Genomic DNA, 49,148 nt, shown 5'->3' on the forward strand with positions numbered 1-49,148 from the left:
CCTCTTTTTATGCGCTCAGCACGCTATTTTTGCCCCGCAAGCCCCAGGCCCTAAACGGCGTAGACCAGTCAGCGCGCTCCCCAAACTCCAGGCATGAATATAGACATCTAAGTAAATTTATCATTCAGCTCTCTACTCTTTTTCCATCATGAACAAAAATCTGAGAGGGTTCTTGATCATCTCATTGATGCTGCCCACTATGGCGCTGGCAACGCCGAATATGCGTGTGGGCCTGGTGCTTGAGGCTGGCCGGGGTGACCATTCCTTCAACCAGTCAGGCTATGAGGGGGCCACGCGGGCGCAGCACGAGTTGGGAATCGACCTGAAGGTTCAGGACGGGAGCGGGCCTGCCAATTACGCCAGAGTGCTGCAAGAGTATGCGGCGCAGGGGCTGGACCTGATCATTGCGATGGGCACGTCGGGAACCTCCACGGTCACGGCGACCGCCCAGCAGTTTCCCAATCAGAAGTTTGTGGTGATCGACGATCTTCCCCGGGGGGCAAACACAACGGGCATCCGGTTTCGCAATGAGGAAGGCGCCTTTTTGGCGGGCTATGTCGCTGCACGGAGCAGCAGCACCGGCACCGTGGGATTTATCGGCGGGCAGGACGTACCGGTGATTCACGAATTCGAGGCCGGCTTCCGCGCAGGCGTCAAATTCATCTGTCCCAACTGTCAGGTGCTTTCCCGGTTCATCGGGAAGAACCGGGATGCCTGGAACAATCCCGAGGCCGCCATGAAGCTTGCTGCGAGCATGAAAGCTCAGGGGGCAGATGTGCTGTTTGCGGTGGCCGGCGCTTCAGGACAGGGCGTGATCCGGTATGTCAACGAAACCGAATGTCTGAAAGGAAGCGAACTGCCGGCCGGCATGACGTTCAAGTCCCACCTTTTCGAGGGTGTCCAGAAAAGCAGGCAGTATCTCGGCCAGTGTGCAGGCAACAGCCGGCCCCTCTTCTTCATCGGCTCCAACAGAAATCAGAATTATCTGGGGGACGACGACGGCAACCCCGCCACACTCAACCACGGGCTGACCAGCGCTGTGAATGGCATCGAGGAAGTCGTCTACACGATAATCCGCGATATGGCCGCCAGGAAGCCGTGGCGTTCTGGCGAGCGCGTTCTGGGCCTGGAAAACAACGGGGTTTCCTACGCCCTCGACCGCTACAACGCGGCCCTGATCTCCGAAGACATGCAAAAGCAGCTCGAAAATGTACGGAAGCTGATCATCAATGGTGGCATCAAGGTGCCTAAAAGCTGACGGCTGACGGCCTCTGAGAAGCCCTGGCGAGAGTGACCACGGGTGCCGAAGGCAAGCGGCCAGCGTAGGCACCGTCCGGCGCGAGCGACAGGGAACCGAGGATCATCCTGGGGGAACGGCAGGTCTTCACGCTCGGCCAGTGGCGGGCGGCCTCCGGTATGCCCCTTGGGGGTCTGCGGGGTCCCTCCTTGCGCGCGCGAAGCAGCGAGGCTCTCCTTCGGGGACTGCCCATGCTTTTCTGCGCACTTCCTGAGGGCGGTGCTCCGTTCGCCGCTCTGAAGCTGAATCGGCCCTGCTTCCGCTGTCGCTGAGGACCAGAAGCTCAGGTCCCCAGGCTCCTGGTCGCACGCAGCAGGTTGGACTGTTGCTCACATCCAGAACAACGGTGCGGGGAGCCATGTACTCTGGGCCACAGGAGGTAGGGATGACCTTCGACCACAAGAAGAGGGCGGGGGAGAGCGGCCCGCCGGTCTACCAGCCGGCGCAACGCCGGGTCAAGCTGCGGCCTCCCGAACCAGGCCCCACCCTGCCCGTCCCCGCCGCCCCGGTGGCCGCCCCGCGCGTCCCCCTGACCCCCGGCAACGCGCGTTCTGCGGCCGCCGTGCAGCGCGCCCGCAGCGCTCCGGCACTGGCGGCTGCGGGCCTCCTCACCACGGATCAGGCGGCCATCCAACGGGCCGCATCCGAGGTGCAGGCCAGCCAGGCCGAACTGGACGCCTCCCGGCTGGCCCTGGCAGAGCGGGGCCTGCATCCGCAAAACGGGGCCGCCTTACAGCGCTGTGTCCCCCCGCAGCCCCCCGCGCCCCCCGTGCTGACGCCCTTCCAACGCCAGCTTGTCACGGGTACGGCGCAGCAGCAGGTCACGTCGGCATTCCTGAGGGATGCACGTTCTCTCCCGGGCGCGGCGCGGGCCGAGCTGGCCCTGGGTGCCATCCAGCGGGCGGTGGGGCAGGGGGCCGACAGCGCCGCTTTGCAGGCGCATCTGGAGGCATTGGCGAAGACGCCGCAGGATCAGGAAGCGGTGCAGCGGGCCGTCAGCCTCCAGCGCCAGCGGGAGGAGCGGGCGGCGCAGGCCCGCGAGGGGGACGCGTTGCAGCGGGCGCACCTCGGGTTGCAACGGCGACTCGGTGAGGCGGTGCAGCGGCAGGCGGAGGCCAACATGGGCACGGTGGCCCAGCGGGTGCAGGCCCGCCGAGGGAGCGGCGACCCCCTCCCCGCAGCCGTGCAGCGGCATCTGGAACAGGGGTTGAATGCGGACCTGAGCCGGGTGCGGGTGCATACCGGCAGCGAGGCGGCGGGGCTGGCGGCGAATGTGCAGGCCGAAGCTTTTACGAGTGGGCAGGACATCTACTTCGCGGCCAACCGCTATGACCCGGCAAGTGCAGATGGCCTGAAACTGCTGGCCCACGAGGCGACCCATGCCCACCAGCAGGCACAGGGGAAAGTGGCCCCTGGCCTCGACCCGGATGCGGGCCTGGAAGCCGAGGCGCAGCGGATGGGGGAGACCCTGGGCCGCGCTCCGCTGGAGGCCACCCCCAGCTCCGGCACCCGCGCCCCACGCAACGCTGGACAGGCAAGCCCCGTTGCCCTGCAACGGAAGGCGGCTCCACCGAATGCTCAGGCAGGCCAGGAGGGTGCCCTGCTCCTGCACGGCGCCGTCGAGAAGAACACCCGGGTCCGGCCCACGACCGGCAGCCCGGCCACGCTCCTGTTTGGCGTCGAGGTCGCCGCGGACCTCCGCCTGGGTTCGACCCGCAAGCTTGTCGAGAACCCCGGCTTCTGGAGCGGTCCCCGCTATCCCAGCCTGGACGAAGCCGAGGGGCCGCTCCGGGCTGTCCTCGGAAAGTTGAAGGCGGCGGGAACATTGGGCGCTGCCCTGACCGCGTATGCCAGGCGCTATGGCCGGAGCTTCTCCACGGTGCTGGGGGAACGGGTGCGTGACCCCAATGTCCGGCAGCGGCTGCTGGCGCTGTTGCCCCCGCCGCTCACGGAGGCGCAGCTCACGCGGGACGCCTTTATCGAGCAGCTGGCGGTGGGGTACGTCTACCTGAACGACTCGGCCACCTCACTCCAGAACTCGGCCAACGACGGGCGGCGCGGGTCCAGCCCAAAGGACATCCTGGGCACCTTCGGGTTTCAGGCGGGGCCGCCCATCTCCGGCCGGTGGGGCCTCCAGATGCGGGTGTTCCTCCCCATTCCGGGGCGGGCAAAGTATCCCCATCCCATCGTCGCCTTCCGCGGGACCGAGGGCATCGCCTTCAGCATGAAGGGCAAAGCTGAGGGCACCACCGACACGGTCGTCGGGGACTTTGCCCCCGAGGCTGTGGGCTACAACCAGTACAACTTCAACCGCGAGCTGATCAAGCGCAACATTCAGGCGGCGGCGAAGCACGGGAAGGTGATTTTTACCGGGCACTCCCTGGGCGGTGCCCTCGCCCAGATTGCCGCTGCCGAGTTTCAGGGCCTGGCCGCCGAGGTCGTCACCTTCCAGTCGCCCGCCATCCGGCAGGCCGATGCCGCCCGGGTGCGGGCGAACAACCAGGCCCATCCCGCGTCTGCTCTGCTCTCCCGCCATTACCGGATCGATGGGGACGCGGTGCCGACCGCCGGGGAGGCGGTATTGCCGGGCAGCATCGTCTATTTCGACCGGGTGGAGCGTCCCCGGGGTTCTGCGGCTCCGTATCGCCCGCAGCTGTCCTTCGACGCGGCGGACCTGACCCGGGCCACAGCTGGGCACGTCAGCCCGATGCTGACCACCGCAGTCCGGGGACAGCCCGCCCGGCCAGGTGCGCTCGGGGTCATTGCCGAACGTGGCCTGCGGGACGAGGGGACCCTGGGGCCGCAGGGCAAGGATGTGGCGGCCGTGTACGCCGGCAGCTACGACACGGGCCACGACCCGCGCGTCAACCTGGAACCCGAGCGCCTCACCACGGGCGTCAGGGGGATGAGACTTGCCAGCCAGTACGAAGCGGTCTTCTACGAGTCCATTGCCTACAACACGCTGCTGGACCGCGTCGAGAAGATGGCAGGTTCCGGGCAGTACAAGAACTACGCGGGCTTCCGCGCCGCCGCCTTGCAGTTGATCGGCCGCCTGAGTGGCAAGGGCCGATTGCCGCTGACCGCGCAGGACGCTGCCCTGGGCCGTCAATTCCAACTGCCCCTTCGGGACTGGGGGGGAAAGGCTTCCCCCTTCGCACAGATGCAGCAACAGGGCGTGCTGATTGACCAGGCCAGTGCCAACCGTGTGGCCAACAGATTGGAAGGCCTCTGGAACTCGTGGCATCCCGAGGGCAGGCCATGAGCAGGCTCTACCTTCTCGCGGTAACTGCACTGATGGTCCTTGTTGGAGCCGTGGTCTACAGTGGCGGTTCTGCCGCGAAAAAGGAGCAGCCCGTGGAGATTCAAGCCCAGATTCTGCAAGAACTTCATTCGCGTTTTGCAACGCTTTCGGATGCCCACCTCAAAGAAGTCGATTGCAAGCCCGCCTTTCCCTACGACACTTCAAAAAGCACCGTTTGCTTTATGAGCACTGTAAGGGTCGAACGTCTGCTGCCCATCTTCCAGCGCTCGCTTGCCCAGATAGCTTATACCGATGGCTGGACGCAGGACTACGGTGTATGGGGCGCTTTCTATTCACTCAATGCACGGCCCAAATGGACGTTTGGCGTGGACCTGAAGCCCATAGCGGACTCGGTGGATTTTGAGGCTTATGGGGAAGTCAGAGGATTCGAGAGCTTTGTCGTGGTGACTGTGAGTTCGCAACCCAAACCCTGAGAGAGCGCGTGAGAAAAGAGATTCCAGCAGTAAGCAGAGCTGCGCCGACTCTGGACCTCTCTGGACAAAGTGAAACGAGGGGCAGCCCTGGCATCGGCAGCGGCCTATCTGCAATCACTCTCCAGTCATCTTTCATCCATATCCGGGGCCGGGTTCGTTAAGGCAGATTGCAGGCTTGTCGTTCCAAACAATGATGTGAAGAACGGCAGCTGTCTGTCTCCACTCCGCTTTGGCCAGTTGTTGAGAGGCAGCTCACCGCAGCGCCGGACGCGGCGCCTCCCAAGATCTGGGGGAGTGGGGGATTTCCCGTGACTTCCTGTGAAATCATGCCCACTCGCTCCCTGCACCTCGCCGGCGTGCTGTACTGGCCACGCCGCGCCCAGGCAGAACTTTTGGACTGAACGGCCAACCCGCTCAGTCCCTCGGCCACGGCAGATGAGCGGTCCTCTACCCGACCTTGACGGGAAGCTGGAGATACGAAGCGTACGGCCCGCCCGTGTGGATGATGTGCTGCCCGTTGTTGGCAGGAGTGTACTCGCGCAGCCCGGGCATCATCGGTCCCAGAAGGCTCCGTCCACTGACGACGAAGCGGAGCTGCTCACCGGGGTGGAACGCGAGGCCGATCGGAAGCAGGTCGATTTCGATGTCTACGACCTCGCCGGGCGCGAGCTTCTCGATCCGGTCGAAACTATGAACCGGCACGGCATCGGTCGACAGCGTTTCGTCCAGGTGCCGCATGGAGACGCGCAGTCGTCCGTCGGCTCCCTTGTAGCGCAGGATCGACGCGCCATGTTCGGTCAGGTCATGGACCACCCCGCCCTGGTTGGGCACCGTGAACTGCTGGAGCGGCGTCCCGTAAGCGTCGAGCTTCTGAATGAGGACGAACAGGTCCATATCGTCCGCGCCCTTGGCCTCAACCCATAGCCGCGCCTTGGGGTAGCCCACCATCACCGTCTCCTCGTCGAAGCGGGCGGTGAAGGAAACCAGGCCCGGCAGCGATTGTGTGTCGTAGTCCGCTGTTGCCTCTCCTGAGGGCACCTCGGGACTCAACGTGCGGGAGCGAGCGTCGAGGTAATACTTCGTGGAGGCGACACCTTCCGGCGGAAACTCGCGCGCCGGCTGATTCACCCGGTCACCGCCTTCGAGGTCGAGGACGGAGTACCGAACGCGCGGCGTCTGTTCCCACCCGTTGTCCGCGCCCTTCAGGTAGTGGTCGAAGAAGCGGCGCAGGTCCTCGACATTCGCCTCGTCGTAGTAGTCGGGCCATTCCTGCGTGTTGTGGATGCGCAGCCACTTTTCCTGTGACGCCATCCGCCGCCACGCGCGGAAGGTGCCGGCCGTGTGCAGCGTGTTGGAATAGCTGGCGACGACGTAGGCGGGCACGGTGATGTTCTCAAAGTGCGGGATCTTGTTTTCCCACAGGTCGTTCATCAAGGGAAAGCGGTCGGCCTCCGCGAGGATGTCCTCCTTCTGGCTGTGGCCCCAGAAGCTGTAGTCCCGCAGTTGCCGGGCGAACCCGGTATCGGGCATGCCGCCCCGCAGCACCAGGTCACGGTAAACGTCGCTCACGCCTTCCCACGGGTTGATCGCTGCCAGGTGGGGCGGCTGTTCGGCGGCGGTGAACCACTGCGAAACCGCGAGGTAGGAGGTCCCGCTCATGGCGACCTTGCCGCTGCACCAGTCCTGAACCGCCAGCCACTCGATCAGGTCGTAGCAGTCGCGGCCCTCCTGGCGGTCCCACAGGACGCTGTCACCCTCCGAATGGGCCACGCCCCGAATGTCCGGATTACAGATGGCGTAGCCGTGTGCGCACCAGTAGGCGGGGTCCGGCCCCTCGAACTTCTCCAGACCCGACACGACCGAGTTGTCCAGCCCGACTAGGCCAAACACGCCCATCACACTGCTGGAAGTCCCCTGGCCCTTGCCGTACGGACTCCACGCCACGATAACCGGCACTTTCTCGCTGCCGGCGGGACGAAACACATCGACGTAGATGGTCACGCCATCACGCAGGGTGACCGCGACGTCCTTTTCAAGCACGATGTCAACCGGGATGGGCCGGAACGGCGGCGCGATCTGGAAGCCCGCCGGCAGGGTCCGGATGCCCGGCTCGAAGTTGCTCAGGATGCCGTACCGGTCACCGGGTTCCAGAGGGTGGGACGGCATGAAAATCTTCTCGACCTGACTCATAGGCACTCCTTCGTCTGGCGACAACTGGCCAGACCTTATGAAGGAGCCTACAGCCGCTTGAACGATAAATCAACACTTGTTGATATAAGGGTTCTGGCGTAGGGTGTTCGGGTGACTGAGGATGGAAACAGCACCTTGCCGCCCTCCCGTCGGGGGCGGCGACCTGGGGCGAGCGGCACCCGGCAGGCGATCCTGGACGCGGCGCGTGCCCGCTTTGCCGAAGACGGGTACGCCGCCGCAACGATCCGCAAGATCGCGTCGGACGCTGGCGTCAATGCGGCCCTGGTCATGCAGTTTTACCGGTCGAAGGACGAACTCTTCGCGGCCGTCATGTCCATCTCGCCTGGAGCCTTGTCCCGGATTGAGCAGGCGTTCGACGGCCCAGAGCAGGCTCTCGGGGAGCGCGTCACCCGCGCCCATCTCACCCTGTGGGAGGGCGATCCACGGGATTCTGAGTCCCTGCTCGCGATGCTTCGCGCGGCCATCTCCAGGCCGCAGGCCGCCGCGCAGCTCCGGGAGTTCATCCAGGCCCGCCTGCTGAAGCAGATCAGGCCACGCCTGCGCGACGATCACGACGCGGCCGTGCGGTCCGGACTCGCGTCCTCGATGCTCATGGGCGTGATCGTCGGACGGCGCATCGTCCAGGTCCCGGCGCTGGCCGAGGAGGACCTCGAATCCGTCATCCGAAGGGTGGCCCCCGCGATCCAGACTGTCCTGACGGGGGGAATGGAGGTGTAGACGCGGCGTGGCCTGCGACAACGAGGGGCGCTGGTCCGCTGTTGTTCCGGACGCGCCCAGTCTGCACCATCGACTTCAGCAGCCAGGGCGTCCTGACAGCGACGACGAGATCGACACTGGGAAGCGGGCGCAATCACGGCTGGCCGAACGTGGTGGCGACCAGAACAACCAGTCTCACGTGTACGGCAACTGGTCCGCCGCGCCGAACGTCGCCAGCCTGCCCTGGGAACCGTATCGCCTTCCCGCCAGTGTCCCGAACCTGACCGACGCCCTGATGAGCTTCTGGGTGGTCCCGAACAGCCACGACTTCACCGACACGCCTTGCCCGATCACCAACCTCGACCGCCCCACGCCCACCCTGAGCAGCCTGGAAGTGGACGAGAAGGGCTGGAATCGCTGCTGGTGACCAGTCTGGAGTACGGGGCGGTGTACCGCGTGCCCACGAACAACCATTACCGCGCCGCCGCCGTCTTCCGCGATGGGTGCATCATCTCCGTCATCACAGACAGCGCGGGGCCGATGCTCGACAAGCAGAACTAGCGCGGGACGGGGATGGCGCACCCCGGCGCCCTCATGGCCTTCACCTGCACCGGTCGGCAGGTCTTCCCAGGAGAGGCCGACCGTCGAAAGTCAGGTGGCCGGAGAGTCTCGCCGGCTACTTGACTTTCGATGCCTGGGGCACCCTCGATCACGGCGGGATATTTCAGAATCCGTAGATTTCCCGTCTCCTCTATGACTTCGATCACCTTGCGGGACAGAACCGGGAGTTTGCTGTAATTCCCCTCGACGGAAAGTATATCCGCGTCGGACAAAGGGTGATTCGGGGTAAACCTGAACTCAGCCCCTTCAATAGGCCTATCTGTATAGATTGCGTTCTAATCCAGGCCAGAATGCGGAAGAAACGTCAGACCTGCCTCTCCACGGTAAACATCGAGGTGATCAAAGTCGGCAATGGACCTATACGGTTATTCGGCTATAGTTATTTGATCCTATCGTTTCTACCACTCGAATTTTCTGCTACCATTGGTGCTTCACCGCTTTATATCTTTGACTTAAGGTTGATTTCTATCTTCGTCATAAACGGGAATATCTGTGTGGAGCTGATTGGTCGGAGAGTAACCCCTGCTTCCATTAAGGCTACGGGTCGAACACGCCTTCACTGTTGCGGGTGGTGTTCTCCGCCAGAGTCGGATTGACATCAGTGGGCACGACTCCACGCCGATCCCCAGTGACGTTGTTGATCTGGTCGTCCATATGCGTGCCCAAACATTCTCCAACAGGTCATAAGTTGATTTTAAGATCATTTAGACAGGAATATCTGTATAAAACTGATTGGTTTTTGAGAAACTTCCAGCATTCATAAAGGCTACGCCACGGACGCCCTGTTGACGAAAGACATCTCGAACGTCACTTCTCATCAGCATAGGATAGGGATTTCCCCTCAAGCGAAAAACGGGAGGAAGCTCACCAATCGGTTTATCAAAGGCGTACTTACGAATATGAGCGATTAGCTTTTCGCCATTTCTAAAGACATGCAAGTCATCCGTGTTGTACTCCGAATTCTCCCAGTCTATTGCATCAATAACGGGCAGTTGTACAACGTAATATTGCTGCGGGGGAGCTGGATCAATTAGGGCTGGATACTTGAGAAGTTTTCCGCCCAAATCCTCTATTACTTTGGTCATCTTTTGTGATATCACCGGCATGTTGCCGTGGCCTAACTCAACGGAGAGTATGTCGGCGTCTACCAATGGTGGGTGTTGGACTTGAAACTTGAATTCCACACCCTCTATAGCATCATCGGTATTTATGGCGTTCGAAGCCAGATCAGGATTGGGGATGAATCTGAGGTCGGCGTCTCCTTCGTAGGCATCTCTGTGATCCGAGTCCGCTATAAATTGCAACACATTATTGTTACTCACTTAATTCGCCCCCTGCTTCCATTGATGCCATCCTCTACGGTCATGGGCACATCGCCACTCTCTACCCGAGCCTTGATGGCATTCTCGGCATTTAACATCGCCTTCGTCAACTCTGCCCTTATCTCAGCTATTTTGGGATGTCCCCCATCCCAAGTAGACATCGGGCCGTATTGTCCTTCCAGGACATCCTGTCGGAATCTCAACTCAGTCGTTACCACAGTCTCGTCATAGTTCGAGTGATGAGACCAGTGCCCGACTTCCTGGCCGTCGAGTTGCCGGAAGAGCTTTTCCATCGGCATGGGCTGGTAGTTCGACATCCGGTCCGGGCTGTAACCGGTCAGTTCCATCGCCTTGACACACAGCGGGTTCTGCGTGCTGACCTTGTCGGGGATGATGTGGTGAAGGGTATAGCCTTCGCGGCTGAAGTCGAGGTCAGGCCGTGCCGCCGGATCCTCCTGATACTTGCTGATGTAGTCGTAGGTGATGCGGTTCTGGGGATTGACCTGAACCGTCTGGTCCGGCCGGACCAGCAGCACGGCGGACTGAAGGTCAAACGTCCCTTCACTGTTCAGCCGGGCCGCCACTTTTCTGCCGCCCTCCACCTCGAAGACCACATAACGGTCGGGAAGCGCCGAGCGGTCAAACGATTTGCCCAGCAGGGGCTGAATCTCATCGTGGTTGGTGTAACTGCGCTTGCGTCCCTCGATGGTGGCATCGGCCAGGCGTTCACGGGGATCGGCGGTCAGGGCCGCTTTTTCATACTCGCCCGCCAGCCGGTCATAGTCATGGGCCTCTTGGAGCAAGCGGTTACGCTGTTGGGAGCCGGCGGGGAGCTTTTCCGCCTCCTGGAAGCGCCACTGCGCCATGTCCCGGTGTTTGGCCGCTTCGGTGCCCATTTCCCACCGGGCGCTGCCGGGTTTGACCTCGGCACCCTGGCCGAAGAGGCTCTTGATGCGGTCGGCCATGCGGCTGACGGGGCTGGTGTCGCTCCGGGCCTGCCTGGCATAGCTGTCGTGAAGAGCGGCGTCCTGGGGGTGGGCACCGGGGGCCAGTTCGACCTGCGTCCTGCCGGTGTTGTACCCGGAAATGCGCCCGTCGATGCCCTGCCCGGTCAGCTCCGGCGCCACGCGCGTCGGTACCGGGGCGCGCTTGTAACCGCTGGTATTCGCTATTCCCTCGCCCATCTGGGTGCCGAAGCGTTCCCCCGCCGCGTGCATCGTGTTCTGGACACCGCCCGCCCGGCCCGGCAGGCGGGAAGCGGCGGCTCCCGTTCCGCTGGCGACGGCATACATCATGATGGCCTCGGGGCTGGTCAGGTTCTTCAGGGCGTCGTTCAGGCTGCTGCCGGTGGCCAGGTCGCCCATCACGTTGCCGCCCAGGTCGAAGGCACCGGTCAGGCCCACGCCCGCCACCTTCTGCGTCAGCCCCTCGCCCAGCCACCCGGCCTTGCCGAGGCCCTGGCCGATGGCCCCACCCGCCCCGCCGACGGCCCCACCGACCGCGCCCATCAGGGCCGCCTTGCCGACACCGTCGAAGAGGCTCTTCTGGTGCTGGGCATCCAGGCCGATGTTGTCGATGGCGTTGTTGCCGATCTGGGTGACAGCCCCGGCAGCGGCCCCCACGATGGCCCCGCCCGCGACGGCACCGATCACGCCCGCTGCGGTGGCTCCAGCCCCCAGCGCCCCGGCCATCGCGCCGACCGCGCCGATCACCAGCGGCCCGGCCACGACCGCGACCACGATCACCACCGCGACCAGCAACGCGATCTTGACCCAGCCCTTCCAGCGGGGCTGGACCTGGGCGGCGGCCTTCTCGGCCTGCTCACCTATCGCGGCGTCGAGCTGCGAGAAGTTGGCGCGGAGCTGCCCGATCAACGCCTCGACACTCGCGGCCAGCTTGCTGTCCAGCCCGCTTCTGGCCTGCTTGAAGAGGGTGTCCAGCCCCTTGGTGGCGGCCTCGAACTCGGCCTGGGCCTGGGCGTCGGTGGCCGTGCTGCTGCGCTCGTGGGCCTGCTGCACCTGGGTGAAGGTCTGGAGGGCCTGCCCCACCAGGGCTTGGCTGGACTGGCGGAAGCCCTGCGCGGTCTGGCGGGCCTGGGCTTCGCTGCTTTTGGCCGCCGCACTGAGGCCGCTCTCGGCCTGTGCCGCGCCGCGGGCGAGGCCGGCGGTGACGCTCCTCATGCCCTGTTGCAGCCGCGTCTGGGCACCCGTGACCATCCGGCCGATCTGGGCCTCGGCCCCGGCCAGGGCACGCTTGAGGGCTTTGGGATCGGGAGCCTGGCTGCCCCGCACCTGCGCGCCGAAGCTGTTCAGGGTCCGGTCGAGCTGCCGGGCCAGCTGCGCGACGCTGGTCTGGAGGCTGTGGACCGCCTGATCCGCCTGCCGGTCGAGGGCCTGGCTCTGCTGGGCGGCGGCCTGCGCGATGGCCGCCAGTTGGGTGCCCTGGGTCTGCCCGAGGTGCGCCAGCACCCCCTGAAGCTGCGCCTGGAGGGCCTGGCTCAGCTGCGCCTGGGCCTGCTGAATCTGGGTCCGTGCGCGGGCCTCGTCCGCGTCGAGCTTCTGCTGGGCTGTCCGCAGGCGGGTTTGCAAGGTGGTCCGGGTCTGGGTGGCGGCCGCGTCGATGGCCGCCAGGTCCCTCCCCATGCCGCCTGCCGGGGAGAGCAGCTGCTCGGCCTGCTCGGCCCCCTTCTGGACATAGCCTTGCTGGTAAGCCCCCCCGACCTGCCGGGCCGCGTCCGCGCGGGCTTTCCAGCGGTCGTCGGTGACGGGACCTTCCAGAAAGCTGTCGTCCTTGCCGGTCACGTGGCCGAGGTAGGCGCTGGCGCGGGTGTTGGCGTGCGCCAGCGCCTCGCCGCCGACGGTGGTGCCGCCCGCGCGGTAGCCGGCCGCGCCCTTCCGGTACGCGGCGCTCACCTCGCTCTTCTGCGTCCTGACGCGGGCGTCGAGCTGTCTGAGGGCCTGGGTGTGGGCGGTGCCGAGCCTGGTCTTGGCCGCACGGGTACTCTTCGGCAGCGCCGTCAGGGCGGTCCTGGCCCTGGCCTGCAACTGCCCCCGGGCGACGGCGGCCTGTGTGCTGGCCTGGGTCCGCATGGCCGCGATGGTGGCCCTGAGGGCCGCCTGATGGCGCCGGGCAGCCGCCTGCACTTTCCCGCTGGCTCCCCGCGCCGCCGCGTGAACCTGGGCACCCATCTGGCCGCTCATGCCCTGAACGTTCCTGGCTCTGGCGCTGCCCCGCTTCAGGAAACGGCCGACGAGCGCATTGGCCTGGTTGCGGCGTTTCCCGGCGTCCCGCAGCACCTGTCCGGGATTCAGCCGGGCCGCCTTCAGCTTCTGGGGGTCCAGCTGTGGCCGGGCAAAGGCGGCGGGCGCCACGTTCAGGGACGGTGGGGCGGGCAGCTTGAGGGGGCTGCGGCGGGGCGTCGCCACTTCCCGTGCGGTCGGGGCACCGCTCTGGCCGGCCTTTCCCTTGACGGGGGGCGCTTTGATCGGAGTGGCCTTGACCGGGGGCAGGGGCACCCTGGGCGGCGCGACTTTCGGGGCCGGGACCTGCACGGGCACTGTACCCCTGTCCCGGGCCTTGCGCCGTGGATCGAGCCTGACCTGGGCCTGGACAGCCGCACGCGGCGTGCTGCGGTTGAGGCGGGCGGCCCGCTGGGCTTCCGGATCGGCAGCCACCGGTGCACCAGCCACCCGGGCACCGCGCGTGGAGGGCGCACCCGGTTCGGCCAGGCGTTGCAGCGCCGGCGCAGGAGCGGCGCTTGCCGGAGGAGCGGGCCGGGAAGGGGGCGGCCCCACCTTCCCCCCGGACAGGCGCTCACCGAACTGCCGCGCCTCGCGCTCCAGGCCCGCGTCGGGGTCGAGGCCGGCGGACACACGGCCCCGCGCCTGCTGCACGGTGTGGGCCACCTCATGGCCCAGCAGGCCCAGGCCCTCGCGGCTGGCGGGGTCGAAGCGGCCCTGCTGGAAGTAGATGTCCTGGCCGCTGGTAAAGGCCACCGCGCCCACGCTCTTGCTCAGCAGATCGGCCTCGGCATCAGTATGCAGGCGCACGGCCCCCAGATCGGCATTGAGGCCGAGTTCCAGTTGCCGCTGCACGGCGGCGGGCAGGGGATCGCCGCCCCCGCGCCTAGCCTGGACGCGCTCCAGGGCGGGCAGACCTGCCTGGCGGTCGAGTTCCCCGCGCCGCGTCTCCAGTTGCCCCAGCGCCGCCTGCCGCTCGCCCTGTGCCTCGCGGTCGGCCAGCAGGCGCTGCACCCGGGGCTGCTCGGCGGCGGGCAGGCGCTGCACCACCACCCGTTGCACGGCCCCCCGCCAGAGACCCAGGCCGCAGAGTTCGCCCGCCAGGGCCTCCTGCCGCTGGGCAGGAGGCAGGGTGCTGGCGCGGTAGCTGCCCAGCAGGCCCTCGGCGGCGCGGCGCTGGATGGCCGCGACCGCGGGACCGTTCAGGCTGCCGTCGGACCAGGCCCCCTCGCGCTGCAAGGCCATCTCGTAGCGGTACAGGCCCGCGTAGTCGGCCATCCCGGGGCGCTGTCCGGGCACGCGCCGGGCAGCGGGCTGCGCGAACACGGCGGGCAGCGTGGGGGCCGTCTGGGGGGCCGGAGCCTGCAACCCGGGCCAGGCCGCGTGCAGGTCGTCGATCTGCCGCTGCACCTGCTGGCGCTCGGCACCGATCTGCGCGTCGGCGGCCTGGCGCAGGTGCCCGGCCCTCAGGACCGGCTGCGCGGCCTCCCGGTGGGCGGCGCGGTCGGGGCGGAAGGTCCCCCCGCCGGGAACGCGCGCGGGCAGGTGGGCGGCTTCGGGAGGACGCAGGGTGCGGGAAGCTGGCGCCTCGTGCTGGAGATCCCCGGTCTGGGGACCGGGGTGCAGGTCGGACGGGCGCTGATCGGGCCGGCGCTGGTCGGCTTGGGGCTGACGTTCGAACTTGAGCATTCGACCCTCATCTGGGCGCATGGGCATCTGGGCGCGTGGGCATCTGGACACACGGGGCGGCCGGACGGAACCGGGGATTGCTGGGCGAACCTGTCGGGAGAACCTGGGGTCATCCTAACACCGGGGAAGGGGGCGCCCGGTCGCCCTGGGCCGGAAGGCGGCTCCGCCGCACGCCGCCCGGAAAGCCATGCTCTAATCGCGGCCATGGTCTGCCGCCCCCGCCGCGTCCCGCCGCTGCGCCGCGCCGCCCTGCTGCTGGCGGGAAGCGGGTCCTTCGCCGCCGCGCAGACCGCAGGCCCGACCTGTGCGTTGCCGGTCAGCCCGCCCCCCGACCAGACCCGGGTGGTGTTCCTGCTGGACACTTCCGGCAGCATGGCGGGTCAGGGCGACAGCGTGGCCGACATCTTCGCCAAGGTGAAGGGGGCCATCTTGCGCGGAACGCGCGCCACGACCGCCCCCGGCACCGTCGAGATCGACACCTTCGACCGGGGGCCGCAGCAGCGGGCCAGCTTCCTGTGGCCGGGCGAGCGGGCCGAGTTCGAGCGCACCGTGAACAGCCTGGAGGCGAACGGGGCCAACACCTGGCTCTACCGCAGCATGCAGGACCTCTTCAGCCGCCTGGCCCCGCGCGATCAGGTGGCGACCACCGTCTATGTCGTGACCGATGGCCGCGACAACGACCCCAGCCGGACCGCCAGTATCCGCAGTGCGCTGGACGCCTTCAACCTGTCGCGCGGTCCCTTCGACAAGCTGTACTACGTGGCGCTGGGCATCAGCGTGCCGCAAAGCGTCAAACAGGCCTTTGCCGACACCACCTTCGCGCAGGCCCTCGAACTGCCGCCCGGCCAGGCCCCCGACTTCACCGCCGTGACGCTCACGCCGGGGCTGGTGACGGTGGGACCCGGCGGAAGCTTTCCGTACCGGCGGCCTGCGGGCACGACCCTGCAACTGGAATCTGGGCGCATCGGGGACGCTGCCGTGACCATCAGGAATCCGAACGGGGCCGGCGAGCGGGTCGATCTGGAGATTCAGGGCACCGTCCCGGCGGGAAGCGTGGGCTACATGTGCGCGCAGCTGCCCGGTGCCCGCCAGAATGTGCTGCTGCGCTTCGACCAGGACACGCCCCGGCGGCCCGGGTCCGCCGCCCCGGCGCTGCCCACGCTGGGGAGCCTGGTGCTGCTGAACCCCGATCTCGACCGGGTGCTCTCGCGCGGCGAGCGGGCGGTGCTGCATTACCGGGCCGCCGGAGGCCCCGTCACGGTGGAGGTCGCCGCCGAGCCGCCCGAGCTGAGCGCCCGCCTGCCCGACCAGACCGTGAGCCTGCTCGAAGGCGAACGGGTGGACCTGACCGTCACAGACCGGGGCCTGACCGGGGGGCAGGAGGCCGCGCCGTCCCTGCGCCTGAACGACCGCACGCCGCTGCGGGTGCCCAGTTTCGTGGGCGAGATCCGCCGCCCCTTTCCCTGGTGGTGGCTGCTGCTGTTGCTGCTGCCGCTGCTGTGCCTGCTGTTCCTGCTGGGGCGCAGGCGGCGGCGCTTCGACCCCTACGCGCTGTCGGTGAACCGGGCGCTGGTGGTCTTCCTGCACGACCGCCACAGCCGGCGGCGGCGTCAGGCCCTGCTGCGCCGTGACCAGAACGACATCGGGGAGCTGTTCCGCGAAGACCGGCTACGTGGCCTGGTCCTGGAACGCTACCGCCCCGAGCCGGAAGAATGGGCCGAACTCGACAACAGCGACATGAACAGCATCCGCCAGTACGCGGGCCAGCGCCTGCGCCGCGCCGCCCGGCTGCTGGCCCAGCCGGAAACCCTGCGCCTGCACAAGCGGGGCCACGAGGAAGGCACCTTCCTGCAACTTCAGGAGATGCTGGCCCTGGGGCAACTGTACGTGTTCACCGACTACGCCCCGCCCCGCGTCCGCCAGCGCCCGCCGCTGCCGCCCCCCGAGCCGCCCATCGACGTGATCGTGTCGCTGCTGGACGGCCCGAGGTTGCAGGAACTGGAGCTGCCGCTGGACGACGTGGACCTGGCCGACGTGTTCGGCAACGAGGACCTCCGCGGCCTGATCGTGCGCCGCGAGCCGGGCTTGCTGCGCCTGCGGGCTTTGCGGACGGAGATGCGCCTGCGCCACATCAGCCGCGAGTTCTACCCCGGCGAGGCGCTCCCCCTGGCGGTCATGCTCGACCTGGGGACCGGCGCTCCGGCAAGCGGGAGCCGGGCCTACCAGGTGCGCATCCGGGACCGGGCGTCGTCGGAACGGTACCGGCGGTAGGCCGCTGCTCCTTTCTCCTGATTCGCAGCGCCCAGAGACTTTATTTATCTTTCTCATACAGGCAGTCTGCCACGGCTCCGGTCTAGACAACCAGCAGGCCGGGTTGTTCAGGCTTGGGCAGACCTTCAGGCTGAGAAAATGCCCTGGTTTCTCGAGACCAAGTGACATACCGCCGCACTTTAGGCTCCGGCAGAACTCTAACAACCTGAAGTCGTTCAATATAAAACGAAGGGCAAATTAAAGCAGATGAGACCAGTGAGCGAGGGGCGAACAAACAACTCTTGTTGACGCGCTCCTCATCGCCCTCTATTGTGGCGCACACAGTACCAAGTGGGTCCACACGCGGAGACGTGACGCTCGAGCAGCGGCGCGTCAGCACGTTCCTTTCAGAAAAGGTGGAGGTTATGCCCGAATATCTGTCGCCAGGGGTCTACGTCGAGGAGACGTCGTCCGGACCGCGTCCCATCGAGGGCATCAGCACCACGACGGCGGCGTTCCTGGGGTTCGCGCCTTCCGGGCCGGCCAACACCCCGGTGTTCATCGCCAACTGGACGCAGTACCTGGAAACCTTCGCCTCACGGGATGTCGACGGGTCCTACAACCCGCACATGCCGGGCACCTACCTGTCGCACTCGGTGTACGCCTACTTCAACAACGGCGGTACCCGCTGCTACGTGACCCGCCTGGTACCGCCCCCCAAAGACGCCAAGGACGGCAAGACCGTCGAGATGCCCAAGACGCTGCAACTGCCCACCCGCGCCTCCAAGGCGGTGCCCTCCATGACGGTGGGGGCCAAGGGCGCGCCCAACAGCGACGTGAGCGTGGAGGTGCAGCCGCCCACGGTCACCGAGCAGGACCCGCAGCCGCAGGACGGCACCTTTACCCTGCGCGTCCGGGTGGACGGCCAGGAAGAGACCTTCGAGAATGTCTCGATCGCCAAGAAGCACCCGCGCAACGTGGTCGAGGTGGTCAACCAGCAGAGCCAGATCATCGAGATCACCGAACAGGCGACCGCCGGGGCACTGGCCGAGCGCGTGCCCGAGTTCGGGGCCTTCGTGATCCATTCGGGCTTCACGCCTACCAGTGGCACGCTGGCCCTCCAGAGCAACCACTTCGTGGGCAGCGTCCACGACCGCTCGGGCATCGAGGGCATGGAGATCGCCGAGGACGTCTCGATGATCTGCGCGCCTGACCTGATGAGCGCCTATCAGAACGGCCTGATCGACCACGACGGCGTGAAGTCGGTGCAGCGGGCCATGATCGACCACTGCGAACGCAACCGCAACCGCATCGCCATTCTGGACCCGCTGCCCGACCTGACCCCGCAGCAGGTCAAGCGCTGGCGCGAGCACGACACCAATTTCGACTCCAGCTACGGGGCGCTGTACTACCCCTGGGTCAAGATCAACGGTCCCGAGGGCAAGCCGATCCTGGTGCCGCCCAGCGGGCACGTGGCGGGCATCTACGCCCGCAACGACACCGAGCGCGGCGTCCACAAGGCCCCCGCCAACGAGATCGTGCGCGGCGCGCTGGACCCCGCCATGCAGATCACCAAGAGTGAGCAGGACATCCTCAACCCCATCGGCGTGAACTGCATCCGCTCCTTCACCGGCATGGGCATCCGGGTGTGGGGCGCGCGCACCCTGGCGAGCGACGCCCGCTGGCGCTACGTGTCGGTGCGGCGGCTGTACAACTACGTCGAGAAGAGTGTCGAGCGCGGCACGCAGTGGGCGGTGTTCGAACCCAACGACGAGGAGCTGTGGGCCAAGCTGCGCCGCGATATCTCGGCCTTCCTGACGGTGGTGTGGCGCGGCGGCGCGCTGTTCGGCAAGACGGCCAGCGACGCCTTTTACGTCAAGTGTGACGCTGAACTGAATCCGCCCGAGGTGCGCGACCTGGGCATGGTGTACGTCGAGATCGGGATCGCGCCCGTCAAGCCCGCCGAGTTCGTGATCCTGCGCTTCGGTCAGTACGCGGGCGGCGGCCAGTAAGCTGCCCGGCCCGCACCGGGCACAGCCCGCCAGGGCTTAAAGTAGAAAGCGGCCCTTCGCCCCACATTCCCAGCCCCAGGAGGCAGACATGACCATGACGCACCGTGACCCGTTGGTGGCCGCCTACTTCGCCGTGGACTTCCAGAACGGCGTGACCGGGGCTTTCCGTGAATGCACCGGTCTGGGCAGCGAGAGCCAGGTCGTGGAGTACCGCGCCACCGACGAGCGCGGCAAGCCCATCCTGATCCGCGAGCCGGGGACCATGAAGTACACCGACATCACCCTCAAGCGCGGCATCACCGACAGCATGGACATGTGGCAGTGGCGCAAGCAGGTCGAGGACGGCGACATCGACGGCGCGCGGCGCAGCGGCACCATCACGCTGTACAACCAGCGCGGTGAGGCGATTGCCCGCTGGACCTTCGAGCGCGCCTGGCCGCAGAAGCTCAACGGCCCGACCTACGACGCCAAGACCAACGAGGTCGCCATCGAGGAGCTGACCATCACCCACGAGGGCTACAAGCGCGTTCAGTAAGCCGCTGTCCGGCGGGCGGTCGGGCCGACATGGCCCCCGCCCGCCGCTGACACGCCGCCCGCCGCACCGCTGACCCCTCAGGACGCCGGAGCCGACCTTGACCGCCTTTGCCACCCACCACGAGTTCCTGCTGCCGCTCGGGTACGCCGACGCGGCGGGCCGGTTACACACGCGCGGCGTGATGCGTCTGGCGACCGCGCTGGATGAGGTCGAACCGCTGGGTGACGTGCGGGTGAAGGACAACGAGGCCTTTTTCGGCATCCTGCTGCTGAGCCGCGTCACGCTGCAACTCGGCGAGTTCGCGCCGGTGCCGCCCGAGGTGATCGCGGGGCTGTACGCCGCCGACTTCGCCTACCTGCAAGCGTTTTATGCGGCCATCAACGCGCCGGGCAGCGGTGTCCCGGTGCGGGCCACCCTTCCCCTTCCTGCGGCCGCGCCCCCCGCCAGCATCGAAACGGTCTGCCCCCAGTGCGGCGCCGAGCTGATTCTGGACCTTGAGCCAGCACCCCTGCCGGATACCCGTGAGGTGACCACGCCATGAGCAAGCCCGCACCGCCCACGACCGGCCCGACGGCCGCCGGACCCGGCAGCCCGGCGGCCCGGTCCGGCAGCCCCAGCGTGGGGTCGAGCCACAGCGCACCCGCCATCGACGTGGCGCTGCTGGCCGACAAGGTCTACCGCCTGTTCCTGGCCGATCTGAGCTTGCAGCGGCGGCGCGCGGGCGGTCGAAAGGAGTGATGCGGAGGTGTCTCAAACGAAAGATGACCGCAAGGGGACCATCGCCAACGTCAACTGCCGGTACTACGTGAAGATCAACGGCGTGGAAAAGGCCGTATTTTCCGAGGTCAGCGGCCTGCAAATGGAAACCGAGCTGTTCGAATACGCCGAGGGCGGCAACAACGAGTTCATCCACCGGCTGCCGGGTCTCACCAAGGTCGGGAACGTGACCCTCAAACGCGGCGTCAGCGTGGACAACGAGCTGTTCAAGTGGTACATGCGGATTGCGCAGGGCATCATGGACCTGCGCACCGTGACCATCACCATGTACGCCACCACCGGCAAACAGGTCGTGCGCTGGGAACTGCTGAGGGCCTTTCCCTGCAAATGGAGCGGGCCTCAGATGGCGGCGAACGGCGATGCGGTGGCCCTGGAAACCATCGAACTGGCACACATGGGCGTACTGGCTGTGGACTGAGGCCGGATGGAGCGAGGCATGCGCACACCCACCCTGCTGGAACGTGCCGATCACCTGCGGCACTACCGCGAGCATTACACGGTGATTTTCGGCCCATCCGGTGGTGGCCGCCTGCTGTGGCCCGGCGGCCTGCCGTCGGCGCTTCCCCGGCCCGCGCCCGTGGTGCCGCAACGCTGGCAGGCCACGGCCCGGCTGCGGACCCCGCGCACACCGGGGCAGACCTGGGCGGAGAGGCCCGCCGACCCCCTGTCCCTGCCGGAACCGGGGAGGAGCGACCCGGTTCCGGTGCTTCCGGGAGACGTTCCCGCCGCATCCGCACCTGCCGAGCCAGCCAGCGAGCGGCCCCCGTCGGCCCCGGCGGACTTCAGCCCCACGCCCTCCGGTGCGGACAGGACGACCGTCTGGGGCGGGCCTGTCCCAACGACGTTAACCCCCACCGCTCCGACTCCGACTGCCCCGCCACAGCGCCCAGGCGGACAGTTGAGTTTCAGGGAAGTGCTGGCCTTCGCACACGGCGGGTCACCGGAGATGGCCGCCCCCCCGCGAGTGCCCGCGCCCCCGGCGAGCGAGGCGCTGCCAGTAACCGTGCCGCCTGAATGGGACGCGCGGACACCCGGAACCACCCCGGCATCTGACGCGGTGCCCCTGCGAACGACGGGGGCGGACGTGCCCCTGCCTTCCGCGTCCCTGGCCGCCGCCGATCCGCTCCCTGAACGCGCCTTCCCGGAACATGTCCTGCCGCCGCTGCCGCCCGGGGGAGAGCAGGTCACGCCGGAGCCACAGGTGGCGCAGGCCAGTCTGGAGCACCTTTCCGAGCGGAGCCGGCACCTCGCTGAAATAGAGGCTGAAACAGGGCCGGAAGGGCCGGATATCAGTGCCCCCCACGTCCCGCCATCCTGGGCGGCCCAGGGTGCGGCTCCTCCTCCTGCTTTTTCATCCGTGGGTGCCGGAGTCCTACCCGATACGGGGCCGCAGGCTGCATCGATGGTCCCACCGCTGCCGACCCTGCCCCTTCTGCCTGAGGACAGCACTGCCGGCCCACTGGTAGGAACCGAGCCGTCTGCCGCCGGGCCGGTGCCTGCTCCAGCGCCTTCTTGGTCCGCTGGAACAGGCGGCCCGCTGTCCGAGCTGGGAACCTCGGCGGCCACTGTCACACCGCCCGGAGAAGCAACCCCAGGCCCATTCGAGAAGACTGCTCTGTGGGATGCAGGCCCGGGCAGGGTGGAGCGGCCTGTGCCAGCGGAGGATGCGGAGGCGCGGCGGAAGTTAAGTGTGCATTTGCCGCATCAGCCGGGGACTGATCTGAGCCTGCCGCGCCGGCCCCGTCCGGTTCCGTATCAGCCGCCCAGGGTTCCCGAAGCGCTGCCGGAAGTGCCGCTGCACACCCCGGAGCAGGCCCAGGGGATTCTGGCACGGCTGAACCGGGTGCTGGAACGCGAGGCGGACGGGACCAGTGAAGCCCGTCCACTGTCGCTGGCCGAGCTGCTGAGCTGGCAGCGCGATCCCCCCCCGACACTGCCCACAGACAACGCCCCCCAGGTCTCAGACCCGGGGGAGGCCGAGGGGACGGTGGATGCGGTCCCGACCACACAGGACACGCCGTCCACTGAAGTGAGAAGCCAGGCCGCTCCCGAGCCTTCGCGTATCCACCCTGAGGCGGCGCGGCCACCCACCTCGGCCGGACAGGACAGCGGTACCGGCTTGGGGCACAGCCGCTCCGCGCGGGTTCCCGCAGAGCCGGGAGCGACTGACCTGCTGCACCCGGGCCGGCCAGGGGGACTGGAGGCCGGGACCCCAGCGCTGGAAGCTGGGGCCTCTGACCCCGTGGCCGCCCCCACGGTTTCTTCCGGGGCACCTGACCCGGTCACTCTGCCGGCACTGGACCATGCCGGAAGCTCTTCCCCAGATGCCCGCCCTTCTCCCTTGCCCGGTCCGGAAGAGGACATCAGCCCGGGAAGGACCGCCGACGCGGCACCGTGGCCTATGGCGCTGCCGGAATCCCTCGCGCCGTCGCGAGCCGCTGAGCCGCCGACGCCCACGGGAGGCGAGGTGTCGGCGGAGCAGCGCAGCGATCAGGCCACTCTCGACCAGGCCACCTCCGACACAGGTGGGGGAGAGGGTGAGGCAGACCACCCGGAGGCCGCGTCTCCAACGGGCCGACAGCCGGGGCTGGACAGGACCGCGCCGACAGCCGCCGTACCCCCCTCGCCCGGCCGCCCGGCGACTGACCGGGAGGAGCTGAACGGGAGCGGTTCCCCGGCCATCCCGCCACAGGGCGAGACGGCCGAAGCGGCGGCGCCCAGACCTGTGGGGGGACCACCGGCCTTCTTCCCGGAGACGCCGGGCCGTTTGGATGAGGAGGCGTCCGTTCCTCCCGCACCCCACACGTGGACGCCGGGTGCGGAGCCGCATTCGCCAGCCGAACCTCCGACCGGGGGTGAAGGGGTGGGGAGGAAAGCGGGCGACCCGGCACCGGCCGCCGCTGGGTTGCTGTCCCGGGCCACCGCGCCCACCCCGCCCACCGCAGCGGGGGAAACGCCGGAGGACCGGGTGCCGCCGCTGCCGGTTTCCCTCACGCCCCCTCCCGAACGGCCCGGCCCAGAGGTGGCCCTGTCCGCCGTTCCGGTTCCCCGCCAGACAGCGGGCCGGTTGGCCTCGGCGCCGTCCCCCTCCCCGCCGGGGCTTTCGGAAGAGGAGGAAGGAGACTGGGAGGCTGGGGCAACGCTCCCGGCGGCAGGTCCCGATCTGGCTGTCCTGCGGGAAGCGGCGGTGGAACCCGCCGGAACCGGGGAAGCTTCAGACAGACACGATCCGTCACTGTCCCTGGAAATGCCGTCCCTGGAAACGGCCCCGGTGGGCCTGCTCCGGCCTGTGCCGGCGGAGGATGCGGAGGCGCGGCGGAAGTTGAGTGCGCATCTGCCGCACCAGCCAGGGACTGAGCTGAGCCTGCCGCGCCGGCCCCGTCCGGTTCCGTATCAGCCGCCCAGGGTTCCCGAAGTGCTGCCGGAAGTGCCGCTGCACACCCCGGAGCAGGCCCAGGGGATTCTGGCACGGCTGAACCGGGTGCTGGAACGCGAGGCGGACGGGACCAGTGAAGCCCGTCCACTGTCGTTGGCCGAGTTGCTGAGCTGGCAGCGCGATCCCCCCCCGACCGTGCCTACAGACAACGCCCGGGAGCCGCTCACCGCCGAGCTGGCCCCTGAACCGGCGCAGGCCGGGGTCGTCGCGGCTTCGGCTGCCCCATCGTCGGCCATGCCCCGGGACACCGTGCCCGGGGCCACTCCCCCGGTGGCCCGTCTGGGGGAGGGCGGACCTAACGCAGCTCCCGCCGCCGTGAAGAGTCCCCTGCGTTCTGAATCTCTCCGGTCAGGCCCGGCTCAGCCTGTCGCCGGTCATCCGCTCCTGCCCGACGGGGGCGTGCCGGTCGTCCCCCAGGGCCGGGTGGATGCGGAACCCCGGGGCCGTGTTCAGGCAAACGTGGCGGGAAGCGGAGCTGCCCCGCAGGACGTCGCAGGAGAGACGCCCGTCACACCTCACCATGTCGCCGCGCCGCCCTTCCCGCCGGACGGAGGACCCGCTCAGCGTATGGCCAGCCTGCCCACCGCCGCGTCGGGGCCGCCGCCCGCCCAGCCCGGTGCGCTGGCGACACAAAGCAGGGACTCTTCGGCCCCCGGGACAGGCTCCGGCAGCGGCCCCCGGTTGTCCGGCCCGGCGGACGTGCCCGCTCCCGTCGCCCGGCCCCTGGCGCGCGCCCTGGCCGACCCGGCCGCGCGGGCACCGCTGCCCCTGGGGGTACGCGCCCGGCTGGCCCCTCTGCTGGGGCAGGACGTGACGGGCGTCCACGTGATCCAGAATGCCCAGGCCAGCGAAGCGACAGCCGCCGCCGCCGCCGACGCCTTGGCCGTGGGAAACGCCGTTTTGCTGGGTCCCGGGCAGGACCTGGCTTCGCCGCGCGCCCTGGGGCTGCTGGCGCACGAACTCACGCACGTGCTGCGGACCCGCGACCCCGGCTTCGTGCCCGCCGTCATGCGGGCGGGACCGCAGGGAAGGGGCCAGGCAGCGCGGCTGGACGAGGAAGCGCTGGCCGAGCGGGTCGAGGGCCGCGTCCGTGGCCACCTCGCCCAGCGTCCTGCGGGGGGGCTGGGTCCTGAGGTGGGGGCTGTTCCCCTGCCCGCGCACCAGCGGTCCCCGGGGCCGTCCGCCTCACCCGCGCCGTCGACCGGTGGCTGGGGCGGTCTGCCCGCGCCCTGGGAGCCGATGCCGTACTGGGACACTCCGGCCCCAGGAGCGGCCCCCGGCTCCCCGAAGGCCAGCTTTCCGGCCGCGCCCGCCCCGGCCAGCCCGCCCGTGGCCCCGGCCCCAGGCGCGAGTGCCCCGGCGGTGCGCGCGGCCAGCCGGACGCGCTCGGTGGACAGTCCCGGTCAGGCCGCCTCCGCCCCGGCGGCTGACCCGGCCCGGACACAGGGGCTGCCGGTGGGCAACGACCAGCACCGCGCCGGCCGCACCGCCCCCGATCTCGACCGGCTGGCGCAGCAGGTGTACGGGCTCCTCAAGCGCCGCCTCAGCGCCGAGGTGCGGCGTGACCCTTGAGACGAACCCGGGCAGACTGGCAGGGCTGAGGCGCGGCGTCCCCCGGGGCGTGCGTTCACGACAACGGAGCGGAGGGATTGCCCCGGCGGCCACTGGCCTTCCGGTGTGCTGGCCGGAGGGTCTGCACGCGGGAGCAAGTAGATCCCCGCCGTTTCCAGCAGAACAGCTTCGAGGAGGACCGGGATGAGCGAATTCGACGTGATGCGCCGTGAGCAGGAGGCAGACGCGCCGCGCCGCCAGGAGGCGGAGGACGAGCAGCGGGGCCACTGGCCGCCGGCACCGGAGGCCAGTGGGCCGGGCAGGGACCGCCCCACGGCCCCCGGCACCACGACGCCCAGCCTGCGCCTGCGCTACCGACCCGCCGCAAATGCCCAGCACACCCTGCCCGACGACCGCGCGGCGGCGGTGACGCGCCGGGCGCTGGAGGGGCTGGGCGGAGCCGAGGAGCGGGCCGCGCACCTGATGCCGGAGGCGGACGTGCTGAGCCGGCTGGTCAACGATGAGGCGCTGGAGTTCGCCCCGCGCGGCGATCCCGCGCCCCTGGCCGCCGAGGAGGACAGCCGCGCCCTGAGCGCCGGCGGACGCGAGGAGGGCGTGGTGAACGACGAGGGCTTTCGCCGCGAGGCCGAGCTGAAGCCCGACGACCTCGACGAGATCGCGCGCGAGCGGCAGGACCTGGTGCGGACCTTCCACGCCGAGCAGGGGCCGCAGCTGCTCGACCCCGGCGAGCTGACGCGCCTGCTGGGGACACCCCCGGCCCCGGACGCGCGGGACCCTCAGGCTGCGGGCGACCCGCAGGAAATGCGTGGGCCTGCCGCGGAGCGCCCCGCCCAGCCTGACGGAGCCGGACGCGGGCGGCAGGTGCTCGGCACCCCCGCCGGTGAGCGCGCCCTGCATCTGGTCACGCAGAGTGTCGGCGCCCACTTTCAGACCTGGCTGCGCCGCGAGGGCCACTGGCACAAGCGCAGCGAGTGGCTCAGGAAGCAGCTGGCCCGCGTCTGGGAGTACGCGCCCGACGCGCTGAATCCGGGCACGCTGCTGTTCGCGCCCAGGGGCCGCACGCGCCTGGCCACCTATCTGCGCGCCGAGGCGGCCCCGGAACAGCTCGGGGAAGCGCGGGGTGCAGGCGCGGTGAAGCCGAAGGCGGGTGGACTGCGCGGTAGCGCGGAGGAGGCGCGTGCCCCCGGCGAGGAGGCCCAGCAGGCACGCACCCGGCAGGCCGCCGCCAGCGGCCAGTATGAGCGCCAGATCCGGGAGGCGCGGGTGCGCGCCGTGCAGGCGGTCACCCAGACCGTCAACAAGGCCTGGGCCGAGGCGCGCGACCTGAGCTGGCCGCTGAACGTCAGCAGCGACGACCTGAGCGCCTTTCTCAAGACCCCGCAGGAAGGCGCGCTCGACCGCTGGGCCGCCAGTACCCCGGAACGGAGCAGCGGGTGAAGGGCCGGCCCCTTGCGCCGCTTGCCCGGCTGCGTCAGCATGGGTGTCATGGCTGAGCCTGGCATTCGCGTCGGTGACCCCGGTGCCCACAGCGGCGTCGTCAGTGCCGGCGCCTCCACCGTGACCCTTGTCGGCCTGCCCGCCGCCCGCCTCGGGGACCCGCACAGCGAGCCGCCCCCGCTGGTCGCCCACGGGCCGCAGGTGATCGCCACCGGGTCCGCCACCGTGTTCATCGAGGGCTGTCCGGCCGTTCGCCAGGGCGACACGCTGGGCTGCGGCGCGGTCCTGAGCGCCACCCAGTTCACGGTCCTGATCGGCTGAACGTGATCGGTGCCGTCCACGAAGCTCTGCGGTCCATGCTGCACCACGACGGCAAGATTCCGGCAGAGGACATCGACATCACCTTCGCGATTCCGACCCGCGACTGGGTGGCTGCCGTCAGCCGCCCCACGGTCAACTTCTACCTCTACGACATCAGCGAGAATGTCCGGCTGCGCGCCAACGAGTTCGAGGCGCGCCGCACCGACACGCGCGAGGTGCAGCACCTCCGGCCCCGCCGGATCGACCTGAAGTACGTCGTGAACGCCTACTTCAAGGCGCAGCTGGCCGAACTCGACGACCAGGAATGGCTGATTCTGTGGCGGGTGCTGACCACCCTGATGCGCAACAGCGACTGGCCCGAGGCGCTGCTCCCGCCCGAGGCGCGCGCCCTGCGGACCCCGCTCCAGGGTCTGGTCTGCCATCCGGAAGCCGCGCCCCGCCCCAGCGATATCTGGAGCACGCTGGGCACCACCCCGCGCCCCGGCCTGCACTACGTCCTGACGGTGCCGCTGGACCTGAACATCGAGTTCATGCACACACTGGTCCTGGAACAGAACGTGCGCTTCCGCGACCTGGGGACCGGCGAGGTGATGCAGACGGTCCGGCGCACCGCCTGGCGCCTGCGCGATGCGTCCGGCGCACCCGTGGCCGGCGCCGAGGTGCGGCTGCCCGACCACCCCGGCCTGAGCCTCAGCGACGAGGCCGGCGTCTTCAGCACCTCCGCACCCCACGCCGAGGTGCCGCAGCTGCTGATCCGCCGCCCGGGCCGCGCCACCTGGGACCTGGTGCCGACCCGGCCAGGGGAGACCACGGTGATCCTGGAGACGGAAGATGAGACCGCAACGCCGCCCGGTTCATCCTGAAGGCTGGCTGTTCTCCCCGGCTTGCCCCTTCCCGGGCTTCTAGCGCATAAGAAGGCGGCGGCAGTCCGCAGGCGTTGGCTGAACGGAGCGCAGTGGCAGCAGGCAGGCACCTGGGTTCTCTGGCCTAGCGGCCGTCATTCTGCTCATGCTCTAGACAAGGCGGGACCGAAGGCCCGAACTCCGGGGGAAACACCGGACAGATGACTTAGAGTGAAAGGGTCATTTTTCTCAAATTCTTCTCAGCTTGCCGCAGCGCTGATCCGCCCCGGTGTGCGCCCATCCCTGGAGGTTTTCCGTGAATCACGCGAGTACCGCTGTTCTGACGCTGGCCCTGCTGGCCCTGAGTACGACGGCTGGGGCCGCCACCCTCGTGTATGGCGCAGGTGGCGACCCGGTGACGCTGGAAAGTGGCAACATCAACGACACCAACTCCGCCATCGTCCAGAACCAGATCTACGACACGCTGACCCGGGTCCGTCCGGGAACGACGACGCTGGCCCCGGGCCTGGCGACAAGCTGGACCGCCAATGCCGACCGCACCAGCTGGACCTTCAATCTGCGCCGCAACGTGAAATTTCACGACGGCACCCCCTTCAACGCCGACGCGGTGATCTTCAACGTGAACCGCTGGTGGGACCCCGAGGCCCCCAACACCTACCGGTCGCAAAAGGCCTGGGAAAGCTGGAAACTGGTCTTCGGCGAGCCTAAAGGCCCCCAGAGCCTGCTCAAGAGTCTGCGCAAGGACAGCGACTTTCAGGTCACGTTCCTGCTGAGCCGGCCGCTGGCCAACTTTCCGGACATGATCGGGGCCAACTTCTTCGGCATCGCCAGTCCGGCGGCCGTCAAAAAGGCCGGGGCCAACTACGGCACCCCGGCGGCGGGCGCGGTCGGAACGGGGCCTTACGTGTTCCGGTCCTGGGTGACGGGCGCGCAGGTCATGCTGGCCGCCAATCCTGCCTACTGGGGGGGCAAGGCCAAAACGGAGACGCTGCTGATCCGGTCCATCAAGGACCCCAGTTCGCGCCTCAACGAACTCAGGGCGGGCACGCTGGACTTCGCCTGTGATCTCAACCCCGACAGCCTGAAGAGCATCCGCTCGGACAAGAACCTCACGGCAGTGCTGCGCCCCAGTTTCAATGTCGGCTTCCTGAGCCTGAACACCCGGCAGGAGCAGCTCAAAAACGTCAAGGTGCGCCAGGCCATCCGGCTGGCCCTGAACCGCAAGGCCATCGTGGATACCTTCTGGGGTGACCTGGGCATCCACGACGACAGCTTCGTGCCGCCGCCCCTCGCGTGGGCCAACAGCAAGAAGGTGGGCTTCACGGACATGAATGCCGCCGCTGCCAAGAAGCTGCTTGCGGAGGCCGGCTATCCCCAGGGCTTCACGCTGGACCTGTGGTACATGCCCGTCTCGCGCCCCTATTTCCCCACGCCCAAACCGATTGCCGAAGCGATGGCCGCCGACCTGGGCGCGGTGGGCATCAAGGTGAACCTCAAGACCGAGGACTGGGCCAAATACCTCGACGACCGCAACAAGGCGCCCGGCTTCGACATGTACATGATCGGCTGGACGGGGCAGTACGGAACCCCGGCCAATTTCTACGACGCGTTCTATGGCCCCGGGGGCACCCGGGATTCGGGCTTCGACAACCAGCCCTTGCAGGACCTGCTGGTCAGGGCCTCCGCCGCCAAATCCAAGGGGCAGCAGACGGCGCTGTACGCCCAGGTTCACGAGCTGACCAACGCGGCCTCGGTCCGCATTCCGGTCGTCCACTCCCGCCCCCTGTGTGCAGCGCGCACGGCCCTCAGCGGCTGGGTGCCCAATCCGGCCAACAGTGAGCCGTTCAGCACGATCAGCAAGAAGTAGCTTCCGGAGTCATGGCGCCCGGAGCGGCAAGCGAGTGGAGCTGGCTCCCGGAACTGGAGGCGGTGCGGCGCATTCTCGCGGAGGCGCCCGCCGCGCCGGACCGGCTTGAGCTGTGGGTTTCCGAGAGTGCGGCGGCGCGTGCGGCCCTCAGTGCCGACCTGGCGCGGCAGTATCCCGGCTGTGAGGTGCGCGTCCGCTCGGCCTATAAACCGCTGGTCCACGAGGTGGTGGAACGCTTTTTGCCCGGCTGGCGACAGGGGCCGCCCCGGGGCGTTCATCTGCGGTACCCGGTGGTTGCGGGGGAACACCCCGAACGGTTCTTGCTGGAGGCCTATCCGCTGGCGGGCTGGCTGGCCGAGTTGGGGGTGCCCTTCACCCATCAGGGCCACGCGGGCCGGCACTACGCCCTGGAGGTGGATGGCCGGACCGACATCGTTGAGGTGCCCGGCCGCCCGGCACTGGGGGCCGAAGGCCGGGTTCACCTGCGGCCCACGGGCCGCCTCGACCTGACCGTGGGGGACGTCGTGCAGTCCCACGCCTTCCTCACGGATGCCGAACACTGCTGGGACCGCTATCTGGCGTGGCTGCGGCAGATGCCCTGGCCCCCACAGCCTCCCTTCTTCGGCACGCTGCGGATCACCGCCGAGCTGTCCGAACCCGACGACCCGCTGCCCTACGGTCTGGAACAGAGCAGCATGACCGAGGGCCTGAGCGAGGACCTGTATTTCGGCACGCTGGCGTTTTTCCAGCAGCGGGCGGGAAAAAGCCCCGGCAACCGCGAGGTGCAGGTGGGCCAGATCGTTCCGGTCGTTCGGGCATGCCGCACGGCCCCGCCGCGCCTGAGCGTAGAGCTGTTGCCCCAGGCGCAGGCCGCCGCGCTCCCCGGACACCTTCCCCCGGCGCTCGAACCCCCGTCGCTCGAGGACCTGGACCGGCCCCTGGGGAGCGCCGAGCTTCAGGCCTGCCTGGAAGGTCTGGCCCTGCCCCGGCTGCACGCCCGGAGTGTGCAGGGCAGGCCCGTGACCGGGTTCCGGCGTCCCGGACAGGGGCCGGGCGTGCTGGTGACGGCGGGCCAGCACGGCAACGAGGCGACCGGGGTCGTCGCGGCGCTGCGTGCCCTTCAGGCCCTGACCAGCCCGCTGCCACTGGGCTTCATTCCCCTGGAAAATCCGGATGGCTACGCGCTGTTCGGTAAGCTTCAGACCGTGAACCCCGGACACATGCATCACGCGGCCCGCTACACGGCCCTGGGCGACGATCTGGAGTTCCAGCCCCGGCCCCCTTTTTACGAGAGCGGGGTCAGGCGGAACCTGCTGCGCCAGCTCGCTCCGGTCCTGCATCTCAACCTGCACGGCTACCCGGCGCACGAGTGGACCCGGCCCTGCTCGGGCTACGTTCCCGAAGGCTTCGGGGCGTGGACCCTGCCCAAGGGGTTCGTGCTTATCCTCCGGCATGACCCGGCCTGGGGGCGGCAGGCGCGGGAACTGGCGCGCCGGGTGGCGGAGGGCCTGGCGCGGAATGCGGCCCTGATGGCCCTGAACCGCCGCCAGCTCAGGGTGTACGAGGGGCATACCTCCGCGCGGCCCTATCAGCTGCTGCGGGGAACCCCGGTGGTCTGGGAGGAGAAAGCCGGCCTGCCCTGTCCGCTGTGCCTGATCACGGAGTTTCCGGACGAGACGGTCACGGGTCCGACCTTCCGCCTGGGGCACGCCGCGCAGTACGAGGTCATTCGGAGTGCGGTGCGCTGGGCCGAACACCACGTCGCCTGGTCCCGGCGGGCCGGGGAGCGCGGGCCAGGGCCGGGATAAAGCATGCCCCGCTGCCCCCTTACTCCTCCAGCGGCGGGCCATCCAGGCACGGGTCATCCAGCCACGGGCCGACGCCGCCGCGCACGAAGGCGTCCAGGCTCCGCACGAGCTGCTCCGTGTCCACGCCCGGGTCGGTGGCCGCACGGAAGGCCAGGCTGTCGAGCAGGGTCGTGACGATCAGCAGCAGGGCCGGATTCCTGCGGATCTGCAAGGCCGGATTAAGCTGGAGGCGTGCCCCGAGGTCGTTCAGGAAGGCCGAGCGCCTGGCCTGGAAGGTGGGACCGCCGCCGCTGTGCAGCAGCGCCAGCGTGTCGCATTCGCCCAGCAGGAAGCGGAAGACGGCAGCAATCAGCGAGGGTGGCTCGGCCCCGGGGGCGGGCCGCATCCTGGCCCCGCTCAGCAGCGGTTCCAGGCGGCCCAGCAGATCGTGAAGGCGCTCCTGAAGCAGGACGTCGAGCACCGCCTCGGTGGACGTGAAGTAGCTGTAGATGGTGGGCCGCGAGACACCGAGCGCCCGGGCGATCTCGCCCATGGTCACGGCCTCGTAGCCCCGCTCCACGAAAAGCCGGGCGCTCACGTCCAGAATCTGCTGCCGCCGGTCGGCGGAAGGCAGGCGCTTGCGGTGGTCCAGAACGGTCATACGGCCAGTCTACTCCTGAATCTACACTCTGTCACTTGACACTCTGTCACAGCTGGCGCATCCTGTGCAGAGCTGACAGGGTGTCATGATGAGTTGGCTCACCCTGGTGCCCCATTCCACCTGCTCGTAAAGGACTCCCCGTGACCGACCAACCTGTCCCCACCCCCCCCGAATCCACCCCGCCGCTGCCCCGCCGGGGCGTTCTCGCGGACTACCGCGCCCTCACGCCCAGCGAACGCCGGATCTGGCGCGCGCCCCTGATGTGGGCGGCGGCCCTCGCCATCCTCTTTATTCCGGTGCTGTACGTCAGCATCTACCTCGCCAGCGTGTGGGACCCCTACGGCAACCTCGACAAGCTGCCGGTCGCCTTCGTCAATGCCGACGTGGGCACCACCTCGCGGGGCAAGACCTACAACCTGGGCCGGGACCTCGCCCAGGAACTCCGGGACGACCCGCCCGTCAAGCTGATCGCCTATCCCAGCGAGCAGGCGGCGCAGGCGGCGGTGCGGCGCGGGGACGCCTACTTCGCCCTGACCATTCCCCGCGACTTCAGCCGCAAGGCCGTGGCGGGCAGCAGCAGCGAACACGGCCAGCTGCACCTCTACAGCGCGCAGGGCACCAGCTACTTCGCCAGCCGAGTCGGCAGCAGCGTGGCGGGCAGCATCACCGAAAAGCTCAACGAGAAGCTGGGCAGCAACCGCTGGGAGGTCGTGCAACGGTCCCTCGCCGATGTGCAGAAGGGCTTCCGCGACATCAAGGACGCCACGCGCCAGCTGGCGGACGGGGCCGGCAAACTGGAAGAGGGCAGCGGGAAGCTTCAGGCCGGAGCCGCCGAACTGGCGACCGGGGCCGGGAAAGCCGCCAGCGGCAGTGGGCAGCTGACCCAGGGGGCGCGTGACCTTTCAGCGGGCGTGGGCCGCCTGACGGGCGGGGTCACGCAGCTCTCGGGCGGCCTGAAGAAACTGGAGGCGGCGGCCCCCGGCCAGGCCCAGCTTCAGCCGCTGGCGAACGGGGCGGCGCAACTCGCGCGGGGCAGCACGCAGCTCTCGGGCGGTCTGAAACAGTTGCAGACCGGGGCCGGGCAACTGGGCAGCGGGGCCGCCAATCTCGCCAGGGGCGCGGTGCAGGTCAATGCCGGGACCGGGCAGCTCGCCGGGCAGCTTCCCCAGCTCGCCAGCGGCCTGAAACAGCTTCAGGCCGGGGCGGGGCAGCTGGGCAGCGGGGCCGCCGACCTGGCCACCGGGGGAACGCAGCTCAAGGGGGGCGCGGGACAGCTCGCCGCGCAGCTGCCGGCGCTCCAGCAGGGCCTCGGGCAGCTTCAGGCGGGGGCGCAGAAGCTGGCGACCGGAGCCGCCGATGCGAACGCGGGCGCCCAGAAACTGAAGACCGGGGCCGGACAGCTCGGCGGTCAGTTGCCTCAACTGGGCAGCGGCCTCGGGCAGCTCGCGGACGGCGCGGACCAGCTGGGGGCCGGGGCCGCCGGGCTGAACAAGGGCGCGGCGCAGGTGAACACGGGCGCGCAGACCCTCGCCAAGAATCTGCCCGACCTCCAGAAAGGTCTGACACAGGCCGGGGAGGGCGCGAACGCGGTGAATGCCGGGGCGCAGAAGCTGGCCCAGGGCGCGGCGCAACTCGCCGGCAGCGTCCAGAGCAATCCCCTGTTGCCCGCCCCGCTAAAACAGGGCACCCAGGAGTTGGCGACCGGCGCAGACCAGCTTCAGACCGGCACCCGGAACCTCGCGGCGGGCCTCGCGCCGCTTGAGGCGGGCAGCGCGGCGGCCAGCCAGGGCGCGCAGCAGCTCGCCGCCGGGACGGGCCGGCTGGTGGGCGGCGCGGCGCAGCTTCAGAGCGGCGCCAGCACCCTCGCGCAGAGTGCGCGCCAGGCCCAGAAAGGCGCGCAGGCCGCCGTCACCGGGGCGGGGCAGCTGGCGACCGGCGCCGGACAGCTCGCCGCCGGGACCGCCCAACTCCAGACCGGCGCGGCCCAGCTGGCCGGGAAGCTCGGTGAGGCGGCGGCGGGCAGCACGGCCGCCGTGAAGGGCGCGGCCCAGCTGGCCGCCGGGGCCGGACAGCTGGCGACTGGCGCGCAGAAGCTCCAGACCGGCGCGGCCACCCTGGCCCGGAAAACGGGTGAGGCAGCGACGGGGGCACAGAAGGCCGCTGCCGGGGCCGGGCAGCTTGCCAGCGGCACCACGCAGCTTCAGAAGGGCGCGGCGCAGCTTCAGGCCGGAGCCGCGACCCTGGCCCAGAAGACCGGCGAGGCGGCAGCGGGCGCGCAGCAACTGGCCACAGGAGCCGGGGACCTTCAGCAGGGCGTGCAGAAGGTCGTGCAGGGCAACGTGCAGCTCAAGGAGGCGCTGGGCACCATCACGGGCAAACTCCCGGCCCAGGCGGACCTCGACCGTCTACGGGGCGGCGCACAGACCCTGGCGCAGAAGAGCGGCGACCTCGCGGCGGGGGTGGGGCAGCTCCGGACCGGCGCGCAGGCGTTGACGACCGGCGCGGCCGACCTCCACACCGGCGCGGCGCAGCTCCGCAGCGGCCTCGACAAACTCAACCGGCAGGTGCCCGCGACCACCGAACAGCTCGGCGGCGACCCCGAGGGCCTGTCGGCCAGCGTGCAGGTCACCGAGCAGCACACTGCCGAGGTGCCGAACAACGGCGCGGCCTTCGCCCCGTACTTCATCACGCTGGCGCTGTGGGTGGGGGGGACCCTGACCACCTTCATCTTCCCCTATCTGCTGCTGCCCGAGAGTGGCCGCCGGACCGGCCAGCTCGCGCGGGTGCTGCGCAAATACACCGTTCCCGCCTTCTATGTGGTGGCGCAGGCCTTGATCGTGGTGTACGGGCTGCACCTGCTCGGCGTGACCTACCTGCATCCCGGGCGGGTGGTCCTGACCGCCACGCTCGCCAGCCTGACCTTCATGATGCTGATTCTGGCCCTCAACCTGCTGCTGGGCGCGGCGGGCCGCCTGCTGGCCCTGGTGCTGCTGGTCGTGCAGCTGGCCGCGTCGGGGGGGTCCTTCCCGGTCGAGCTGTCCTCGGGCTTCTTCCGGAGCATCCACGCGGTTATCCCCGCGACCGACGCCGTCAACGCGCTGCGCTCCGCCATGTTCGGCTCTTACGAGGGCCAGTACGGGGTGTTTCTCGGGCGGATGGGGTTGGTCGCGCTGGTGAGCTTCGGCGTGGCGCTTCTCAGCCGCTTCCGCTGGCAGTTCACGCCCGACGAGAAGTTCCGCTCCCCGATCATCACCGACGTGGGCTGAAGCCGCCAGGAGCGGTGCGCGCCGGATCACGTGATCCGGCGCGCTTGTTTGTATGGCTTCGTGCGGCGGCCCCTCACGCCTTGCCCTGAACCTCCAGGGTGTCGCGGTCGTGGGCCAGCAGGGAGCGGCCGCCCCACTCGAACGCGCCCACCGTCAGGGCCACGTCCACCGCGCGCACGCTGAGTTCGGGCAGTCCGCCCGCCGCCTGCCCCGTCAGCCGAAACCAGCGGCCCAGCGGCAACACGCCGCCGAAGGTGTGCGGCGTGCCGTCCGCCTCGTGGTCCGGGAGAGGTTCGGCGGCGTAGACCAGGCGCGGCCCCGTCCCAAAGCGCAGGCCCAGTGCGAAGGGGGGCGGGCAGAGGCCCGGCAGCGGGGAACGCCCCGCCACGTCCAGCCGGGCCGTCAGCGCCCAGGGACCGCCGGATGATCCGGGCAGGGCCAGGGTGAGCGGCGGCGGCGGCCCCAGGCGGCCCCGGCGCAGCACCTCCAGTCCGCCGTCTTCCAGCGCCACCCGGTAGCCGTTGGGCGTGTGGCTTTCCCGGCGGCCCGCACCCCGGGGCGCCGCGCCGGGCTGCACCGCTGGCCCCTCGACCAGCTCGATGGGCGTGAGGGGCGCGCTGCGGCACCCGGCTTCCGGCAGGACCGGCCAGGCCGCGCGCGCCGCCGCCGCCAGGTCGGTCAGCCCGGCCCGTTCGGCGTACAGGTGGCTCAGGGCGGGCTGGGCCTCCAGCAGCAGCGCCGCGAGCGTGCAGCGCAGGGCGTGGCGTTCGGCAGCGGGCAGGGTGCTGGCCAGGGCGCTGCGCAGGGCCTCGCTGGCAAAGGCGAGGTGCGGTTCGGCGTCGTTGCTGCGGTACCGCAGGTCCGGCAGGCTCAGGGCCTCGCGGCGTCCGGCGGGCAGCAGCACCCCGGCCCCGGTGCCCGCCCGCAGCACGTCCGGGGCCGCGCCGCCCAGCAGCGCTTCGGCGAGGTCCGGGCCGAAGTGGTCGTGCATCTGCGCCAGCCGCGCCAGCGCCTCCCGCACCCCCCCGGGCAGGTCGCCCAGCCCCGCCAGCAACTCTTCCCGGACCACGTCGGGCAGCCGCAGGTCACCCCGCGTCAGGTCGCTCCCCTCCCGCAGCAGCGCGCGCACGTGGAGGGGCCAGCCCTCCGAACGCTGCACCAGCTGGGCCGCGCGGGCGTGGCGCGTGTCGCTGGCCTCCGGCGCTCCGGACGCGGCCATGGCCCGCATCACGCCGCGCACACTCAGGGCGGGCAGCGTCAGGGTGTGCTGGTGCGGGCCGCCCACCGTGCCCAGCGCCCGCCGCAGGTCCGCGAGGTACTGGGCCGAGGTGGTGGTCAGCACCAGCACCAGCGGGGACGGCAGGTCCAGCACGAACTTCAGCACCTGCATCAGCCACGCCGGAACCCGGCGCGCGTCATGCACGGCGATTAAAAGCGGCACCTCGGCCTGACCCAGCAGCCCGGCCAGCCGGATCAGGGCCACGTCGGGATCGGCGGGCAGGGCCTGCGCCTCGGCGCGCAGCTCGGGGGGCAGCAGCCGCGCCAGCTGTTGTGCCAGGGCCGCCTGAAGCAGTTGCCGCTGTGACGACGCCTGCACCTGCACGGCCTGCCAGGGCGTGCCCTGCACCGCGTCCGCCAGAAAGCGGCGCCGGGTGCCGCTGTGGCCCCGGAACAGCACCAGTTGCGGGGCCTGCTGCGCCCGGTCCAGCACCTGCCGCAGCGCCGCGAGCTGCTCGGGCCACTCGAAGTGCAGCTCGGAAGGTGAGGCGGCGGCGTGGGCCGGCGGGTCAGCCGCTCTCCCCGTCACCCCGGTATCGGGAGGCAGTTGCAGGCCCAGCAGATCGGCGCGGGCGCGCACCAGGGCTGCCGCCTGCGCCTGTCCCCGCGCCTGAAAGCGGGCGTGGGCCGTGCCCAGCCGCTCCTCGATCTGGTCGTGGATCACGCTCCGCTGCTGGTCCACCCAGCCGCGAAAGGCCGAGGACCCCAGGTCTTCCAGCCCGCTCAGCGCCGGTCCCCGCAGCCGCGAGAGCCAGTCGTTCAGCTCGCGTTCGTGGCGGGGGTCGGGCTTCCGCAGCCAGCTTTCCAGGTCCGTGGCGCAGTTCAGGCTCAGCATGGGCCGCCGCGCCGGAAAAGGGGAGACGCCCTGCCCCTTGAGCCGCGTCAGTTCGACCCGCAGGTTCCGCAGGGCGTCCGACGTGTCCCACAGCAGCCCGGCGAGATGTTCGCGGTGATGTGCCCGGCCTTCCAGTGCCAGATACCCCAGCAGTGCGGCGGCCTTGCTGGACACGGGCAGCACTTCCCCCTCACGGCTCACATGAACGTGTCCCAGCAGATGCAGCGTGAGCATAGCTTCTCCTACACTCCCGCCTGCACGCGGGAGCTTTTTCAGAGGTGATGAAGGTTCTTCGACTTCTGCGCTTCTGTGAAGAATAGCAAATCTGAAGATGTGATGAGGCGAAAACGATCCCCACCTGTTGGGGGTAAATGTGTCCACAACGGCTTTTCCGGGTGCCGACGTTAAACGTTGCATGAAAACGTTACAGCCGTCTCAGCCTTTGCGCGCTCCTGACACGCAGCGTTCATTCAGCTCACGCGGTTCAAAAAGGCCCTGTGGTTTCGTGAGCCGCTGCCATGTATTCCTACAGAAAGCTGTTCCAGCCGGCGCTTTTGTCTCTGCCCCTTCCAGAAAGGCAAGCGGAGTCCTTCAGCCGCGCCTCATCTGTAGGGCCGTGCTCTAAGACGGCTCTTATGTTCCTCAGCATGTTCATTTGCGCTCTGAGAGCTGATTTTTCAGTCTCGAAAGGCAAGCGGCCAGAACTGAACTCATCTGCTTTTAACAGGACTTGCACCCTTTTAGCCTGGGCTTAACGCCCTCCTCACTACTCTCTGGTCAGCAACGGGGCGCTGGCTCCGGTGCCCGGCCCGACGCCCCATTCATCCCTGGAGGGAAAGACCATGAAATACGCTTGGATTCTCGGTGCGATGGTTCTGGCAGGAGTTGGCACGGCAGGCGCTCAGGGCGTGCAGGGGGCGCCTGACACGCAGTCTCTGACCCTCTGTGGGTTTTTCCCCTTCCCCGACTGCGCACCCCCCACTCCCACCACCGGCGACTCGGTCAACATCGTGACCGGTGGCGGCAGCAGCAGCCTGACCGAGAACATCTCGGTATCCATTCCCTCCATCGTGGCGATGCACCTGCACGAGAAGAGCTGGAGCCTGAACCTGGGCGACCAGGCGTTTGTGGCGGCCAACTGCTACCGCGCCGGTGGGCACGACATCACCACGGGCCGCGATTACACGGACAACATCGCTGGCTTCATGAACCACTCCGGCACCAGCTGGATGGGGGACGGCACGAAGGACAGCAAGAACGCCTACTCCAGCGTGGGCAACTTCACCTGGGCCAGCAGCTACAACGACAACATGAAGGCGGCCCCCCGCTACCCCGGCATCGAGTACGCCTCCGGCACCAGCAACCAGGTGTCCTGGAAGGGACCGATCGTCTGCTTCAACCGCAAGGTCGTGGAGAAGTTCGCCAACGGGGCCAAGGGCTGGGAAGTCAACATCTCGGCCAAGAACGTGACCGCGGGCTTCCCGACCCTGATTCTGGGTGACCGTGTGGCGAACACCGGCTACAAGAAGGTCGAAACGCTGTACAACGCGAGCGACAAGACCAGCAAGAGCCTCACCTTCAACAACACCAACGTCACGGGCATGGGCATGACGACCGGCGGCTGGCTGGACGACTACATCCTCGAAGCCCTGGTGTTCGACGGCAACGAGACCTCCGGGACCAAGACCGCCGACGTGGTCTTCCAGCTCACCGGGAAGTTCTGAGCCGACGGGGGTGGGCCGGGCTGTCTCCGGCCCGGCCCACCCCCACCTTTCCCGCCTTCCCCGCAGGCGGCCTCAGTCGCGTAAATCCCGGGAACGTGTCGCGGGGCGTGCCGCGTTCCCATCTTTTCTTTGCCGTACCCTTTTCAGAGCAGCCCCCACAACAACAGAGTGTCCGTTTCTGTCCGCACGCCCCGGCCCACCGCTTCATTCGGTTTTCTGGAGGACAACCCATGCTGCACGCCCCCTTCCGTCCTGGCCGCCGCGCGGCCCGTTTTCTGCTGGCGTCCACCCTGCTGATGTCCGGCCTGCTCGCGTCCCCGGCCCTGGCCGCGACGGGCGTGAGTGTGGACGTCTCGCGCGTGGAGCTGAATGTGCAGCCCGGCGGCAGCGTGAACCACGCCGTCACCGTGAGCAACCCCGGCAACCGCAGCGACAGCGCCATGAAGGTCAGCGCCTACCTGCGCGACTTCGTGTTTCCGACCCAGGGCGCGGTGCAGTTCCTGAATGCGGGCAGCACCAAGAGCAGCCTGGCGAAGTGGTTCCAGTTCACGCCCGCCGAGTTCACGCTGGGGGCGGGGCAGAACCAGCAGGTGCGCTATACCCTCCAGGTCCCCGCCGGAACACCTCCGGGCCTGTACTGGGGCGTCCTCTTCTTCAAAAGCGATACCGCCGGGGCCGCTGCACCTGCCGCTCCCCAGGCGGCGCAAAACGGTGTGACGGTCCAGTACAACATCGACGTCGGGCAGATTATCTACGTGCAGGTCGGCACGCCCACGCTGGACGCCGCCCTGAGCGGCATCGGGGCCGAGTACGCGGGGGGGCAGCTCAACGTGAGCGCCAGCATCAAGAACACCGGCAACGCGCTGCTCCGGGCCGCCGGGCGTGCCCAGGTTATCGATGCCGCTGGCAAGATTGTGGCGACGCTCCCTATCGAGGAAGGGGTGGCGCTGCCCGGCTACACCCGCGCCTTCAGCGGGCAGGCCCCCGCCGACCTCAAGGCGGGGCAGTATCAGGTGCTGCTGGCGCTGCAATACGCCAAGGGGAAGGTCTTTACCGGGCAGACCCGACTGGTGGTGAAGTGAACATGGGCCGTTGCTGCTGGCCCCTGGCCGCCCTGCTCCTGCTGCCGCACGCCGCTGCGCAACTCTCGCCGCCCGTCAGCACGACCCTCAGCTCGGCCACGCCACAGACGGCCCTGCTGCTGGATGGGCAGCGCCTCAGCCTGAACGTGGCCTTCCGGCCCGGCGACCCCAGCGGCCCGGCTTACCCGCCGCTGGGTGCGTTCTCGAAGACCAATCCCGCCTACTACGCCGTGCATGGGAATGGCGGGCCGCTGCGCCTCACGGTGTCCACGGTGCTGAAAAGCGCCGCGCTGGTGCTGCGCGCACAGTCGGTGCCGCCCCTGCGCGGCCCGGCGCTTCCGACCGACCGGGTGGAATACAGCGTGAATGGCGGTCCCTGGCAGCGCACCGGGGCGGTGCAGGTGGTGGCCCTGCTGCCCGCGAGCGGCCAGGCCACCTACGACATCACCCTGCGGCTGCGGCTGGAGGGTGACGAACCCGCCGGAGAGCGGGCGCTGGTGCTGAGCTGGATGGTCGAGCCGCAAACCCTCCAGCCCCAGACCCCCGCGCCACAGTCTCAGGGGGCGCGGTGAGGTGCGTGTTCCCCCGCTGCCCAGCCCCATGTCCGCCCCCGCTGCCCGGACCCTGCTGCTGACAGCCCTGCTGGCGGCGGGCCTTCCGGCCGCTGTCGTCCAAACGCCGGGCGTTTGCTGGGGCGCGGCGCAGGCTCAGGCGGGTGCGGCAGCACCCCGCGCCGCCGAACCGGGTGAGTTCCTGGTCCTGCCCCTGCGGGTGCCGCCCGGTCCTGCGAGCTATGCGGTCAGCGCGACCCTGCCCGCGGGCTGGGCACTGCTGACGCAGGAGGCGACCGCCGAGAACGGGACCGTGGTGGTGGCCCTGAACGTGCCCGACGATGCGGTGGCCGGGCCGCAGGACCTGAGCTTCACGCTGCGGGGGCCGCAGGGCACGTCCCCCCTCACGCTGCCCCTCACGGTGAACGTGGCGGCGCATCCCGACTTCGTGCTGGTGCTGCCGCCCTCCGACCGGCTGCGGCCCGGCGAGCAGCGCCGCTATACCGCCTCTGTCACCAACACCGGCAATGTCCGCGACACCCTGCGCCTGCGGGTGGAGGGCAGCGCGACCGTCACGCCTGCCCTGCTGACCCTCGCGCCGGGCGAGCGGGCCGAGGTGCAGGTCAGCTATGTTCAGCAGAGCCAGGGCAACGCCGATACCCTCCGGCTGATCGGGGTCAGCAGCGTGGACCCCCACCTGGAGCGTGACAGCCTGCTGGTGCTGAGCATCGGCAGCAGCGTGGCGAACTTCAGCGGGCCGCAACTGGCCTGGAGTGTCTCGCTGGCCCCCCAGGTCGCCTGGAATACCGGCCTGAAGTTCCGGGAGACCGGCACCGGTCAGGTCCCCACCCTGCCCGGCCTGCCTGGCGGCAGCGATACCCCGGGCACTGCCACGCCTGCCCCGCTCGACCAGACTGCGTCCGCCTGGGCCTGGGGCGGGGCCTTCAGCGCCTCGCTGGCGGGCGACCTCAGCGACTACGCGCGCGGCCTGCTGAGCTATACGGTGGCCCGCCAGGAAGACGGCCAGCTCGTGGACAGCGGGGTGGCCCAGGTCAACTGGGGCAACCTGACCGTGACGGGCCGCAGCAGTGACGCTTTCCGGCGGGTGGGTCTGGAGGCCGACTACGAGCGCGGGGCCTACACCTACAGCGCGGGCCTCTACCGCGACGCGCGCGCCGAGGGGGGCGGGGCCTTCAGCGTCGCGGGGCGTCTGCGGCACACGTCCGGCATTTCCCTGACGGCCTCGCACACCTTCGGCGTGGCGGGGGGCAGTGCGCTGGGGGTGGGCTGGACCCGGCGGCTGGGGGCTTTCACGCCCAGCGTGGAGGTGGAGGCCCTGACGTCCGGCGGGCGCTGGGGCCTGGGGCTGCGCGAGCGCCTCGACTACGAGAACCGCGTGCTCCTGGCCCAGCAGACCTACCGCTACGACAGCCTGAACCGCTCGCAGCAGCTCGATGTCCGCGTGACTTCCCGCCAGCTCGCGCCCTTCGGCGTCAGCGGCGGCCTGAGCGTGAGCAGCACCGGTGGCGTGTGGCGCTACGCCCTGAGCACCGCCGCCACCTACCGCCCCGACAGCACCTTCGGCGTGACCTTGCAGGCCAGCTACGGCAGCGACCTTTTCGCCGCGCAGCTCTCGGCTCTCAAGGAATGGCGCTGGGGGACCGCCGACATCTTTCTGGACGGCCAGCTGGACTACCAGGGCGGCCGGGCAGGCGGCAGCGTGCAGGCCACCGGCGTCATTCCGGCGGGGGCCGGGCTGGTGCTGGTCAAGGGTACGCTGGGCTACCGCGACGGCCTGCTGTACGGCGCGGGGGCGGGCTACACCCGTGGGGCCTTCAGCGTGGCGGGGGGCCTCCAGGGCAGTCTCGAAAAGACGCGCCTGACCCTCAGCGCGGCCTACCAACCGCTGCGCGGGCTGAACGCCACCGCCGATTACATCCTCGTCCAGCCGGGAGCGGGACAGACGGGGCCAGTACAGACGGGTTCAGTGCCGACCGGTTCAGGGCCAGCCCAGCGGCAGCAGAACCTCTACGCCAGCGTGGGCTACAGCCAGGGGCGCTGGGCCGCGTCCGTGCTGGCGGGCTACGGCACGACCGGCAGCCAGGCCCCGGCCTTCACCTACGGGGCGCGCGTCACCGGTCAGGTGCTGCCCACGCTTCAGCTCACGGCTCAGGCCGAGCGCACGGCGGACCGCACCCGCGTCGCGCTGCGGGGCACCTTTACCCCGTCGGGGGCCTTCAAGACGCCGGGCGGCATCGTGAACCTGTTCGGTGGGCGCAATGCGGGCACGCTGCGGCTGCTGGCCTTTCTGGACCGCAACAAGAATGGCGTGCAGGACGCGGGCGAGCCGGGAGCCGCCACCCGCTTTCTGGTCGGGGGCCAGGACGTATCCACGAATACGGTGGGCGAGGGCAGCGTGCTGCTCGCGCCGGGAGCCTACAACGTGGAGCTGGGCGGCGAGGTGCTGGCGCAGTACCTGATTCCCAACCTGCCCGCAGTGACGGTGCCGCTGCGCCAGACCGTGACCGTGAAGGTGCCCGTGCGCGAGGTGGGCAGCGTGCAGGGCCAGCTCACCGACGACGCCGGGCGACCCGTCGCAGCCACCCCGGTGCAGGTGACGGGACCGGAGGGCACCGCCAGCGCGCTGACCGACATGGGCGGGTACTACCGCATCGGCGGGCTGGACTTCGGCACGTACAGCCTCAGCGTGCAGGCCGACCCCGCGCTGTACCGCGTGCCGGAAGCCGTCCAGTTCATGCTGGACGCCGCCCACCCCCTGCCCACCCAGGACCTGAAGCTGACCAGCGCGGCCACCTTCACCGAGCTGAAGGTCAGTGACCTCCACTTGGACGTGACCCTGCCGCAGGAGCCTTTGCCTCCCGGTGCGGCGCTGCCCGTGCGCGTCACGGTCGAGCCTGCCGCCGACACCGTGCGCCTGGAGGGTCTGGGCGACCCGGCGAACCTGACCAGCCAGGACGGCAAACTATGGATCGCGACCGTCCTCATCCCGCCTGGCCAGCAGACCACCGAGGTCCAACTGGTCGCCCAGCGCGGAACCCAGAGCGGCAGCGAGCGCGCCCTGTTGCTGATTGATCCGGCTCTGCCCGCCGCCTCCTTGCAAGTCGCTCCCTACAACGCCCTGCCCAGCCAGGTGATGACTCTGCGGACGGTCCTCTATGCCCCCGGCACCCGCCTGGAGGTCCGCGACGAGACCGGCCAGCTCACGCCCCTTCAGCCCACGGCTCCTCAGGGGGCTGACCCATCCACGGCTGGCCCGCGCGAATACACGGCGCAGTTCGCGGCGCACGCCGCCCCTGGCCGCCACACCCTGACCCTGCTGGTCGATGGTCAGCCCCGCGCCGAGGCTGAGTACCTCGTGCTGGGCCGTCCGTAGCGAAGGCTGCGGGTGCTGGACTGGAGCACGGGAATATATACAAAGTCACGATTTACCTACAAACTCTGTCTCCTCTGCCTCCTCCTCCAGCCCCCCCTTCCCCCATGCTTTTGCAACCGCCTAGGGCTACGGCAGGATTGACGAATCCCACTCCGTCAAGAGCTGCCTTTAACGCGAATCCTTGTGGCAGCTGTCAAACTCGCCGCATGGGACTCCTGACCTTCAGCATCAACGTCACTCTGGACGGTTGCATCGACCACCAGGAGGGAATCGTCGACGACGAGACACACGCCTTCTTCACCCGCATCCTGGACGAGAGTGGGGCGATGCTGTGGGGCCGCGTCACCTACGAGATGATGGAGAGTTACTGGCCAGCGGTCGCCCGCGGCGACGAGGAAGCGCCGCAGGCGATGCGCGAGTGGGCGGTCAAGCTCGAGACCAAGCCAAAGTACGTGGTGTCGTCCACGCGCAAGGATTTCGCGTGGACCAACAGCCACCACATCGCTGGCGACCTGCGCACGGGCATCCAGAACCTCAAGGACACGACGCCGGCCGGAGTGCTTCTCGGGAGCGGCAAGCTCGCGACCGAGCTGGACCGACTGGACCTGATCGACGAGTACAAGTTCCTCGTCCACCCCAGGATCGCTGGACACGGCCCGACCCTGTACCAGAGTGGACTGCCCAGCACGCGGCGGCTTGAATTGGTCTCGGCGAAACCGCTCCGCTGCGGCGCTGTCGCCATGCACTACCGGCGTGGACGCTGAGCCAGACCAGCGCTACGCAAATGAGGCTAAGGCACTCCTCTCCACCTTTACTTGTGCGGCAGTTCCGTGTGCTTTCGCCAGGGCCTAAGCTCGATGAGGACTGGCTTTGCTTTCATGCCGGGGGAGGGGAGGCAGTTGATTGTATATATTCAAGTATGCGCGATCTGACTCTTCTCGCGGTGCAGGCCCGCCGTGCCCTCGGGCAGGGGGACCTCGAAGCGTTCCTTGATCTGCTGGCCGAGGACCTCCCCGGCCTGCCGGGCAACGCCACACGCAAGAACTACCTGAGCAGCCTGCGGGCCTATCTGCGGTGGGCGACTGCCGAGCGGCGCAGCATCCTGAACGCGCAGGCGGAAGACGCCGAAGCCTATCTCACCTTCCTGATCGCCCGGCACGCCCACGCCCCCGCCACCATCCACAACCACCTCACGCGGGTCAGGACGCTGTATGACGTGCTGCACGCCCCGGGCCTGCACGCGGGTCCCAATCCCTTTCTCGGGCTGCGGCTCCCCAGCAACAAACCCGAGGAACACCGCGACCTCTACTCGGAAGAGGAACTGGCCCGGCTGCTGGCACATGCCGACGCCCAGGGCCGCGCCCTCGTTCTGGTGGGTGCCCACGCGGGACTGACCGGCCCGGAAACCGTCCGGCTCCGCTGGGAGGACCTCGACACCCAGGGGGGCCGGCTCCGGGTAGGGGCGCGCGAAGTAGAGGCCAGTGAAGAACTGCACCGGGCACTGCGCGCCTACGGCCAGGAGCGCGGCCACACCGACCTTTTCGGCGCGACCGGCAAGGCCTTCGACCCCACCACCGACCACGAACTGCGCGCCGTGATCTACGCGCTGTGCCGGGCAGCCAACGTGCCCTACCGGGCCTGGCGCGCGCTGAGAAACAGCGCCGGGCTGCGGCTCCTGCGCCTCACCGGCGATCCCCGGATCGTGGCCGACCGCCTGGGCCTCACGACCCTGAAAGCCGTCGAACCGCTCCAGAAACTGGACAGGGCCGGAACAGCAGTTGCCCCGGCCAACGACCGCTCAGAGCATGGGGCAGAATGACGGCCCCCGGGGGAAAGCGCCCCAAGTGCCTCCACAGCTGCCCCAGGCTCCTGCCAACTTCACGCGCTGTCTTGGGCATCGTCGTGAACGGACGCGCATGAGCACGCCACTCCTCCAGAACGGACTCGCTTGAGCAAGCCTGCTCTCCCCTTGAGGACGCCAGCCCCCTCCCCTCGGCCAACGCCTGCGGAAAAACCCCGCATCCTGACGGCTTATGCTCTACAGGAAGCGCAGCAGACCCCCGCGCCGCTGCGGGTGCTGGGCCGCCTGCACCTGCCCGGCGAACTCCTCCAGGGCATCTTGCAGTTGCCGCGCGTCCCGGACGATTCCCGCGCTGAGGGTCTGCACCTGGGTGTCGCGTTCCTGTTCCCAGTGGTTCAGAACGCGCTCGTTGAGGCGGGCGTGGTCGGGGCTGGTCACGTCGCGCGGGGGGGCGAGGCGGTCGCGGGCGGCTTCCAGGTACGCGACGGCATCGGCGGCGCGGGCGGCATCGGCGTACTCGCGGGTCTGCTTGAGCTGGGCGACGCGCGCGGCGAGGCGTTCGCGTTCCAGCACCCCGCGTGCGCGCTCGCGGCCCTGGAGCAGCGCCGCCGCCGCCGCCATCCCCACCAGCGCGAGCGTGAAGGCCAGCAGGGACCAGTGCGGCGGGGCCGCTCCCAGGTCGCCCGCCGCGCTCAGGTCGGTGAGCTGGCCCTGCTGCGCGGCGTTGGCGGCAATTTCCTGCGTGACACGCAGGATGCCGTCCCAGTTCAGGAAGCCCTCGACGCCCAGGTACAGCAGGCTGACGCCCACGATGCCGGTGAGGTAGGCGGCGGGGCGGCCCATGCCGGGCGTGCTCTGCGCGAGCCGGGCGCGGTAGGCCAGTTCGTCCACCAGCCACAGCAGCAGCACGCTGAACATCACCCCGGCGGTCAGCGCGATGACAGTCAGGTACAGGCGGCTTTCGGGGTTGAACAGCAGGTTGATGCTCACGCCGCTGATGACGCCCACGAAGAACTTGCTGAACACCGCGAAGGCGTTAAAGACCCGCTTGCTCCCGGTCTGTTCCTCAGGCGGGCGTAGGGGGTGGCCCTCCCGCGCCAGGTCCGACAGCGCCTGCTGCTGATAGAAACTCTCGGCGCTCTGGGTGTCGGGGCGTGCGCCGTGCAGGGTCAGCACGCCAAAGCGCTCCCGGCGGGCCTCCTCGATCTGCCCGGTGGCGCGGGTGTAGTCGCGCTCCACGCCCCCGCTCGCGGCGTTCATGAAGCGCAGGTGCGCGTCCTGGCGTGCCCACGTCTCGCGCACCCCCGCGCCCGTCTCCGCCAGCACGCGCGTCAGCGTGGCGCGGGCCACCCCGTGGTTCACCCGGTACTGTTCCAGGTTCAGGCGCAGCACCCGCGCCCGCGTGTTCAGCGCCGCGCGTGCCGCGTCGTCCTGCACCAGCGGCAGCTCGCGCGTCAGCTCCTCCAGAAAGGCGGCGAAGTCGTCGGGCGGCAGCACCGGCATGAACTGCTCGGCGGTGAGGGGGCCAGGATGGGGCAGCGCCGCCTCGTACTCGCTGGTGTCGGGGGTGGGGGAGAGGGAGGCATCCGGCTCTGGCTGCGCGTCCGGAGCTGGCGTGAACGGGTCCATGCGGGTCACCTCGTCACTTCCTCGCCCTGTTCACGGCGTCCGCAAAGGTCGGGTAGACGTTGCTCAGATCGTAGGCCCCGGCCAGCAGCACGCGCGGGTCGGCCCCGCCCTTCCCCAGGGCCTTCACGAAGGAGTCGCGAATGGAGTCGCCGCCTGCCCCCTTCTCAGGGCTGAGGCCCGCGATGAAGAGGGTGCGCGTGTCCCCGGCATTCAGCAGGCCCTGGACGGTGCGGCCCAGCGCGGCGCGTCCGGGGTCGTCCAGAACCGCGCCGTCGGTGAACAGCACGGCCACGTCCCGGACCCCCGCCGTGCGCGCCATCGCCGTTTTCGCCTGGGCGAGCGCCGCCGTGATGGCGCTGCCCTTCCCGGTGCAGGGCTGGGTCAGCGCGGCGGTATAGCGCAGGATGTCGGCCTTGCCCAGCCGCGCCCCATTCTTGGACTGAAAACGGAAGTCGGCCACGGTCTGAACGCCGCTGCACACGCGCAGCAGCGTGACGGTGTCGCCCGAACGGACCTGATTGAGCAAGATGCTCTGCGCGAGCAGCCGGGCCTGGCTGGCGTAGCCATAGGCGGGATTCTTGCTGCTGCCCGTCATGTCGGCGGCGATGACCACGTGCAGCGGCGGGGTACTCAACCCCAGCAGGGTGGACGCGCTCAGCGGCACGGGCGCGAGCAGCGGAAGCAGGTGCAGGACGAGGGCGGACACGGACATCGGGACTCCTTGAAGGGGGAAACAGGGCAACCGGGTGAAAGGGGCGACTCAGCGGTCTGGAGAGGGAAGCACGGGGTTCCGGACATCGGCGCCGGGGGCGGGCACGGCCACACCGCCCACCCGCGTGATTCCCGCCGGGACCTCCAGGGCCGTGACCGTATGCGGCAGCTCGCGCAGCAGCCCGAGTTCACGGCAGGCCGCCTGATCGCGGTAGAGGTCGGCGGGGACGCTCTGCACGCCCTGCGGGTCCCCGATCCAGACGCCCAGCGCGTACTGCGGCGTGACCCCGGCGCACCAGGTGTCGCGCACGTCGTCGGTGGTGCCGGACTTGGCCCCCAGCGCCACGGCGGTCCCCAGCAGGCGCCGGGTCAGGGGCGCGCGCAGGAAGTGGACGTGCCCGCTGGGGTCGTTCACCGCGCCTTGCAGCAGGTCGAAGGTCTCGTAGGCGACCGCACGGCTCCACAGCGGCGCGCACGCCCGGCGCGGCAGCGGCAGGGCGCGGCCCGCACGGTCATAGGCTTCCGCGAGCAGGTGCGGCGGGCAGAAAT

32 protein-coding genes and 1 pseudogene are annotated in these 49,148 nt (G+C 69.1%); 25 read left to right on the forward strand and 8 right to left on the reverse strand.

Features of this window, described 5'->3' with window-relative positions:
- Positions 1-148: 148 nt before the first annotated feature.
- From DEIPH_RS02890 to DEIPH_RS19570, 3 genes are all read left to right on the forward strand, one after another.
- Positions 149-1,258, forward strand: coding sequence for a BMP family lipoprotein (locus DEIPH_RS02890; protein ID WP_034353574.1), 1,110 nt, complete (start codon positions 149-151; stop codon positions 1,256-1,258).
- A 424-nt stretch (positions 1,259-1,682) separates the two neighbouring features.
- Positions 1,683-4,559, forward strand: a complete 2,877-nt coding sequence (locus DEIPH_RS18570; protein WP_051517100.1) for an eCIS core domain-containing protein — start codon at positions 1,683-1,685, stop codon at positions 4,557-4,559.
- A complete protein-coding gene (locus DEIPH_RS19570) occupies positions 4,556-5,032 on the forward strand; it encodes a hypothetical protein (protein WP_152544748.1) in 477 nt (158 codons plus the stop codon). The genes DEIPH_RS18570 and DEIPH_RS19570 overlap by 4 nt, the downstream gene beginning before the upstream one ends.
- Before the next feature lie 447 nt (positions 5,033-5,479).
- Here DEIPH_RS19570 and DEIPH_RS02900 read toward each other — a convergent pair whose 3' ends face one another.
- Positions 5,480-7,222, reverse strand: coding sequence for a CocE/NonD family hydrolase (locus DEIPH_RS02900; RefSeq protein WP_034353577.1), 1,743 nt, complete (start codon positions 7,220-7,222; stop codon positions 5,480-5,482).
- A gap of 135 nt (positions 7,223-7,357) precedes the next feature.
- Between DEIPH_RS02900 and DEIPH_RS02905 the strand changes: the two genes are divergently transcribed.
- Genes DEIPH_RS02905 through DEIPH_RS20080 form a run of 3 tightly spaced genes read left to right on the forward strand, consistent with a single transcriptional unit; the run spans position 7,358 to position 8,500 of the window.
- Complete coding sequence (locus DEIPH_RS02905; protein ID WP_034353643.1) at positions 7,358-7,960, forward strand: TetR/AcrR family transcriptional regulator; 603 nt, start codon at positions 7,358-7,360, stop codon at positions 7,958-7,960.
- Between the two features lie 7 nt (positions 7,961-7,967).
- Entirely contained in the window at positions 7,968-8,366 is a 399-nt protein-coding gene (locus DEIPH_RS19575) for a hypothetical protein (protein ID WP_152544749.1), read from the forward strand.
- Positions 8,363-8,500, forward strand: coding sequence for a hypothetical protein (locus tag DEIPH_RS20080; RefSeq protein ID WP_161636024.1), 138 nt, complete (start codon positions 8,363-8,365; stop codon positions 8,498-8,500). Before DEIPH_RS19575 ends, DEIPH_RS20080 begins: the two co-directional genes overlap by 4 nt.
- Positions 8,501-9,264: 764 nt before the next feature.
- Here DEIPH_RS20080 and DEIPH_RS19580 read toward each other — a convergent pair.
- Positions 9,265-9,882: an imm11 family protein gene (locus tag DEIPH_RS19580; RefSeq protein WP_152544750.1), complete on the reverse strand. Its 618-nt coding sequence runs from the start codon at positions 9,880-9,882 to the stop codon at positions 9,265-9,267.
- Positions 9,879-14,810: an eCIS core domain-containing protein gene (locus tag DEIPH_RS02915; RefSeq protein ID WP_034353585.1), complete on the reverse strand. Its 4,932-nt coding sequence runs from the start codon at positions 14,808-14,810 to the stop codon at positions 9,879-9,881. Before DEIPH_RS02915 ends, DEIPH_RS19580 begins: the two co-directional genes overlap by 4 nt.
- A gap of 204 nt (positions 14,811-15,014) precedes the next feature.
- Between DEIPH_RS02915 and DEIPH_RS02920 the strand changes: the two genes are divergently transcribed.
- The 12 genes from DEIPH_RS02920 (at position 15,015) to DEIPH_RS02975 (ending at position 31,688) form a co-directional block, all read left to right on the forward strand.
- Positions 15,015-17,081 carry a vWA domain-containing protein gene (locus tag DEIPH_RS02920; RefSeq protein WP_034353588.1) on the forward strand — a complete coding sequence of 689 codons (2,067 nt, stop codon included), beginning with the start codon at positions 15,015-15,017 and terminating at the stop codon, positions 17,079-17,081.
- Between the two features lie 404 nt (positions 17,082-17,485).
- The gene (locus DEIPH_RS02925) at positions 17,486-19,072 is read left to right on the forward strand and encodes a phage tail sheath family protein (protein WP_034353647.1); all 1,587 of its coding nucleotides are present in this window, start codon (positions 17,486-17,488) and stop codon (positions 19,070-19,072) included.
- Positions 19,073-19,160: 88 nt separating this feature from the next.
- The gene (locus DEIPH_RS02930; protein ID WP_200868147.1) at positions 19,161-19,607 is read left to right on the forward strand and encodes a phage tail protein; all 447 of its coding nucleotides are present in this window, start codon (positions 19,161-19,163) and stop codon (positions 19,605-19,607) included.
- A gap of 97 nt (positions 19,608-19,704) precedes the next feature.
- A complete protein-coding gene (locus tag DEIPH_RS02935; RefSeq protein WP_034353592.1) occupies positions 19,705-20,148 on the forward strand; it encodes a hypothetical protein in 444 nt (147 codons plus the stop codon).
- Complete coding sequence (locus DEIPH_RS02940; protein ID WP_034353595.1) at positions 20,145-20,345, forward strand: hypothetical protein; 201 nt, start codon at positions 20,145-20,147, stop codon at positions 20,343-20,345. Before DEIPH_RS02935 ends, DEIPH_RS02940 begins: the two co-directional genes overlap by 4 nt.
- Before the next feature lie 7 nt (positions 20,346-20,352).
- Positions 20,353-20,802 carry a phage tail protein gene (locus DEIPH_RS02945; RefSeq protein ID WP_235183152.1) on the forward strand — a complete coding sequence of 150 codons (450 nt, stop codon included), beginning with the start codon at positions 20,353-20,355 and terminating at the stop codon, positions 20,800-20,802.
- 3,585 nt (positions 20,803-24,387) lie between these two features.
- Positions 24,388-25,392, forward strand: a complete 1,005-nt coding sequence (locus tag DEIPH_RS02950; protein ID WP_152544752.1) for an eCIS core domain-containing protein — start codon at positions 24,388-24,390, stop codon at positions 25,390-25,392.
- Between the two features lie 183 nt (positions 25,393-25,575).
- Positions 25,576-26,829 (forward strand): hypothetical protein, encoded by a 1,254-nt coding sequence (locus DEIPH_RS02955; RefSeq protein ID WP_034353602.1) that lies wholly within the window; start codon positions 25,576-25,578, stop codon positions 26,827-26,829.
- A 48-nt stretch (positions 26,830-26,877) separates the two neighbouring features.
- Positions 26,878-27,150, forward strand: coding sequence for a PAAR domain-containing protein (locus DEIPH_RS02960; protein ID WP_034353605.1), 273 nt, complete (start codon positions 26,878-26,880; stop codon positions 27,148-27,150).
- Positions 27,151-27,152: 2 nt separating this feature from the next.
- Positions 27,153-28,013 carry a Pvc16 family protein gene (locus DEIPH_RS02965; protein ID WP_051517102.1) on the forward strand — a complete coding sequence of 287 codons (861 nt, stop codon included), beginning with the start codon at positions 27,153-27,155 and terminating at the stop codon, positions 28,011-28,013.
- 295 nt (positions 28,014-28,308) lie between these two features.
- The gene (locus DEIPH_RS02970; protein WP_034353608.1) at positions 28,309-29,880 is read left to right on the forward strand and encodes an ABC transporter substrate-binding protein; all 1,572 of its coding nucleotides are present in this window, start codon (positions 28,309-28,311) and stop codon (positions 29,878-29,880) included.
- An 11-nt stretch (positions 29,881-29,891) separates the two neighbouring features.
- Positions 29,892-31,688: a M14 family metallopeptidase gene (locus tag DEIPH_RS02975; RefSeq protein WP_051517103.1), complete on the forward strand. Its 1,797-nt coding sequence runs from the start codon at positions 29,892-29,894 to the stop codon at positions 31,686-31,688.
- 19 nt (positions 31,689-31,707) lie between these two features.
- Here DEIPH_RS02975 and DEIPH_RS02980 read toward each other — a convergent pair whose 3' ends face one another.
- Complete coding sequence (locus DEIPH_RS02980; RefSeq protein ID WP_051517104.1) at positions 31,708-32,328, reverse strand: TetR/AcrR family transcriptional regulator; 621 nt, start codon at positions 32,326-32,328, stop codon at positions 31,708-31,710.
- A 140-nt stretch (positions 32,329-32,468) separates the two neighbouring features.
- Between DEIPH_RS02980 and DEIPH_RS02985 the strand changes: the two genes are divergently transcribed.
- The gene (locus DEIPH_RS02985) at positions 32,469-35,594 is read left to right on the forward strand and encodes a YhgE/Pip domain-containing protein (RefSeq protein WP_051517105.1); all 3,126 of its coding nucleotides are present in this window, start codon (positions 32,469-32,471) and stop codon (positions 35,592-35,594) included.
- Between the two features lie 73 nt (positions 35,595-35,667).
- Here DEIPH_RS02985 and DEIPH_RS02990 read toward each other — a convergent pair whose 3' ends face one another.
- Positions 35,668-37,941 (reverse strand): hypothetical protein, encoded by a 2,274-nt coding sequence (locus tag DEIPH_RS02990; protein ID WP_034353611.1) that lies wholly within the window; start codon positions 37,939-37,941, stop codon positions 35,668-35,670.
- Positions 37,942-38,549: 608 nt separating this feature from the next.
- Between DEIPH_RS02990 and DEIPH_RS02995 the strand changes: the two genes are divergently transcribed.
- The 6 genes from DEIPH_RS02995 (at position 38,550) to DEIPH_RS03020 (ending at position 46,277) form a co-directional block, all read left to right on the forward strand.
- Positions 38,550-39,431 (forward strand): hypothetical protein, encoded by an 882-nt coding sequence (locus tag DEIPH_RS02995; protein ID WP_152544754.1) that lies wholly within the window; start codon positions 38,550-38,552, stop codon positions 39,429-39,431.
- A gap of 230 nt (positions 39,432-39,661) precedes the next feature.
- Positions 39,662-40,513, forward strand: coding sequence for a fimbrial biogenesis chaperone (locus tag DEIPH_RS03000; RefSeq protein WP_034353617.1), 852 nt, complete (start codon positions 39,662-39,664; stop codon positions 40,511-40,513).
- The gene (locus DEIPH_RS03005; protein ID WP_152544755.1) at positions 40,510-41,085 is read left to right on the forward strand and encodes a hypothetical protein; all 576 of its coding nucleotides are present in this window, start codon (positions 40,510-40,512) and stop codon (positions 41,083-41,085) included. Before DEIPH_RS03000 ends, DEIPH_RS03005 begins: the two co-directional genes overlap by 4 nt.
- Before the next feature lie 28 nt (positions 41,086-41,113).
- Positions 41,114-44,458, forward strand: coding sequence for a carboxypeptidase regulatory-like domain-containing protein (locus DEIPH_RS03010; protein ID WP_034353624.1), 3,345 nt, complete (start codon positions 41,114-41,116; stop codon positions 44,456-44,458).
- A gap of 206 nt (positions 44,459-44,664) precedes the next feature.
- Positions 44,665-45,222, forward strand: a complete 558-nt coding sequence (locus tag DEIPH_RS03015) for a dihydrofolate reductase family protein (RefSeq protein WP_034353627.1) — start codon at positions 44,665-44,667, stop codon at positions 45,220-45,222.
- A 155-nt stretch (positions 45,223-45,377) separates the two neighbouring features.
- On the forward strand, positions 45,378-46,277 hold the full coding sequence (locus tag DEIPH_RS03020; protein ID WP_034353631.1) for a tyrosine-type recombinase/integrase: 900 nt from the start codon (positions 45,378-45,380) through the stop codon (positions 46,275-46,277).
- A 219-nt stretch (positions 46,278-46,496) separates the two neighbouring features.
- On the opposite strand, the gene DEIPH_RS03025 is transcribed toward DEIPH_RS03020, so the two are convergent.
- From DEIPH_RS03025 to DEIPH_RS03035, 3 genes and pseudogenes are all read right to left on the reverse strand, one after another.
- A complete protein-coding gene (locus DEIPH_RS03025; RefSeq protein ID WP_051517107.1) occupies positions 46,497-47,888 on the reverse strand; it encodes a hypothetical protein in 1,392 nt (463 codons plus the stop codon).
- A 13-nt stretch (positions 47,889-47,901) separates the two neighbouring features.
- Positions 47,902-48,600: a vWA domain-containing protein gene (locus tag DEIPH_RS03030; RefSeq protein WP_034353634.1), complete on the reverse strand. Its 699-nt coding sequence runs from the start codon at positions 48,598-48,600 to the stop codon at positions 47,902-47,904.
- Between the two features lie 48 nt (positions 48,601-48,648).
- A pseudogene (locus DEIPH_RS03035) lies at positions 48,649-49,148 on the reverse strand (transglycosylase domain-containing protein); the annotation flags it as partial.

It is taken from the genome of Deinococcus phoenicis (assembly GCF_000599865.1).
Lineage (GTDB): Bacteria > Deinococcota > Deinococci > Deinococcales > Deinococcaceae > Deinococcus > Deinococcus phoenicis.

Bases quoted from the DNA above. Each gene is read 5' to 3' on its own strand.
- DEIPH_RS02925 (WP_034353647.1), top strand. From the start codon at position 17,486: ATGCCCGAATATCTGTCGCCAGGGGTCTACGTCGAGGAGACGTCGTCC.
- DEIPH_RS02940 (WP_034353595.1), top strand. From the start codon at position 20,145: ATGAGCAAGCCCGCACCGCCCACGACCGGCCCGACGGCCGCCGGACCC.
- DEIPH_RS02960 (WP_034353605.1), top strand. From the start codon at position 26,878: ATGGCTGAGCCTGGCATTCGCGTCGGTGACCCCGGTGCCCACAGCGGC.
- DEIPH_RS02995 (WP_152544754.1), top strand. From the start codon at position 38,550: ATGAAATACGCTTGGATTCTCGGTGCGATGGTTCTGGCAGGAGTTGGC.
- DEIPH_RS02955 (WP_034353602.1), top strand. From the start codon at position 25,576: ATGAGCGAATTCGACGTGATGCGCCGTGAGCAGGAGGCAGACGCGCCG.
- DEIPH_RS02915 (WP_034353585.1), bottom strand. From the start codon at position 14,810: ATGCTCAAGTTCGAACGTCAGCCCCAAGCCGACCAGCGCCGGCCCGAT.
- DEIPH_RS03010 (WP_034353624.1), top strand. From the start codon at position 41,114: ATGTCCGCCCCCGCTGCCCGGACCCTGCTGCTGACAGCCCTGCTGGCG.
- DEIPH_RS03030 (WP_034353634.1), bottom strand. From the start codon at position 48,600: ATGTCCGTGTCCGCCCTCGTCCTGCACCTGCTTCCGCTGCTCGCGCCC.
- DEIPH_RS02980 (WP_051517104.1), bottom strand. From the start codon at position 32,328: ATGACCGTTCTGGACCACCGCAAGCGCCTGCCTTCCGCCGACCGGCGG.
- DEIPH_RS02950 (WP_152544752.1), top strand. From the start codon at position 24,388: ATGGCCAGCCTGCCCACCGCCGCGTCGGGGCCGCCGCCCGCCCAGCCC.
- DEIPH_RS02900 (WP_034353577.1), bottom strand. From the start codon at position 7,222: ATGAGTCAGGTCGAGAAGATTTTCATGCCGTCCCACCCTCTGGAACCC.
- DEIPH_RS03020 (WP_034353631.1), top strand. From the start codon at position 45,378: ATGCGCGATCTGACTCTTCTCGCGGTGCAGGCCCGCCGTGCCCTCGGG.
- DEIPH_RS02890 (WP_034353574.1), top strand. From the start codon at position 149: ATGAACAAAAATCTGAGAGGGTTCTTGATCATCTCATTGATGCTGCCC.
- DEIPH_RS19570 (WP_152544748.1), top strand. From the start codon at position 4,556: ATGAGCAGGCTCTACCTTCTCGCGGTAACTGCACTGATGGTCCTTGTT.
- DEIPH_RS02990 (WP_034353611.1), bottom strand. From the start codon at position 37,941: ATGCTCACGCTGCATCTGCTGGGACACGTTCATGTGAGCCGTGAGGGG.
- DEIPH_RS03025 (WP_051517107.1), bottom strand. From the start codon at position 47,888: ATGGACCCGTTCACGCCAGCTCCGGACGCGCAGCCAGAGCCGGATGCC.
- DEIPH_RS02920 (WP_034353588.1), top strand. From the start codon at position 15,015: ATGGTCTGCCGCCCCCGCCGCGTCCCGCCGCTGCGCCGCGCCGCCCTG.
- DEIPH_RS18570 (WP_051517100.1), top strand. From the start codon at position 1,683: ATGACCTTCGACCACAAGAAGAGGGCGGGGGAGAGCGGCCCGCCGGTC.
- DEIPH_RS02975 (WP_051517103.1), top strand. From the start codon at position 29,892: ATGGCGCCCGGAGCGGCAAGCGAGTGGAGCTGGCTCCCGGAACTGGAG.
- DEIPH_RS03015 (WP_034353627.1), top strand. From the start codon at position 44,665: ATGGGACTCCTGACCTTCAGCATCAACGTCACTCTGGACGGTTGCATC.
- DEIPH_RS02930 (WP_200868147.1), top strand. From the start codon at position 19,161: ATGACCATGACGCACCGTGACCCGTTGGTGGCCGCCTACTTCGCCGTG.
- DEIPH_RS03000 (WP_034353617.1), top strand. From the start codon at position 39,662: ATGCTGCACGCCCCCTTCCGTCCTGGCCGCCGCGCGGCCCGTTTTCTG.